Source organism: Nostoc sp. DedQUE05 (assembly GCF_034530955.1).
In the GTDB taxonomy this organism is placed as follows: Bacteria; Cyanobacteriota; Cyanobacteriia; order Cyanobacteriales; family Nostocaceae; genus Nostoc.
Genome location: NZ_JAVRCB010000019.1, coordinates 1 through 57,671 on the forward strand (window position 1 = coordinate 1; position 57,671 = coordinate 57,671).

The 57,671-nt window shown below is 41.4% G+C and carries 55 protein-coding genes and 5 pseudogenes (1 of these 60 running past the window's edge); 22 read left to right on the plus strand and 38 right to left on the minus strand.

Features of this window, described 5'->3' with window-relative positions:
- Window positions 1-599: 599 nt before the first annotated feature.
- The 4 genes from RMZ42_RS16015 (at window position 600) to RMZ42_RS16030 (ending at window position 4,289) form a co-directional block, all read left to right on the plus strand.
- Window positions 600-1,073 (plus strand): hypothetical protein, encoded by a 474-nt coding sequence (locus RMZ42_RS16015; RefSeq protein ID WP_322672306.1) that lies wholly within the window; start codon window positions 600-602, stop codon window positions 1,071-1,073.
- A 356-nt stretch (window positions 1,074-1,429) separates the two neighbouring features.
- Window positions 1,430-2,170, plus strand: a complete 741-nt coding sequence (locus RMZ42_RS16020; protein ID WP_322672307.1) for an SDR family oxidoreductase — start codon at window positions 1,430-1,432, stop codon at window positions 2,168-2,170.
- 75 nt (window positions 2,171-2,245) lie between these two features.
- The gene (locus RMZ42_RS16025) at window positions 2,246-3,340 is read left to right on the plus strand and encodes an alkene reductase (protein ID WP_322672308.1); all 1,095 of its coding nucleotides are present in this window, start codon (window positions 2,246-2,248) and stop codon (window positions 3,338-3,340) included.
- A gap of 235 nt (window positions 3,341-3,575) precedes the next feature.
- Window positions 3,576-4,289 (plus strand): rubrerythrin family protein, encoded by a 714-nt coding sequence (locus tag RMZ42_RS16030; protein WP_322672309.1) that lies wholly within the window; start codon window positions 3,576-3,578, stop codon window positions 4,287-4,289.
- A 229-nt stretch (window positions 4,290-4,518) separates the two neighbouring features.
- Here RMZ42_RS16030 and RMZ42_RS16035 read toward each other — a convergent pair whose 3' ends face one another.
- The 5 genes and pseudogenes from RMZ42_RS16035 to RMZ42_RS16055 all read right to left on the minus strand — a co-directional run.
- On the minus strand, window positions 4,519-5,094 hold the full coding sequence (locus RMZ42_RS16035) for a TMEM175 family protein (protein WP_322672310.1): 576 nt from the start codon (window positions 5,092-5,094) through the stop codon (window positions 4,519-4,521).
- Between the two features lie 110 nt (window positions 5,095-5,204).
- Window positions 5,205-5,843, minus strand: a complete 639-nt coding sequence (locus RMZ42_RS16040) for a Uma2 family endonuclease (RefSeq protein WP_322672311.1) — start codon at window positions 5,841-5,843, stop codon at window positions 5,205-5,207.
- 202 nt (window positions 5,844-6,045) lie between these two features.
- Complete coding sequence (hisS, locus tag RMZ42_RS16045; protein ID WP_322672312.1) at window positions 6,046-7,434, minus strand: histidine--tRNA ligase; 1,389 nt, start codon at window positions 7,432-7,434, stop codon at window positions 6,046-6,048.
- A gap of 89 nt (window positions 7,435-7,523) precedes the next feature.
- Window positions 7,524-7,970, minus strand: coding sequence for a DUF3598 family protein (locus tag RMZ42_RS16050; protein ID WP_322672313.1), 447 nt, complete (start codon window positions 7,968-7,970; stop codon window positions 7,524-7,526).
- 95 nt (window positions 7,971-8,065) lie between these two features.
- Window positions 8,066-8,300: pseudogene (locus RMZ42_RS16055) on the minus strand (aldehyde dehydrogenase); the annotation flags it as partial.
- Between the two features lie 82 nt (window positions 8,301-8,382).
- Here RMZ42_RS16055 and RMZ42_RS16060 point away from each other — a divergent pair.
- Window positions 8,383-8,571: a hypothetical protein gene (locus tag RMZ42_RS16060; RefSeq protein ID WP_322672314.1), complete on the plus strand. Its 189-nt coding sequence runs from the start codon at window positions 8,383-8,385 to the stop codon at window positions 8,569-8,571.
- A gap of 40 nt (window positions 8,572-8,611) precedes the next feature.
- Here the strand turns inward: RMZ42_RS16060 and RMZ42_RS16065 are convergent, their stop codons facing one another.
- The 9 genes and pseudogenes from RMZ42_RS16065 to pbpC all read right to left on the minus strand — a co-directional run bounded on the left by RMZ42_RS16065 (window position 8,612) and on the right by pbpC (window position 15,038).
- Window positions 8,612-8,815 carry a hypothetical protein gene (locus tag RMZ42_RS16065; RefSeq protein WP_322672315.1) on the minus strand — a complete coding sequence of 68 codons (204 nt, stop codon included), beginning with the start codon at window positions 8,813-8,815 and terminating at the stop codon, window positions 8,612-8,614.
- On the minus strand, window positions 8,805-9,011 hold the full coding sequence (locus tag RMZ42_RS16070; protein WP_322672316.1) for a hypothetical protein: 207 nt from the start codon (window positions 9,009-9,011) through the stop codon (window positions 8,805-8,807). Before RMZ42_RS16070 ends, RMZ42_RS16065 begins: the two co-directional genes overlap by 11 nt.
- A gap of 7 nt (window positions 9,012-9,018) precedes the next feature.
- Entirely contained in the window at window positions 9,019-9,396 is a 378-nt protein-coding gene (locus RMZ42_RS16075) for a GIY-YIG nuclease family protein (RefSeq protein WP_322672317.1), read from the minus strand.
- A 44-nt stretch (window positions 9,397-9,440) separates the two neighbouring features.
- Window positions 9,441-9,680, minus strand: coding sequence for a hypothetical protein (locus RMZ42_RS16080; protein ID WP_322672318.1), 240 nt, complete (start codon window positions 9,678-9,680; stop codon window positions 9,441-9,443).
- Window positions 9,681-9,751: 71 nt separating this feature from the next.
- Complete coding sequence (locus tag RMZ42_RS16085; protein ID WP_322672319.1) at window positions 9,752-10,078, minus strand: hypothetical protein; 327 nt, start codon at window positions 10,076-10,078, stop codon at window positions 9,752-9,754.
- Complete coding sequence (locus RMZ42_RS16090; protein WP_322672320.1) at window positions 10,075-11,493, minus strand: aldehyde dehydrogenase family protein; 1,419 nt, start codon at window positions 11,491-11,493, stop codon at window positions 10,075-10,077. Before RMZ42_RS16090 ends, RMZ42_RS16085 begins: the two co-directional genes overlap by 4 nt.
- A 67-nt stretch (window positions 11,494-11,560) precedes the next feature.
- Window positions 11,561-11,674, minus strand: a pseudogene (locus RMZ42_RS16095) (nitrilase); the annotation flags it as partial.
- Window positions 11,675-11,804: 130 nt separating this feature from the next.
- A complete protein-coding gene (locus RMZ42_RS16100) occupies window positions 11,805-12,575 on the minus strand; it encodes a red chlorophyll catabolite reductase (protein WP_322672396.1) in 771 nt (256 codons plus the stop codon).
- Window positions 12,576-12,725: 150 nt separating this feature from the next.
- On the minus strand, window positions 12,726-15,038 hold the full coding sequence (gene pbpC / locus RMZ42_RS16105; RefSeq protein WP_322672321.1) for a penicillin-binding protein 1C: 2,313 nt from the start codon (window positions 15,036-15,038) through the stop codon (window positions 12,726-12,728).
- A gap of 485 nt (window positions 15,039-15,523) precedes the next feature.
- Between pbpC and RMZ42_RS16110 the strand changes: the two genes are divergently transcribed.
- Window positions 15,524-21,202: an alpha-2-macroglobulin gene (locus RMZ42_RS16110; protein WP_322672397.1), complete on the plus strand. Its 5,679-nt coding sequence runs from the start codon at window positions 15,524-15,526 to the stop codon at window positions 21,200-21,202.
- 19 nt (window positions 21,203-21,221) lie between these two features.
- On the opposite strand, the gene RMZ42_RS16115 is transcribed toward RMZ42_RS16110, so the two are convergent.
- Together RMZ42_RS16115 and RMZ42_RS16120 are read right to left on the minus strand one after the other, a co-directional pair.
- Window positions 21,222-21,449 carry a type II toxin-antitoxin system HicA family toxin gene (locus RMZ42_RS16115; protein ID WP_109007162.1) on the minus strand — a complete coding sequence of 76 codons (228 nt, stop codon included), beginning with the start codon at window positions 21,447-21,449 and terminating at the stop codon, window positions 21,222-21,224.
- The gene (locus RMZ42_RS16120; RefSeq protein ID WP_322672322.1) at window positions 21,446-21,649 is read right to left on the minus strand and encodes a type II toxin-antitoxin system HicB family antitoxin; all 204 of its coding nucleotides are present in this window, start codon (window positions 21,647-21,649) and stop codon (window positions 21,446-21,448) included. The genes RMZ42_RS16115 and RMZ42_RS16120 overlap by 4 nt, the downstream gene beginning before the upstream one ends.
- A gap of 77 nt (window positions 21,650-21,726) precedes the next feature.
- Here RMZ42_RS16120 and RMZ42_RS16125 point away from each other — a divergent pair.
- Together RMZ42_RS16125 and RMZ42_RS16130 are read left to right on the plus strand one after the other, a co-directional pair.
- Window positions 21,727-21,906: pseudogene (locus RMZ42_RS16125) on the plus strand (hypothetical protein); the annotation flags it as partial.
- Window positions 21,907-22,056: 150 nt separating this feature from the next.
- Entirely contained in the window at window positions 22,057-22,449 is a 393-nt protein-coding gene (locus tag RMZ42_RS16130) for a hypothetical protein (RefSeq protein ID WP_322672324.1), read from the plus strand.
- Here RMZ42_RS16130 and RMZ42_RS16135 read toward each other — a convergent pair.
- Window positions 22,443-22,595: a hypothetical protein gene (locus RMZ42_RS16135; RefSeq protein ID WP_322672325.1), complete on the minus strand. Its 153-nt coding sequence runs from the start codon at window positions 22,593-22,595 to the stop codon at window positions 22,443-22,445. The two genes, RMZ42_RS16130 and RMZ42_RS16135, sit on opposite strands and share 7 nt — an antisense overlap.
- Window positions 22,596-22,602: 7 nt before the next feature.
- Here RMZ42_RS16135 and RMZ42_RS16140 point away from each other — a divergent pair.
- From RMZ42_RS16140 to RMZ42_RS16155, 4 genes and pseudogenes are all read left to right on the plus strand, one after another.
- Window positions 22,603-22,785, plus strand: a pseudogene (locus RMZ42_RS16140) (hypothetical protein); the annotation flags it as partial.
- 513 nt (window positions 22,786-23,298) lie between these two features.
- Window positions 23,299-24,012, plus strand: a complete 714-nt coding sequence (locus RMZ42_RS16145) for a hypothetical protein (RefSeq protein WP_322672327.1) — start codon at window positions 23,299-23,301, stop codon at window positions 24,010-24,012.
- Window positions 24,013-24,079: 67 nt separating this feature from the next.
- Window positions 24,080-25,744: a tryptophan halogenase family protein gene (locus tag RMZ42_RS16150; protein ID WP_322672328.1), complete on the plus strand. Its 1,665-nt coding sequence runs from the start codon at window positions 24,080-24,082 to the stop codon at window positions 25,742-25,744.
- A gap of 117 nt (window positions 25,745-25,861) precedes the next feature.
- Window positions 25,862-27,442: an NAD(P)/FAD-dependent oxidoreductase gene (locus RMZ42_RS16155; RefSeq protein ID WP_322672329.1), complete on the plus strand. Its 1,581-nt coding sequence runs from the start codon at window positions 25,862-25,864 to the stop codon at window positions 27,440-27,442.
- Here the strand turns inward: RMZ42_RS16155 and cbiE are convergent.
- From cbiE to RMZ42_RS16195, 8 genes are all read right to left on the minus strand, one after another.
- The gene (gene cbiE, locus RMZ42_RS16160; protein WP_322672330.1) at window positions 27,432-28,658 is read right to left on the minus strand and encodes a precorrin-6y C5,15-methyltransferase (decarboxylating) subunit CbiE; all 1,227 of its coding nucleotides are present in this window, start codon (window positions 28,656-28,658) and stop codon (window positions 27,432-27,434) included. The two genes, RMZ42_RS16155 and cbiE, sit on opposite strands and share 11 nt — an antisense overlap.
- 45 nt (window positions 28,659-28,703) lie before the next feature.
- The gene (locus RMZ42_RS16165) at window positions 28,704-29,108 is read right to left on the minus strand and encodes a VOC family protein (RefSeq protein WP_322672331.1); all 405 of its coding nucleotides are present in this window, start codon (window positions 29,106-29,108) and stop codon (window positions 28,704-28,706) included.
- An 18-nt stretch (window positions 29,109-29,126) separates the two neighbouring features.
- Window positions 29,127-29,723, minus strand: a complete 597-nt coding sequence (locus RMZ42_RS16170; protein ID WP_322668290.1) for a tRNA-(ms[2]io[6]A)-hydroxylase — start codon at window positions 29,721-29,723, stop codon at window positions 29,127-29,129.
- A gap of 263 nt (window positions 29,724-29,986) precedes the next feature.
- Complete coding sequence (locus RMZ42_RS16175; protein WP_322672332.1) at window positions 29,987-31,882, minus strand: CheR family methyltransferase; 1,896 nt, start codon at window positions 31,880-31,882, stop codon at window positions 29,987-29,989.
- 337 nt (window positions 31,883-32,219) lie between these two features.
- Window positions 32,220-32,846: a chemotaxis protein CheB gene (locus RMZ42_RS16180; RefSeq protein ID WP_322672333.1), complete on the minus strand. Its 627-nt coding sequence runs from the start codon at window positions 32,844-32,846 to the stop codon at window positions 32,220-32,222.
- A gap of 143 nt (window positions 32,847-32,989) precedes the next feature.
- Window positions 32,990-33,859 carry a polyphosphate kinase 2 family protein gene (locus RMZ42_RS16185; protein WP_322672334.1) on the minus strand — a complete coding sequence of 290 codons (870 nt, stop codon included), beginning with the start codon at window positions 33,857-33,859 and terminating at the stop codon, window positions 32,990-32,992.
- A 380-nt stretch (window positions 33,860-34,239) separates the two neighbouring features.
- Window positions 34,240-34,716: a hypothetical protein gene (locus RMZ42_RS16190; protein ID WP_322672335.1), complete on the minus strand. Its 477-nt coding sequence runs from the start codon at window positions 34,714-34,716 to the stop codon at window positions 34,240-34,242.
- Between the two features lie 209 nt (window positions 34,717-34,925).
- Window positions 34,926-36,188, minus strand: a complete 1,263-nt coding sequence (locus RMZ42_RS16195; protein ID WP_322672336.1) for a proton extrusion protein PcxA — start codon at window positions 36,186-36,188, stop codon at window positions 34,926-34,928.
- 402 nt (window positions 36,189-36,590) lie between these two features.
- Here RMZ42_RS16195 and RMZ42_RS16200 point away from each other — a divergent pair, with 402 nt between their 5' ends.
- Window positions 36,591-37,778 (plus strand): tetratricopeptide repeat protein, encoded by a 1,188-nt coding sequence (locus tag RMZ42_RS16200; RefSeq protein WP_322672337.1) that lies wholly within the window; start codon window positions 36,591-36,593, stop codon window positions 37,776-37,778.
- 498 nt (window positions 37,779-38,276) lie between these two features.
- Window positions 38,277-38,534 carry a transcriptional regulator gene (locus tag RMZ42_RS16205; RefSeq protein WP_322672338.1) on the plus strand — a complete coding sequence of 86 codons (258 nt, stop codon included), beginning with the start codon at window positions 38,277-38,279 and terminating at the stop codon, window positions 38,532-38,534.
- A gap of 318 nt (window positions 38,535-38,852) precedes the next feature.
- Here the strand turns inward: RMZ42_RS16205 and RMZ42_RS16210 are convergent, their stop codons facing one another.
- Window positions 38,853-40,019, minus strand: a complete 1,167-nt coding sequence (locus tag RMZ42_RS16210) for a pyridoxal phosphate-dependent aminotransferase (protein ID WP_322672339.1) — start codon at window positions 40,017-40,019, stop codon at window positions 38,853-38,855.
- Window positions 40,020-40,340: 321 nt separating this feature from the next.
- On the opposite strand from RMZ42_RS16210, the gene RMZ42_RS16215 reads away from it, so the two are divergent.
- Window positions 40,341-41,009: a ribonuclease T2 family protein gene (locus tag RMZ42_RS16215; protein WP_322672340.1), complete on the plus strand. Its 669-nt coding sequence runs from the start codon at window positions 40,341-40,343 to the stop codon at window positions 41,007-41,009.
- A 135-nt stretch (window positions 41,010-41,144) separates the two neighbouring features.
- Here RMZ42_RS16215 and RMZ42_RS16220 read toward each other — a convergent pair whose 3' ends face one another.
- Window positions 41,145-42,227 (minus strand): class I fructose-bisphosphate aldolase, encoded by a 1,083-nt coding sequence (locus RMZ42_RS16220; RefSeq protein WP_322672341.1) that lies wholly within the window; start codon window positions 42,225-42,227, stop codon window positions 41,145-41,147.
- Window positions 42,228-42,592: 365 nt separating this feature from the next.
- Here RMZ42_RS16220 and RMZ42_RS16225 point away from each other — a divergent pair, with 365 nt between their 5' ends.
- The gene (locus tag RMZ42_RS16225; RefSeq protein WP_104907687.1) at window positions 42,593-42,907 is read left to right on the plus strand and encodes a hypothetical protein; all 315 of its coding nucleotides are present in this window, start codon (window positions 42,593-42,595) and stop codon (window positions 42,905-42,907) included.
- A gap of 33 nt (window positions 42,908-42,940) precedes the next feature.
- On the opposite strand, the gene RMZ42_RS16230 is transcribed toward RMZ42_RS16225, so the two are convergent.
- Window positions 42,941-43,183, minus strand: coding sequence for a hypothetical protein (locus RMZ42_RS16230; protein ID WP_322672342.1), 243 nt, complete (start codon window positions 43,181-43,183; stop codon window positions 42,941-42,943).
- A gap of 70 nt (window positions 43,184-43,253) precedes the next feature.
- Entirely contained in the window at window positions 43,254-44,027 is a 774-nt protein-coding gene (locus RMZ42_RS16235) for a glucosamine-6-phosphate deaminase (RefSeq protein ID WP_322672343.1), read from the minus strand.
- Window positions 44,028-44,263: 236 nt separating this feature from the next.
- Between RMZ42_RS16235 and RMZ42_RS16240 the strand changes: the two genes are divergently transcribed.
- Window positions 44,264-44,950 carry an HAD-IA family hydrolase gene (locus tag RMZ42_RS16240; protein WP_322672344.1) on the plus strand — a complete coding sequence of 229 codons (687 nt, stop codon included), beginning with the start codon at window positions 44,264-44,266 and terminating at the stop codon, window positions 44,948-44,950.
- A gap of 57 nt (window positions 44,951-45,007) precedes the next feature.
- Here RMZ42_RS16240 and RMZ42_RS16245 read toward each other — a convergent pair whose 3' ends face one another.
- Window positions 45,008-45,937 carry an AraC family transcriptional regulator gene (locus tag RMZ42_RS16245; RefSeq protein ID WP_322672345.1) on the minus strand — a complete coding sequence of 310 codons (930 nt, stop codon included), beginning with the start codon at window positions 45,935-45,937 and terminating at the stop codon, window positions 45,008-45,010.
- Window positions 45,938-46,144: 207 nt separating this feature from the next.
- On the opposite strand from RMZ42_RS16245, the gene RMZ42_RS16250 reads away from it, so the two are divergent.
- A complete protein-coding gene (locus RMZ42_RS16250; RefSeq protein WP_322672346.1) occupies window positions 46,145-46,876 on the plus strand; it encodes an SDR family oxidoreductase in 732 nt (243 codons plus the stop codon).
- A 252-nt stretch (window positions 46,877-47,128) separates the two neighbouring features.
- Here the strand turns inward: RMZ42_RS16250 and RMZ42_RS16255 are convergent, their stop codons facing one another.
- The 4 genes from RMZ42_RS16255 to RMZ42_RS16270 form a co-directional block, all read right to left on the minus strand.
- The gene (locus tag RMZ42_RS16255) at window positions 47,129-47,539 is read right to left on the minus strand and encodes a PadR family transcriptional regulator (RefSeq protein ID WP_322672398.1); all 411 of its coding nucleotides are present in this window, start codon (window positions 47,537-47,539) and stop codon (window positions 47,129-47,131) included.
- A gap of 46 nt (window positions 47,540-47,585) precedes the next feature.
- Window positions 47,586-49,160 carry a group II intron reverse transcriptase/maturase gene (locus RMZ42_RS16260; protein WP_322672347.1) on the minus strand — a complete coding sequence of 525 codons (1,575 nt, stop codon included), beginning with the start codon at window positions 49,158-49,160 and terminating at the stop codon, window positions 47,586-47,588.
- A 114-nt stretch (window positions 49,161-49,274) separates the two neighbouring features.
- A complete protein-coding gene (locus RMZ42_RS16265) occupies window positions 49,275-49,574 on the minus strand; it encodes a hypothetical protein (protein ID WP_322672348.1) in 300 nt (99 codons plus the stop codon).
- Window positions 49,575-49,756: 182 nt separating this feature from the next.
- The gene (locus tag RMZ42_RS16270; protein WP_322672349.1) at window positions 49,757-50,038 is read right to left on the minus strand and encodes a hypothetical protein; all 282 of its coding nucleotides are present in this window, start codon (window positions 50,036-50,038) and stop codon (window positions 49,757-49,759) included.
- A gap of 357 nt (window positions 50,039-50,395) precedes the next feature.
- Between RMZ42_RS16270 and RMZ42_RS16275 the strand changes: the two are divergent.
- Window positions 50,396-50,662 (plus strand): annotated as a pseudogene (locus RMZ42_RS16275) (hypothetical protein); the annotation flags it as partial.
- 43 nt (window positions 50,663-50,705) lie between these two features.
- Window positions 50,706-51,080: a ferredoxin family protein gene (locus tag RMZ42_RS16280; protein ID WP_322672350.1), complete on the plus strand. Its 375-nt coding sequence runs from the start codon at window positions 50,706-50,708 to the stop codon at window positions 51,078-51,080.
- Between the two features lie 71 nt (window positions 51,081-51,151).
- On the opposite strand, the gene RMZ42_RS16285 is transcribed toward RMZ42_RS16280, so the two are convergent.
- From RMZ42_RS16285 to RMZ42_RS16295, 3 genes are all read right to left on the minus strand, one after another.
- Complete coding sequence (locus tag RMZ42_RS16285) at window positions 51,152-51,886, minus strand: CatB-related O-acetyltransferase (RefSeq protein WP_322672351.1); 735 nt, start codon at window positions 51,884-51,886, stop codon at window positions 51,152-51,154.
- 7 nt (window positions 51,887-51,893) lie between these two features.
- Window positions 51,894-52,898 (minus strand): aldo/keto reductase, encoded by a 1,005-nt coding sequence (locus RMZ42_RS16290; RefSeq protein ID WP_322672352.1) that lies wholly within the window; start codon window positions 52,896-52,898, stop codon window positions 51,894-51,896.
- Window positions 52,899-53,026: 128 nt separating this feature from the next.
- Window positions 53,027-53,203 (minus strand): hypothetical protein, encoded by a 177-nt coding sequence (locus RMZ42_RS16295; protein ID WP_322672353.1) that lies wholly within the window; start codon window positions 53,201-53,203, stop codon window positions 53,027-53,029.
- Between the two features lie 671 nt (window positions 53,204-53,874).
- Here RMZ42_RS16295 and nifE point away from each other — a divergent pair.
- Window positions 53,875-55,287, plus strand: a complete 1,413-nt coding sequence (gene nifE, locus RMZ42_RS16300) for a nitrogenase iron-molybdenum cofactor biosynthesis protein NifE (protein ID WP_322672354.1) — start codon at window positions 53,875-53,877, stop codon at window positions 55,285-55,287.
- 119 nt (window positions 55,288-55,406) lie between these two features.
- On the opposite strand, the gene RMZ42_RS16305 is transcribed toward nifE, so the two are convergent.
- Entirely contained in the window at window positions 55,407-56,678 is a 1,272-nt protein-coding gene (locus RMZ42_RS16305; RefSeq protein WP_322672355.1) for an MFS transporter, read from the minus strand.
- A gap of 334 nt (window positions 56,679-57,012) precedes the next feature.
- Here RMZ42_RS16305 and RMZ42_RS16310 point away from each other — a divergent pair, with 334 nt between their 5' ends.
- Window positions 57,013-57,671, plus strand: partial view of a TauD/TfdA dioxygenase family protein gene (locus tag RMZ42_RS16310; RefSeq protein WP_322672356.1) — the 5' portion only. 304 nt of this gene lie beyond the right edge of the window; the window shows 659 of its 963 coding nt (coding positions 1-659); it begins with the start codon at window positions 57,013-57,015; its stop codon lies beyond the right edge, outside the window.

Genomic DNA, 57,671 nt, shown 5'->3' on the forward strand with positions numbered 1-57,671 from the left:
TCGCCTACATTTGTGATGACCCGTAGCCAAAAATGGATAAAGTCGAGCTAAGAGGTTGTTTGAAAAGTGGTTGGCTGTGATTTTAGGCACTAACCGATCCCCCCTAGCCCCCCTTTTTAAGGGGGGAACCGGAATCAAAGTCCCCCAATTTATCGGGGGATTTAGGGGGATCTAGAACGTTTTGTTACCGAGAAGAAAACTTTTCAAACATACTCTAAGTGTCTATCTATGCAATACACTCTGAACTCACTCCACTCTTTTCTCCTAAAAAGAAATCATTAGTGAAATTGTTTTAAGATATAACTCGTTTTGTCAATAGTGATTACGCTGTAAATTATCTATGCTATTGAGTATCTCATTAAGCTTTATACTAAATTTTATGGCAAGGATGAACGATGCTTTTAAATATGCGTAGGCGTAGCTAGTCTTTTCTATGAAACGCTATGCGAAGGCATCACAGGCTGGAAATTTGCGTTTGTAACCTCAATTTTTACTAAATTTAATCACCATTACTTATTGACAAATGGTTAATGACCTTAACCTGTCACCAATGAGTAAAGGTAAGCAATTACTTGATTACCTAACAGAGGCAAACAATTATGTCAGTGAAAATCATCCAATCTAAGTTTGGTTTAGTTTTAACTTGTTTACTTGGACAAATAATGTTGTTGGCTGCGCCAGTACAAGCTGGAGTGGAGGGCAAAAGCTACGATGTCAATGTTCAGTCAAGTCAGGGAGATAATTTTACTGCTTGTTTTGAATTTAACGCCAATGGTAGCAGCCTTCGCTCTGTTGGACAAGACGCTACTTATGAGCTAAACGCTACTTATAGCCGTACAAATCAAGGTCGGGATCAGAGAAATTGGCAAGCAGTAACAAATCCCAATTCAGAAGAAAGTGTCGCACTTAGCGGTCAGGTAAGAGGAGACTTGATTCCAGATCGGAGGATAAGTGGTAATGCTATCAATTCCAAAGGCACTACTTATACATTTAATGGAACACTCTTATCTGGGGAAGTATGTCCAGAGTTTTTGATTCAAGGGGAAGGTCAAGAAAATCCCTTCTTCAAATAATTTAATCTACGCAGATATGATAAACCAGATGAGCTTTTGGTTAACGAAGACAGACAATTTATAAAAGATGTTTGTAGACTATGGTCAAGACAATACCTGTGTCATCAGCATTTAAATTCTGTCAAGTTCGGTAGGGCGTAGTTTACTGCCGTAGGCATTGTGTTTAGCTCAATGAAGACTCTATAAGTTCAATTTAGCTTCATTTCTCCCGCCTGAGAGTTACTTGAATTCACTGGCGGGATTTTGGCTGGAATCAAGTCGGGAGTTTTAGCAGCGATCGCTAAATTTAATCTTGGTAGAGTACCTTTAACAATAGATAATCATTTTAGTTAACCAAAATTAAACTCGATTAATCTATGGCATCAATAACCGGGAAAGTTGCAATTATTACTGGTGCATCGCGGGGAATTGGACGAGCGATCGCACTCAAGTTAGCTGGTAATGGCGCATCTATTGTCGTTAACTATGCAGGGAATGCAGGCAAAGCACAAGAAGTTGTTGCAGAAATTGAAAAGTTGGGAGTAGAAGCGATCGCTATCCAAGCTGATATTAGCAAAGTGCCCGACATCAAAAGGTTATTTGAACAAACACTTGAACGTTTTGGTAAAGTCGATATTTTGGTCAATAATGCTGGAATTGCTTTCTATAAACCAATTACTGAGGTGACAGAAGAAGATTTCGACGCGATTTTTGCCATTAATGTTAAAGGCACTTTTTTTGCTTGTCAACAAGCCGTGCAGCACATGACAGAAGGCGGACGGATTATCAATTTTTCCTCATCAACCACGGTGATGATGCTGCCAACTTATAGTGCTTATGTAGGAACCAAGGGTGCTGTTGAACAAATCACGCGGGTACTAGCTAAAGAATTAGGTGCAAAAGCGATCGCAGTTAATGTTATTTCTCCTGGCCCCACGGATACAGAACTATTCCGAGAAGGCAAAACACAAGAACAGATAGATCGTTTAGCGCAAATGGCTGCTTTTAATAAACTGGGAGATGTGCAAGAAATCGCCGATGTAGTAGCGTTTCTCGCTAGCGACGAAGCTAGGTGGATCACTGGGCAAAATATTCGTGTCAACGGTGGAATCGCGTGAGGAAAAGCTCTCCTAACGATCCCCGTTTTCAAACCTCAGTCAGGAATGTGCAACGCCGTAATCGAAATTTAAGTCATGAATTCCAATATCAATCTTTTCACACCAGTTCAACTTGGCCCTTATACTCTACCAAACCGAATCGTAATGGCACCGATGACGCGTTTACGGGCAATTGCAAGTATTCCCAACTCGCTAATGGCAACTTACTACACCCAACGCGCCAGTGCTGGGCTGATCGTTACTGAATGTACAATGGTTTCACCTCTGAGTTTAGGATACATTAACTGTCCAGGAATTTACTCAGAAGAACAAGTGGCAGGATGGCGGTTGATAACTAATGCAGTACACGAACAAGGGGGCAGAATTTTTTTGCAACTTTGGCATTCTGGGAGAGTTTCTCACTCAGCTTTACTTAATGGAGAATTGCCAGTTGCTCCCAGTGCAATCGCAGGGATTGGTTCACTTCACACACCCATAGGTAAAGTATCGTTAGAAACTCCCCGTGCTTTAGAAACTCCAGAAATTACCGAAATTGTCGAGCAATTTCGCAAAGGTGCCGAAAATGCCTTGGCAGCTGGTTTTGATGGGATTGAACTTCACGGTGCATTTGGCTATTTAATCGATCAATTTCTCCAAGATGGCTCGAACCAGCGCACAGATGAGTATGGCGGTTCAATAGAAAAGCGTAGCCGATTCCTCTTAGAAGTTGTGGAAGCAGTTGCTAGCGTTTGGGGTGCAAACCGGGTTGGGATCAAACTTTCGCCAAGTAACACTTTTTATGGAATGCATGACTCCAACCCTCAAGAAACTTTTGGTTATGCTATCAATGCTCTTAACCCCTTTGGACTTGCCTATCTTCACCTGATGGAACCGAACGAAGTCGATTTAGCAACCCGCGAAGTCATGAACCCAGTTACACCCTACTTTCGGCAAATATTCCAAGGTACTTTGATTACTAATGGTGGCTACGATCGCCAAACAGGAGATAGCATTCTTGCTAGTAGCAATGCAGATTTAGTTTCTTTTGGCAAGTTATATCTTGCTAATCCTGACTTACCAAAACGCTTAGAACTTAACGCCCATTTGAACGCTCCAGATCCAAAAACATTTTATGCCCCTGACGCTACAGGATACACCGATTACCCATTTTTAGAACTTCAGACAAATTAAAGCAATCATAGTCATCTCTAAATCAAAAATATAATTTGTCAGTTGTACCATTTTTCGGTTTTATAATTGTCCAAGTAGGAGAACACAGCCGTGCTAGCTTCCGATCAAAACAGATTGCTTATGGGATGACAAAGTTTGTATAAAGCATTTATAACTTATACAAATAACGGCTGATTATCCGGTTGTAAAGTTTGTGCTTTTGCACTAAATATCACTTATCAGGCATTAAAAAATTATGGATTTGTCCAACTTTACTACACTTCAAAACTTAGAAGCTGCCTTCGGTGGCGAATCGATGGCAAATCGTAAGTATCTGTTTTTCGCAGATGTAGCGCGTCAACTTGGGTTTACAGACTTGGCGAAACTTTTTAAAGAAACAGCAGATCAAGAAACTGAACACGCTTTTGCACATTTTAAGTTACTACATCCAGAACTTGTGGTAGAAGATGCAGCTGCTTTAACTGATGAACAAAAGCGGGAAATTGTATCTCGCTGTTTATCTTTGGCAATTGAAGGCGAGACTTACGAATATACTACAATGTATCCAGATTTTGCCGCAGATGCCCAACGCGATCGCGACAATCCAGCAGCTGAAGAATTTCTCAAACAAGCTCAAGAATCTACCGATCATGCCAATACATTTCGAGAAGCTGCTCACCGTTTTGGCTTGTTAAAATTCATCGAAAATTACCACGCCGATCGCTACGCTGAAGCCTTAGAAGTATTAAATGGAGGACAAGCAGCAACTAGAGTTGCTGGTGAACAACCTAAAACTCGGAAATGGATTTGTAAACAATGCAGCATGATTTACGACCCCGTTGCTGGCGATCCTGATTCGGGAATTGCACCTGGTACACCTTTTGAAGAAATTCCTGAAGACTGGGAATGTCCGATTTGCGGTGCTAGTAAAAAAACCTTTAAACCATTTGAGGAAAAAGTTGCAGCTTAAAACGACAATCAATTAGGCAATCTTTTTTAGCAACTAAACGCGAAGCGTCTTAAAAGATACTTCGCGTTCTTGATTTTTTATACGTACAAATTAAATGCGTAACAGCTGAGGTATAGCACAAGCCTTGGTGGTTAGGACATCAACAGACGATAAAACTTAGACACAAAAAGGCTTTTCACCCAGTCCCCAGTCCCCAGTCCCCAGTCCCTTGCTATAATTCGTAATTCCTTTAGGAAGTATAAATCTTCTCAATGCGACGGTCAGGAATCAGCCACATAATTGCGACTAAAACGTACAATGCACAAGCAAACCATGAGTTTACAAAGGCAAGTGGAATTCCCACAGCATAGACAACTACTGATATTTTTCCTTTGAAGTCTTCACCAACTGCGATCGCTAGAGTCGAATCTTTGCCGTGGTGAGAAATCAGGGTACGAGTCAGAATGAAGTAAGCGATCGCATTCAACAACAACACCGTACCATAAAGGGCAACAGGCATGGCGGCAAAGTGATTCTCGCCCATCCAACCAGTGACGAAGGGGATTAGCGACAACCAAAACAGCAGATGCAAATTCGCCCAAAGGATACGCCCATTAACCTGTCGGACTGCTTGTAGTAGGTGATGGTGATTGTTCCAGTAGATGCCGATATAAATAAAACTCAGCACATAGCTGAGAAATATCGGGATTAGCGGACGCAGGGCGGCTAAATCGAACCCATGCGGCACTTTGATTTCTAGTACCATAATGGTAATGATGATTGCAATCACCCCATCGCTGAATGCTTCTAATCTCCCTTTTCCCATGTACGCATTCCTTTTCTATTTATTTAAAAGTAAGTTGTGACACTCTGCACTTTATCGTATCAAGTAGCCACCGTTGATGAAGATTCTCTGCAAGCGCAAAATCAAAATCTTTAATTCTCACTTGCCAATTTCCGCCGTAATTCCCGAATAGCAGCGCTAGTATTGCGCTCGTAGGCAATTTTTAGAGACTCTGTGACTACTTCTGACACATTGATGTTAGGGAAATAACGGCTATTGGTTTCAACAGTGTAGCGATCGCCCTGCAATCTGTAAATTACCAGCTGGTTTTTCCTAAACAACCAAACTTCTGGTACTCGATAAGGTAGGTAGTCATTAACATCGGTGTAGCTGGTGATGTCTATTTCCACCACTAAATCGGGTGATGGATCGACACCCCAATTGATGCGATCTTTACCTGCGATCGCTTCCCAGTTTTCAATATAAAAACAGTAGTCTGGTTCTATACCACTTTTCTGTGGTAGTTCCATTGTGATTGGGGTAAAAGCCTCGTATTCTCGTCCCAGATAATCGAGCAAAACTTTGACTACATCTGCAATTACACTTACTTTTCGCCCATGTTCTGGTAGCGGTGCCATCAAGAGAATTTCTCCATCTCGATATTTAATACGAGGCGAGGAGCGATCGCCTAGTTGTTCATTGAGTGCTTGATAATCTTGCCAACTTCCAGGTAGGCGTACTACCGCACCTGGGGGCAAATGGATTGTATCGGGTGTGACAACAGCAAACATACAACTGAACCTCCACCTCAACTGTAATATTTTAAATATCAATTGCTGCGGCTGAAAAATACAGCAGCTATAACAATTAAACCTAAAAGTGCTATAGGAACCCAGAGATTAGGGACATCCGATAAACTCATAAATGACTTCCAAATAAATATGATATATGAGGCAGATTGCAATAGACAGTTGCTACTTGATAAATCAACTTTTAAGTAAGCCTTCTTTTAACTTCCTCAGCTAGATTTTCTAGTAGTACTTCTACTTGTTCGCCTGTTTTCAAATCTTTGAGCGATGACTTTTGTGCTGCTGCTTCTTCAGAACCAATAATTACGCAAAATTGAATTCCTTGCTTCTCTGCTAATTGAAATTGTTTACCCAAGGGACGCTTATCAAAGTTCGTTATGACATTAATTCCCGCCTGACGCAGACGTTGAGAAACTTTTAAATAAGTAGGCATTAAATCTTCCTGCATATTCACTACCATCACTTGGGCTGGTGTAGCAGCTAAGGTATTTAGAATACCAGCTTTTAACAAACGACTAATTAAGCGAGTTAAGCCGATAGAAATACCGACACCAGGCATTTTTTCGCCCAAGAAGACCCCGACTAATTCTTCATATCTACCGCCAGAACATATACTACCTAAAGCTTCATGTCCTAATAGAGTTGTTTCGTAAACTGTGCCAGTATAGTAATCAAGACCACGGGCAATGGATAAATCAATACAGAAACGATTTTCGGCAACTCCAAGATTACGCACTCCAGTAATTACCGTTTCTAATTCGCTAACTCCTAAACTCAATTGCTCAGTTTCTGGCAGATTTTGGGCAAGGTGCTTGAGCTTATCTAAGACTTCATCAACGGAACCGTCTATTTTGATAAATTCAATTATTTTTTGCGCCTGCTCTACTGAAATTCCTTCTTTCTCTAAATCTTGTTTGACTTTACTTTCACCAATTTTTTCTAGAGTGTCAACAATACCAATACAAGATTTTATCTGATTTTCGGCAATACCCAATGATTTAAAGAAACCAGTCAGAACTTTTCGGTTGTTGATGCGAATCAGAAAATCACCAATATTAATTGCTTCAAATATCTCAGTGATAATTGCAGGCATCTGAGCATCATAGAGCAAACTGAGTTCGCGACGCGCAACTACATCAATATCGCACTGGCGGAACTGACGAAAACGCCCATCTTTCGCCCGTTCTCCCCGAAAAACTACATCGGTTTGATAACGAGCAAAGGGAAAGGTTAATTCATTCAGATGACGGGCAATATACGCTGCTAAAGGAACTGTTTGATCGAACTTTAAAGCTCTGGCTTCCGAACCAGTTTCACCCGATTTATCTCTCTCGGCTTGTCGATTTGGTGGCAATATGGGATTGATTCCATAAATGATATTATCGCCTTGATTACCTTTAGCTTGTAGCACTTCTAAACGTTCTACAGCAGGTGTTTCGATGGGCGTAAATCCATAGCTTTCAAAAACTCTACGGATGATATCTAGCAAATATAATTCTAGACGCTTTTCGCTAGGAAGAAATTCTGGAAACCCGCTAGGGGTAGAAAAGTTTATTTTGTCACCTTTGGCCATGCGTATACCTTACTAAGTTGAAATTTGAGATGAGAGTTATATCATGTCTAGTTGATTACTGAAACCCCTGACAGATTTTACTCCTATGTCTATTTTATTCGTTCTTCTTGCACCAATGTACGTTGATAGAGTTGATCGTTCTTAAACCAATGCCAGGTACGGAAACGATAGTTATTGCAAGGACTGAGGTAAATCACTTCATACAAGTAAGCACTCGGAGCCTTCTTAAAAGTAAATCGGAACATAATAGTTGCATCGTCTACTTCCCAAGCATTACCCTTAAGGCGTTCAGTGTCAAACCATACTTTTTTATCTCGATATAAACCAGGAAAATGATGTTCTTCTTGTTTGCCATTAGGCCATTTATAGCGATTTATTTGGTAGTATGAATAAGGAGGGTTTTCAATAAATTTGCAGCTTAAATGAGAAGTATATTTATCTAAAATTTTTCCTTCTGTATCAACTAGTGTATAAGAACCAGACCACTCTCCTTCTTGACGGGCCATTAGGGGCATTTCTATTTTCATGATAGACATGTTAAACTCCTATTTCTATAAGCTTTATTAGAGACTATTATTTTTCTTGTTATGAATTATCTATTATCCCTTCAGTATTCTTGATTATTAAACCACTAGGGGTCACTCATTGAGTTAGTTTTTAATCAAAATAGCTTTTTTTGGCATGAACCGTTTCAGCGCCGCTGCACCCATACGTGACTGTCTCAAACCGGAGAATTTGAAAGCGTTTTTGTCTGCCTCATGCATGATGGCTGTGAGTCCAGCATCGTTGATACTAATAGCACCTGCATCTATCTGGTAGGCAACTTCTAAGGCTTCTGTTTCTGAGGCAAATACAGCAGCACTTAATCAGTGCGGGCACGATTGTTATTATCAGGACTAATATTCCTTCTCGAATAAGTGAGCTACAACTTAATTATGTTCGCATATTATGAGTAGAGAGTGGGGAAGGTTATCAAAGACAGCTTTATTAATCATCGCTGGCGTAAATTCTTTAGATAAACTGGCAAAACCAATACTACACGCTGCCATGACATCGCTGTGGCCGCCAAAAATTGAGAGAGTTTGCGTGGCTAGCGATCGCCTTACGATCTATCCAGTTGAGCAAATTCATATCTAGCAACCTTTTTGGCCTTTCTTATCCGTCGAACTCACGCTAATTAGTGCCGAAATCCTGACTGAAAATTCTGCAATGCAAAATTCTGTTTTTCTTCCAAGCGATGCCTGCGGCGGGCTACGCCTACGCGTTTGTCGTCGGCTTCTAATGTTCCGGTTAAACGGCTGCAAGTAACCTCTGTATCCACACAAATATCTTTCGCCAGTCCCGTCGCCTGCGATCGCCAGTTGACGGTTTTATTGTCCACGCCCTGGCTTGCAATCTGCAAAACCCAACGCCTCTGTGTCGAGAAAACTTGCGATCGCCATCTCAATAACTGCTTCGATTGGATATTCAATTTCAGTAGCACGAGCTATTAGAGCGGTACGAATTCGTTCAGGTAAGCATCCTAAAATAACTTCGGCATCATTGGGGGAAAGTTGCTCTTGGAGTTTGGCTTGCATCGCTTTACTACCCTTCGGTTGGAATTTGGACGTTGTAAGGAGGTTCGGTGGCTCTTAAAATAATGGCTTCTAGCTCCAATAGTAACGTAGGGTTTTCCCAATATGAAATCAATTGCACTGCGATTCGCACATCTTCATCGTTATACTTATCGAGCCACGCCCACAAAAAAGCTTTATGTCCACCACTGAAACGCCCCCGCAAGCTCTTGGTTTTACCGATATAGAGCAATCCATGAGTCTTGTGCCTGATTGCATAGATGCCAGGACGAGCCGGAATGGTCGCAAAATCACGGCTCAAGGGTTGGCATTGTTCAAAGGGAATAAAGGCGATCGCATCCAGAATTTTCCGAGCTTGAGCTTGAAGTTCAGAATCATTTGTCGGCATGAAGACGAGAGGGGTGATTGCACAGAAATCATACTCTCACGAATTCAGTCATTTTCAAGCCCTTCCCAAAGTTGAGCAACTGGGATAGTTTGCCCAGTCATTGCTTCGTGCCAAGCTTGCCGGAAATCTGCTAAGACTTCTGCTTGAGATTGATCGTTTAGAATTTCCTCTTCTGGAATTAGAACAATAACTTCTACGCGACTGTTTTTATCTGTCATGAGAGGATAATCTAAGGTTAGTTGTCCTTGCTCATTAATCGTTGCCATGACTTTAACTGCTTTCATTGCTATTCCAATATGCTAAGTAGTAGTGGTTAGGTTAATGTCCAAGTGTTTTATGAACGAATGGACTTGTTTTATGAACGAATAGATTTGTGTTGTGACGAATGGATTTGTGTTGTGAACAATAGACTTGTGTTCTGAACGAATGGACTTGTTTTGTGAACGAACAGACTTGTGTTCTGAACCAAAACCATCAAAATTCTTCCAGGTGCTTTGATTATCGCGGCCGAGACTGTGGCAGAGGCGATCGCCTCTAGTAAAATAGATATTTTGAACAAGATGCGAATGCAATGCCAACTCTTGGAGACGCTTTGCGTAGCTTGCTTCTTTAAAAAAGTACGGCGGCAAGCTACGCTATTGGTTACGGTAATCAGTTGCATAGTGACGATCGCATTGGTCACTCCCCATTCTCAAACCACCAAGGGTCATTAGTAGCATTAGTTTTAATCAAAATAGCTTTTTTTCGCATAAATCGTTTCATCGCTGCTGCACCTATGCGTGACTGTCCCAAACCGGAGAATTTGAAGGGGTTTTTCTCTCCCTCATGCATGATGGCGGTGAGTCCAGCATCGTTGATACTAATAGCACCTGCATCTATTTGGTAAGCAACTTCTAAAGCTTCTGTTTCTGAGGCAAATACAGCAGCACTTAATCCATAGATTGAGTCATTGGCTAAAGAGATTGCTTCATCTATTACAGAAAAAGGCATGACTGGCATAACCGGGCCAAAAGTCTCTTCGGTCATGACTTTCATGGAATGATTAACTTGGGTAAGCACTGTTGGACGACACCACCAACCCCCACCTAAATCCTCGATGACACCACCGCAGTGAATTACTGCTCCTTTTTCCACTGCATCTAGAAGATGATCGCTAATGATGGCTGCTTGTCTTTCGGCAATAATCGGGCCGATTTCTCCACTTTCGACTGTGGGATAGGCTAGCTTAAGGCGATGTGCTTTGGCTACTAGTTGATGGTAAAACTTTTCAAATATCGAGTCTGCAACGTAAATTCGCTCAATTGAGAGGCATGACTGCCCGGTGTTGACAACGGAACTCCACAAGATTGCTGAGGTTGCTAATTCTAAGTTGGCTGATTCTAAAACGATCGCTGGATCTTTTCCTCCTAATTCCAAAAAAGCTGGAATAAACTGTTTTGCCGCTGCTTGTGCAACTTTTCTCCCTGTGGCTACACTGCCTGTAAAACATACCAAATCTACATTTTCAATTAAAAGAGATCCGGTTGCACCTGCTCCTTCGACAAAAGTTAATACCTCGTGCAGTTTGGGAACAGTGTTGAGTGCTGTAATTAGTGGTGCTACAAAGCGGGGAGTGATTTCACTGGGTTTAACAATGACAGCACAACCTGCCAACAACGCCGGAATGGTATCAACAGTAGACAGTGACAGGGGAAAATTCCACGGGCTAATTACCCCAACTAAGGGATAAGGAACAGATGTTTGTTGCAAGGCAATAAAGGGAATGGCTGTATTTTTTGCCGATTCTTGCAGCAATTCTGGTGCTAACCGACACCAGCGATCGATGCTGGAGAGGAAGGAGTCTATTTCTAATACCGAGGCTGACAATCTTCCTGTATCATTTACCAAAGCTTCCGTGAGGCGATCGCGTCCAGATATTATCGCATCCTTCCACTGCTGTAAAGCTTCAATTCTCCCCTCTAAACCCAACTGCTGCCAGCGAACTTGTGCCCTGCGCGTCCGCTTACATTGCTGTACCACCAGCCTTGGAGGCGGCGGGATAATTACGTAATCAAATTTGCCAGTTCGGGGATTGCGGACTTCTATTGGTTTTGTCATTTGTCATTTGTCATTTGTCATTTGTTATTACTTGCCAATCCCCAATTCCCAATTTCCATTCCCAAATTTAAACCATCCGCAGTTTGGTTAAGCGCTCAATGGTGGTTTGCTGTGTTTGCAGGAAGTGTTTGCAGTTTACTTCTCTTTCCAGCATAGTATTAGCAGGGTAAAAGTGTGATTGGCGATCGCTTGTTTGGTTAATTGCATAACAAGTAACTTGCGATGCTAAAGCGCAGTACGATTCTAAATTAGTGGACATGGAAAATTGAGAGCCATAACAAATGACCAATGACCAATGACCAATGACTAATTTAGAGAATCCGATCGCCACCCCAGAGCGATCGCACAAGTTTATCTGTCAATTCCGAGCCAAACATCTGTGCGGCAAATTTATTACCTGGATCGCGTTCAGCACTGATACGGCGGAGTTCTAAATCACGAGCAGCTAAAGCTTCTCGTGCATCTTCTGGCACAGGTTCGGCTACATCTACCCAAGTTAACCAGCGATCGAGTGTTTCGCGTGCAAGTGTGCGAGTTAGTTCGAGAGTTTCAAAAGTAGGTGCGCCTGTGTAACACAAGCTAACAGGCGATTGAAATAGACGAATATAAGTACTTTTGCTGGTAAATACCTTGAGCCGTGAATCTGATTGTAACTTTAAGAATGTTTGATTAACTGGCTCATAGTAGCGATCGAGATATGCCAAATCGGTTAAAAGCTCAGTTCTGGCAATGTAATCTATATAAAAGAAAATATTTCCATCTGGAAGTGTGCCAAACTCAAAGGCCAAATGAGGAACCTGAATATGGGACTTCAACCAAGTAGTGAGACGCATAGTACCAAAGTTTGATTTTTCCGGGTTTCCCAACCACGAATGCACTAGCCAGTCAATTTCTTCTCCAGAAAAAGCAGTCAGCGAACCTTTCATGTTGCCATCAAGACTGCTATATTGCTGTAAATTTTCTACAGAAGCGTCTGGATGTAACTGAAAACGAGCCTCTAATTTTTGGCGGAGTTCCTTTGTAATCTCCCACAACTGCTCAAATACAGCTTTATTATCTAAATCAGTTGGTTGCTGAGTCATGGTTTGAGTTTGCAGTTTTTTTATAAACTTCATATTTAGTTTGACACTTTCCGGTATCTAATTCGTTAGCGATCGGGACTTACGCACAAGTCACGGAAGATCAAACCACAGAGAACGCAGAGAACACAGAGGAATAAGAGTTAGAGAGCTTCAATTATTACTAATAGAAAATCCTCGACGCGTAGGTTTAACATTAGCTAACTCTACCTGAAAGCTTACTTTGTCGTTCATTTCCCCGCTTCTCGCTTCCAAAGTCCACTTACCAGGACGTAAATTCCAAAATAAAGAATTAGCTGAGTTTGTATCTAACTTTTCGCCATTTAACCACCACTCGACTGGTGCAGATTTATTTCCCGCTAGCTTAAATTCGAGTTTTTGCTTCGTTTCTTCACCAGGATAAACTAAAAATAAATCGCCATGATGCGGAGATAAAATTCTCAAACTGGCAGAAGTAAAATTTGACTGCTGTTGTTTTGCCAACCATTCATTATATTCTGGTGGCAAATTGAATTGATAGTCGCGTTCGTAATTACTTTTATCTTCAGGATAGAAATATTCTTGCACCACTGAGGTACAATCTGGGGTGGGTCGTAATCCAGAGATTGCACAAACAGGTAATTGCACTAAACCTTCTGGAGATGGAAAACCTGCTGGTTCTTGATGTTCGTGCAGATGTAACATAATTCGATTCCATAAAGGTGCTGCACCTGTCACACCTGAAACTTGTCGCATCGGTTCGCCGTTGAAGTTGCCTACCCAAGTAGCGACGGTGTAATCTGTAGTGAAGCCAACAGTCCAAGTATCCCGAAAATTGGAAGAAGTGCCAGTTTTAACAGCAACAGGAAAGGGTAAATTTAACACCGAGTCTACACCAAATGCTGTTGCACGAGCATAGCTGTCACTGAGTATGTTGGTGATTAATTGCCAGATTGTGTGATTAAGGAGTGGGGAGTTTGTAGAGACGCGATTCATCGCGTCTGTAGGGATTGGGGAATTGGAAAATGTGCTTACTAAAGAAATCGCCTCTCCTTGTCGTGCTATGGTTAAGTATGCACGGGCTAATTCCCAGAGACTGACTTCGCCACTACCTAGAGTCAAACCTAAACCATAATGTTCTGGAGTTTGATTGAGGTGTTCAAATCCCAGTTGATGCAGTCGTTCTAAAAAAGTTTCCACACCAACTTTTTCTAACACCTTTATTGCAGGTACATTTAAAGAATTTGCTAAAGCGATTCGCACCCGTACAGGGCCAAGAAATCTTTCGGTGTAATCTGTGGGGCTGTAAAGTTTCGCGCCGGGAATTGCATAATGGGTGGGTACATCCGCCAAAATAGTATTTGGGCGAATTAAACCTTTTTCTAAAGCTAGTTCATAAACAAAAGGCTTGAGGGTAGAACCTGGTTGACGTAGTGCTTGCACTCCATCATTGCGTCCCAGTTTAGCTTCATTAAAGTAATCAGGTGAACCGACATAAGCCAAAACTTCACCAGTGTGGTTGTCAATCACCAACGCAGCAGCATCATGGACATTGTTAGCGGCTAGGGAAGAAATTACCTGTTGTACCTGTGCTTCCACAAACTGCTGTAAAGGGCGATTTATAGTTGTGCGGATGGGGAAATTTTGTTCTGTTTGCGTTTTATCAAACTGATTGGCTAACCAAAATAAAAAGTGTGGTGCAGCGATAATTCCCCCTTGGCGAGACTGAAACACAACCTTTTCGGTGTGTGTTCGGGTTGCGATCGCACCACTAATATACTTTTCCTGTACCATCCGATTAAGGACGTATTTTTGCCGCTGCTTCAGCCGTTCCCAATGTTCGTAAGGATTAAAGTATGTGGGATTATTGGGAATAGCAGCCAACAAACTAGCTTGAGCAAGATTCAATTCACTAGCTGGAATGGAAAAATAAGTCTGTGCGGCGGCTTCCACACCATATATATTCCCGCCCATTGGTAGCCGATTGATATATGCAGCCAGAATTTCATCTTTGTTCATCCCTGCTGCTAACCGCCAAGCTAGCCAAATTTCACTCAGTTTACCAGAGAAGCTGCGCGGCACTGGATCTAACATCCGCGCTAACTGCATGGTAATTGTAGAAGCGCCAGAAACAATTCTTTTGGCGTGCATGGCTTCTTTGCTGGCGCGGATAACAGCTTTCATATCCAACGCCCCATGATGGTAAAAGCTGGCATCTTCGGCGGCTAAAATCGCATGGATAAACTGGGGCGAAACCTGATTTAGTGGTACTACTGATGTATGCTCTTGGTCGCGGGTGAGCAATGTTCCTAATGGTAAACCATTGCGATCGCTAAATTGCATTGCCAACTGATTTTGAGCAATATCTGCGGCACGAATGGGCGCAAAATAAGGTAGTAAGCGTACCACCAGACAGATTAGCAGCACAGCCAGGATAACTTTACTACTGTGCTTAAGTTTGAGTAGCGATCGTAAAATTAGTTTCATCAGGGAATCCCCTGTCCAAGAAAACCTACCTTAATTTTGACGCAGCGATTACATCTATATCAGTCAATATGTCAAATCCTTAATAATTTATTTGAAATCACTTAGCAGATGTAAATTAATATTTGCAGAAGTTAAATACTTATTAATTAGTTAAGAATTGTAGTGATTTTTTGGAACAATTACACTAGATTGGTTATCTATGTAAATAAACATAGTTAAATCCAAAGTCTGAGTAAAAAATAGTCGTCTGCATCCCTTATTAATCTTGCCATTACCAAGTAAATCAGGTAATGCAAGCTTTTGCCTGCTATAATTTGTGAATTTTTTATTTTGAATTACTAAAAAATATGATTATCAAATTTTTACTCAGTTCTTATCGTAAAATTCTCTATCTCTTTCTTAACGTCATTAGCGGTTTGTTAAAAAAAATTAGTCATTTTTCACGCCAGAAGAGAAAAATACAATTTATTCTTCTCTTCACATTCATGCTAGTGATGACAGGATGTAATTTCTTTAGTATCAATTCAAGTAAAGAACAACTTCCAGCAGTATCCTCACTCACACCACCAAAATTACCAGACTGGATTGAACAAATAAGTCCCATTGGAGATGCAAAACCCCTCAACCAAATCCGCATCCGTTTTAAAGAAGCTTTAATCCCAGTTGAAAGTCTTGATAGTCCAGAACAGCAAAACATATTACAAAAATTTGCCCTTTGGCCGCCTTTACCCGGTCAATTTCGCTTTTTAACACCACGCATGGTGGGATTCCAAGCTGAAAAAGCATTACCAATAGCGACGAGGTTTCAAGTTACTCTGAAAGCAGGTTTAGCCGATTTAAAAAATCATCGCCTAGACAAAGATTTACCTTGGACTTTCAACACTGAATCCATTAAATTAACTAATTTACCTGGTGTCAATCCCATAGAGAAAGCTGATATCGAACCAATTGCTTTACAACAGAAGTTACAGTTTACTTCTAATGTAGAATTGGATTTAGCTTCTGTACAAGAACATTTACAGCTAATTCCCGAAGGTAAAAGTAAAGGTACAAATTTTAAAGTTGAATTAAACAAAGAAGAAAAACCATTAAAAAATGAAGAAGATCCTTTAGAAAAATTTGACCCTTCAGCACGTAATTGGATTTATAATCTCATCCCACAGCAAAATCTGGAAAAAGCAACCAGTTATCGCTTAGTATTTTCTCCCGGAATACGTCCTGCTTATGGCAATCTAGCGACAGAGAAAGAATTTGCTAGTAAATTAGCAACTTATTCGCCTTTAGCATTTCAGAAAATTAACTATTACGGACAGCCGGATTCAGGCGGAACATTTGGACGATTTGTTAAAGGCAGCCCGCAGCTAGAATTTAATAACATTTTATTAGCAGATTCAGCTAAAGAAAACATTACTATTAATCCAGCACCCAAAGAAATTTCGAGAATTTTGGAAGTTAATGATGAAGATAAAATTGTCGGGATTAATCCTTATGCGCTAGAACCTGCCAAGACTTATACAATTACTATCGGCGGAAATCTCAAAGATAAGTTTGGGCAAACTTTGGGTAAACCTGTCACCCTTAAATATGACACTGGAGATTTAGCTGGGGATATTTGGGTACCATCAGATTTGAATATTTTCCCTACAAGTAAAAATTTACAGCTAAATATTAGTACGGGAAATTTGCCAGAATCTAAATATAAAGCCGCTTATCGAGTAGTTAAACCGACAGATTTAGTTTATTTTAATAATAGTAGTGATTTATTACCACAACCTTCTGAATGGCAAAGCTTTAAGGTATCGGTTAAGAAAAATCAATCAGTTGATATTGCTGTTCCTCTGCGGGAAAAAATAAATTCTACTACCGGCATGTTAGCTTATGGAGTCCAAGCCCGCACGAATAAATATCAAGAGAATGGGAAGGAACTGTGGCGCGAACCTACGACTTATGGCATGGTTGAATTGACAAATTTGGGCGTATTTACTCAATGGTTTCCTGAGTCAGGGTTAATTCGTGTCAATCATCTTACAGATGGTTCGCCAGTTCAAGCGGCTGCTGTTGAAATTTATCAATCAAAATTACAAGCAAAATCTCGTCCAGAACCAGTACCTTGTGCAACAGGTAAAACTGATGACAATGGAATTTTTAGAATTGTTCGTGAAGGATTACAAAAATGTTATTCTGGCAATGAAAGCTCTAGTAAATCACCACAGTTATTAGTAATTGCCCGTGAGAATCAAGATTGGGCATTTGCTAGAACTGAAGAATATAGCGGTGTTTATGGCTACGGTATTGATGCAGGTTGGCAAGATAAGAAGCCAGAATCACGCGGGGTAATTTTCTCAGATAGACAGTTATATCAACCAGGAGAAAAAGCTTGGTTGACTGGTTTTGCAGACTATTTACAAAATGGTGCGATTCAGCAAGATAAAAATGCTGCTTACCAATTAACTTTGGTAAATCCCGACGGGCAAAAAACCAGCTTAGGTACGCAAACCACAAATGAATTTGGCAGTTTTTCTCTGGAACTGTCAATCAAAACTACTCAGCGCTTAGGCTACTATACAATCCAGGCGAAAGGTAAAAATGGACAAGAAATTTCTGGAGAGTTTCGGGTAGCTGAGTTTAAGCCACCCAACTTTAAAGTGGAACTTAACTTAGATAAAGAATTTGCATATATTGACGAGAAAGTTAATATTAATGCTACAAGTAATTATTTGTTTGGTGCGCCTGTAGAAGGTGGAGAAGCAAAATATTTTATTACTCGCCAGCAGGCTGATTTTGTGCCTAAAGGTTGGGAGGGATTTACTTTTGGTAGGCAATGGTTATGGCCGGAGGAAACCCCTACTATATCTACTGATGTATTGCAAACTAATGCCCAACTAGATGCTAATGGTAAAAGTAGTCAAACTGTAAATGTGGCAAATGATTTACCATATCCGATGACTTACCAAGTAGATGTGCAAGTTGCAGATGTTTCTAATCTATCTGTAGCGAATTCCAAAACATTTACAGCCTTACCGAGTAATCGCCTCATCGGACTAAAAAGTAATTTCATCGCTGATGCTGGTAAGGCTTTTCCTGTTGAAGTGATTGTTACTGACCCTACAGGAAAAGCAATCACAGGTCAACGGGTGCGTTTGGAATTACAACAGATTAAATATAGCAGCGTTACGCAGTTGGTGGAAGGTAGTCAAACTCCAAAAAATCAAGTTGAATATAAAACGGTAGGACAAGGTGAAATTACATCTGCTAGCAATCCGCAATCGGTAAGTTTAACAGCACCGGAATCTGGTTCATACAGGATTAGAGTTAATTTTAGTGATGCAAAAGGTGAATTAAGTGCCACAGATTTACAAATTTGGGCAACTGGAGAAAATCCAGTATTTTGGGGTTCTAAAGAAAAAGATGTCTTAGAAATTAAATTAGATAAAAAAGAGTTTAAACCTGGTGAAACTGCTACTGCAATAATTCAATCTCCTTATCCAGATGCAGAATTGTACTTTGCTGTAATTAAAGATAAACCCCTTTATCAGCAGATAATAAAAGTTCAGGGAGGCGCGCCACAAATTCAGTTTCAAGTTACGCCAGAAATGCTGCCAAATGCAGCCATTGAAGCTGTATTAGTTAGACAAGGTAAACCCATAAACCAAGTGGAAGCGGGAAGTTTAGATAACTTGGTGAAGATTGGTTTCACACCTTTTAAAGTTAATTTAGAAGATAAGTATTTAAAACTGCAAGTTAAGCCAGTGCAAGCATCATTAGAACCTGGTGCAGAAGAAACGGTACAGCTAGAACTGAAGGACAATCAAGGCAATCCCGCCAAAGGACAGTTTACAGTCATGGTGGTAAATGAAGCGGTGTTACAACTTTCTGGTTATCGTCCGCCAGATTTGGTAGATACAGTTTATGCAGAACAGGTAATACCTACCCGCTTTAACGATAATCGCGCGGATGTTATATTACAAGCACAAGATGTAACTAAACCGAAAGGTTGGGGTTATGGCGGTGGTTTCTCAACTGGTGCAGCAAATACTCGCACTCGCACCGATTTTCAAGCCTTAGCTTACTACAACGGTTCTGTGCTTACCGATGCAAATGGGAATGCACAGATAACCTTTAAACTCCCGGATGACTTAACTACATGGCGAGTGATGGCTGTGGCCACTGATGGAAATCTGCGTTTCGGGAATGGGGAGGCGACGTTTATCAGCACCAAACCATTGCTAACTAATGCCATCTTGCCACAGTTTGCCCGTCCAGGCGATCGCATTCTCGCTGGCTTATCTGTAACTAACAACACTGGGAATACAGGAAATCTCTCAATTAATGGCGAACTTAGCGGTAATGTGAAGTTTGCTGAGAAAAACCCCACAGCGACTTCTTTGCAAACCAAAGCTGAATCCGCAACTCACGCTTATCGTTTTCCCATGCTGGCGGATAGTGTGGGAACTGGTAAAGTTCGCTTTACGACTCAGCTAAATGGTACAGCCGCAGATGCTTTTGAAGTACCCTTGGAAATTAAGCCAATTGAAATTACAGAACAAGTGGTTGAATCTGGTGTTACTGAAAAACAGGTAAAGATTCCCCTGAATGTCGATAAAAATACCTTCCCTGATGCGGGAGGTTTAGATATTCAGTTGGCGAGTACTTTGATTCCAGAAATTAAAGCGCCAGCAAAGCAGGTTTTAGAAGATGATGATTTACCATTTACAGAACCGGCGGCGAGTCAATTAATAATTGCTGCTAATTTGCAAATTATTGCACAGAAATATGGTCAGACATTTACAGAATTTAATCCTAGCCAACAGGCAAGTCAAGCAATTGAAAAATTACAAAAACTCCAAATAGCTGATGGTGGTTTTGCTGCTTTCCCCGGACAAGAAAAATCTGACCCTTGGGTTTCTTCCTATACGGGTGAATCTTTGGCTAAAGCTAGTCAGGTGTTCCCTAATTTAGTCGATTCTGCAATGGTGTCTCGCCTGAAAGCCTATTTACAAAAAGTTCTAGCAAACCCCGGAGAATATGACTTTTGCAAACAACTACTCTGTAAAAGGCAACTGCAACTTAATGCTTTAATCTCATTAGCAGAATTGGGAGATAAACGCAATACTTTCCTCGCAGATATTTATGAACAGCGCAATAATTTTGATGTAGCAACTCAAATTAAACTAGCGCGATACTCATCTCAATTCCCAGAATGGCAAGATGAATCTCAACAATTAGCGAACAAACTGCAACAGAATGTTTATGAAACTGGCCGCACAGCAGTTGTGAGTTTACCAACTAGTTGGGGATGGATGAGTTCATCTACTACGACGCAAGCGCAAGCTTTACGCTTATTTATTGCCAAACAAAGTAAACCCGAAGTTATAGATAAATTATTCCAAAGTCTTCTGGCATTGCGACGGAATGGTACGTGGCAAACCAACTATAATAATGCCCAAGCTTTAACAGCTTTGGTAGATTATAGTCAACTGCAACCCACACCACCTAATTTTGTTGCCACAGTGGAATTAGCTGGTAATAAGTTAGGAGAAAATCAGTTTAATGGCTATCAAAATCCCAGCTTACAGCTAAATGTGCCGATGAATAAATTACCTCGCGGGCGTAATGATTTAACCCTGCAAAAATCAGGTAATGGCACTTTACACTATCTGGTTGCTTATAATTATCGCTTGCAAGGTAATCAACCAGGCAGGTTTAACGGACTACGCATAACACGAGAAATTAGTCAAGTAAATAAAGAGAAAGTTTTGCAAAAAACAGGTCTTTATGCTTTCGATAAACCCTTGACTTTAGCATCTGGACAAGTGTTTGATATTGGTTTAGAAATCATCGCCGATCGTCCTGTGGATCATTTGGTGATAAAAGATCCCCTACCATCAGGTTTTGAGGCTGTGGATGCGAGTTTTCAAACTGCTACAGCTGCATTACAAGCAAAAGCCGATAGCTGGGAACTTGGTTTTAAGAATGTGTACCGCGATCGCATTATCGCCTACGCCGACCACCTGGAACCAGGAGTTTATAGCTTGCATTACTTAGTCCGTTCTGTGACACCTGGGACATTTTCTTGGCCTGGTGCTGAAGTTCACTTGCAATATGCGCCAGAAGAATTTGGGCGTACTGCTGAGTCTACATTAATACTGGAGGATGGGAAGTAATTATTTATGCCATCTTTGGCTACAACAAATCTAAAAATCTTTCCAAGTCTATACGGGCCTGCTTTAAAATCTTAGCTAGGGTGGAACGCTTAACTGGGCGGTGAGCTGGAACAGTTAATTTTAAGACTTCATCCGGTATGCTTTTTTCCAATCTAATGTGACTACCTCGCTGGCGTACAACTATCCATCCATCCCGTTCTAAAGCAGCGATAATCTGAGTGTAAGGTAAATTGGGAACTTTGCTCACAGTACCAATTCCCTGACTATTACGCCTTCTTGAGTAATCCATTCATCTTCCAATGGCTCAAGGTAAAGTTCTATTGCTTCTTGGATATTCTCTAATGCTTCTTCTAATGTTTCTCCTTCACTGATACAACCAGGAAGTGAGGGAACATGGACGGTGTATCCGCCTTCGTCACTGGGTTCTAATACAACTCTGAGTTTCATAACTTGACAATAAAGTTACTTTTTTATTTTCAATGATTTATGGCGATCGCACTACCATTACTGAGAGAAGAGTAGGCGATCGCATTATCGCCTACGCCGACCACCTGGAACCAGGAGTTTATAGCTTGCATTACTTAGTCCGTTCTGTGACACCTGGGACATTTTCTTGGCCTGGTGCTGAAGTTCACTTGCAATATGCGCCAGAAGAATTTGGGCGTACTGCTGAGTCTACATTAATATTGGAAGATGGGAAGTAATAATTGTACTTAATTGCATTTCTGCAACTGCAATTAAGTACAATCAAACAAATCACAATAAGATTCAGTCTGTTTAGCTTGGATAAACCCCAAGAGTTAGTATTAACTAAATGTTGAATTTAGCAGACCCCTATCTTTTATTGTGGAAAAATGAGTCAGATTCAGGAGTTGCATAAACAAGCGATGGATTTAGCCGAAGCAGCTTTTACTGCTAAACTCAGAGGAGACTTAAAGCAAGCTAGTCAAGTTTCTCGACAAGCTTTTGAAAAAGAATCCCAAGCTGCTGCACTAATTGCCAATCAACTTGATGCCGAACCGACTCGTTCAGTATTGCATCGTAGTGCTGCAACTCTTGCAATAGACTGTGGTGAATTTCAAGCAGCAGAACGTTTAATTGCGATCGCATTATCAGGAAATCCACCCCAAGAAATTGCCCAAGAACTAAAAGATTTATTCATTCAAATAAATTTGCGCCCATATTTAGAACGTCATGGGCTTACTTTTGATGAAGAAAAGTTGAGGAATCTGACGGTAGATCAATAGTCAAACTTAGCCAAAGAATTATTGCATAGTATTGATGAAGATGGTACTGAATACTTTACTATCAAAACTATATAAGCTTTTGTAAAAAGAGCGATCGCACTACCACTACTGAGACAAGAGTAGGCGATCGCTTTTTTCTTGTGCATTTTTGCAAGATATCGCATTATCGCCTACGCTGACCACTTCAAACCTGGAGTTTATAGCTTGCATTACTTAGTTTGTTCTATGACACCTGGGACATTTTCTTGGCCTGGTGCAGAAGTTCACCTGCAATATGCGCCAGAAGAATTTGGGCGTACTGCTGAGTCTACATTAATACTTGAGAATGTAAAGTAATTATTTATACTACTTTGAGCTACAACAAGTCTAAAAATATTTCCAAGTATATACTCAAATTTTAGCTAAGGTAGAAGGTCTAACCAGCCGATTTGGTTTTTATGAGCGCAGGAAACGCTCATATAAGACCCTTTCTTAACAAGCGTACTTAAGTAAAGGCTACGTTTATTACATAGATATGTTGAAGTTAAAGTAAAAACAATAACAGTAAATTACCTGGTTACAATTTAGCGTTAGCCTCAATACGATATAACACAATACACCTAAAATCCTGATGTAGAGGTGAGATTTATCGCGTGTGTTCAAAGGCCAATTATCTACACACTCTTAACTAAACCTGCAATATCCAAATTAGACATTATTTGCTATTCAAATAGTGGGTTTTGAGCTAATGATTATCAAAAAAGTTTTGAGAATTTAACAATCAAAGTTTGAGCAGATTACCTTCCTACAACAAAATGGGTAAGTTACTTCTGCTTGAATATTAAACATTGAAAATCAGCACAATTAAAAATGCAACAAGTACTAGCATTGATTGAACAAAAAAAACAAGAATTTGCTCAAGTGCCATTGTTTAATTTTATGCAAGATAAAAGTATAAATCCCAGACAAAGGTTAGCTTGGGCACCATGTGCTGCTCATTTTATTATGAATTTTGGAGAACTGAATAAGTATTTTTTGCGAGTAGAACCAACAAACGATCCAATTCAGACATTAATTAACAAACATACTTATGAAGATGACCATCATTGGCTGTGGTTTCTGGAAGATTTGAAGAATCTAGAATTTGACAAAACCTTGCAATTTAGTGATGCATTGAAATTTCTTTGGAGTGAAGAAACTCAGAATGCTCGCTGGTTGAGCTATCAACTCTATCGATATACTTTGCAAGCTACTCCTATTCAAAAACTAATCCTCATTGAAGTTACCGAAGCAACAGGTAATACAATGTTTTCTATAGCAGCAGAGATTGGCAAAGAAATTAAAGCAATTACTCAAAAATCATGCCGATATTTTGCAGATTTCCATTTGGATGTTGAAACTGGTCACATGACAGGTTCATCTGGAATAGAGCAATTGTTACAAGATATTCAACTATCAGAAGCAGCCCAACAAGAAGCTTTTGAACTGGTTGAAAACTTATTTACAGTTTTTACCCAATTTACAAACGGTCTTTTGGTATATGCCAAAAACCATAAAATTGAGCAACCATTGAAAACTGTATAAATTAATCAGCAAATTTATTTAAATTGAAAATTAATACCTAATTCAAGCCGGAAGGAGAAATTTTACTATGTCACAGCACGTACAAAATGTTTTAATTGTCGGTGGTGGTTCAGCAGGTTGGATGACGGCAGCTTATTTGAGTAAAGCCTTGAAAAAAAATGTTCAAATTACCTTGGTAGAGTCTTCTAATATTACAAAAATTGGAGTTGGCGAAGCAACTTTTAGTAGCATCAAGTCATTTTTTGATTTTCTGGGATTACAAGAGTATGAATGGATGCCAAAATGCAATGCTACTTATAAAATGGGGATTAAATTTGTTGATTGGAATTCCGATCGCAGACACTTTTACCACCCTTTTGAAAGATTTGATTTTATTGATGGATTCAGTATCTCTGAATGGTGGTTAAAACTTAAGAGTGCCAATGAGGCATTTGATTATTCCTGCTTCATGGCACCGACGCTGTGCGATCGCCAAAGGTCTCCGAGATATCTTAATGGCAAAATCTTTGATGACAGAGTAGAACATTTATTCTCAGAGAAACATTTTTCTGAAAAAAATCTCATCACACTTGCTGATGCCGAAGGGCAATATCCTTACGCCTACCATTTTGATGCAAATCTAATTGCTAGATTCTTGAAAGATTATTCAATACAGAGGGGCGTGAAACAAATTGTTGATGATGTGGTAGATGTAAATTTAACCGAAGATGGAAGCATAGATAGTCTCAACACTAACGAGCATGGCATTATCAGTGGAGACCTTTTCATTGACTGTACTGGTTTCCGTGGTCTTTTGATTAACAAAGCTCTTGGTGAGCCATTCATTTCTTATTCAGAGTCGCTACTGTGCGATCGCGCGATCGCCATACAGATACCAAGCGATATTCAGAAAAATGGCATCAACCCTTACACAACTGCAACTGCTCTCTCATCAGGTTGGGTCTGGAATATACCTTTGTATGGCAGAGATGGTACAGGATATGTTTATTCCAGCGCCTTCATCTCTGCACAGGAAGCAGAACAAGAATTTCGCCAGCATTTAGGAAGTGTTGCTGATAATTGCAAAGCCTCTCATATCCAAATGAGGATTGGACGTAACAGAAACTCATGGGTGAAAAACTGTGTAGCAATAGGGCTTTCCAGTGGATTTGTTGAACCATTAGAATCTACTGGCATATTTTTTATTCAGCATGGAATTGAAGAGTTAGTCAATCACTTTCCAGGGAAATCGTTCAATGAAGAGTTGATCCGCAACTATAATAGAGCGATCGCTAACTGTCTAGATGGTGTTCGGGACTTTTTGGTACTCCATTACCGTGCCAGCGATCGAGCAGATACAAAGTTTTGGCAAGCAACTAAGCAAGAAATTAAAGTTCCTACGGAACTGCAAGAAAAGTTAAAGTTGTGGAAAAGCAGATTACCAAATAAAAAGAATATCAATCCATATTTTCATGGCTTCGAGACATACTCTTATTCGGTAATGTTACTTGGACTCAATCATAAGCCTGAAGGTAGTTTACCTCTCTTGGAGCATCTTGACGACGAAAAGGCGCTAGCTAAATTTCAGGCAATTAAGGAAAAAGCCAATTACCTGAGTACAAATCTACCCTCTCAATATGAATACTTAACTTATGTAATTAAGTCTCAAGAACAGTCAGAATACCTCAGCGACAATCATTTACCTACTTCATCAGTGAACGAGAGCGCATATCAAATTCCTGTGCCAATTTAATATATGACTTACGCAAACAATAGTCAAAGCTTTGATTTTCTTCTTAGGACAATTCATGAATTGCCCCTACTCCGTGTACTTTTCCGTAAGTCCGATAATAATTGAGGAGAACCCAAAATGACAGCGAAACAAATATGCGTGATTGGGGCAGGCGTGAGCGGATTAGTCTCAGCCAAGACATTTCTTGAAGAAGGTTACGAGGTTACATTGTTCGAGAAACGGCAGGAACTTGGCGGTGTGTGGGAAAGGTCGAGGGCTTACCCAGGACTCTCGCTCCAAAATCCCAGAGACACCTATGCTTTCTCAGACTATCCTATGCCTGCGTCCTATCCAGAATGGCCTTCAGGAGAGCAAATATGCGCTTACCTTGAATCCTATGCCCAACACTTTGGTGTCACAGAAAAAATTCAGTTCGGTGCAAAAGTAACTAAAGTGGAGCGCAAATCAGGAAATACTCCTGGATGGATGGTTAGTGTTAGCTTTCAAGAAGATGGTAAGGAGATCGGAAAACAAAATTACAACTTCGACTTTGTGATTGTATGCAATGGCACTTATGATATTCCCTACATTCCTAACTTGCCGGGAATGGAAGAGTTCATTGCCGCCGGAGGTCAGATAATACATACTAATAACTTTAATGACGGCTCTGTAATTGAGGGCAAGCGAGTGGTTGTTGTCGGTTTTGGCAAGTCAGCCACCGATCTAGCGAATTTCGCAGCTAGCAAGGCTAAGGAATGTACCCTTGTGTTCCGTCAAGCGTTGTGGAAATTTCCCAACTTCTTTCTCGGTTTGTTCAACATCAAGTATATTTTCTTAACTCGGTTTGCAGAAACTTGGATGCCCTATCATAAACTTCAAGGATGGGAAAAATGGCTGCATAGTTTTGGCAAGCCACTAGTGTGGGCATTCTGGCGGCTAAATGAGACTATCATGCGTTTACAGTTTCCGCTTGATGCTTGTGGGATGGTGCCCAAACAACCGATGAACAAATTGATTGGTTGTAGTGTCGGCTTGGTGCCTAAAGGCTTTTTTGAGCATATACGCGCAGGCAAAATTCGTGCTGTGAAGACAAAAATCGACAAGTTTCTTGCTACTGGCGTCGAATTGAATAACGGCGAGCAAATACAGGCAGATATTGTTGTCTTTGGCACGGGCTTTCTTCAGGATATCCCCTTTTTAGAAGAGAAGTACCGCAGACACGTATTTGATGAGGAAGGCACTATCCATCTTTACCGCCATCTCATTCACCCTCATGTTCCCCAGATGGGTTTTGTTGGTTATAACTATACTTTCTGTGCCCAGTTATCAGCAGAAATTAGTGCTAGGTGGTTATCAGAGCATGTCAAAGGAAATATATCTTTACCATCCCCGCAACAGATGTTAGAGGATGTAACGGCAGAGTTGGAATGGAGGAAGAAAGATAGACCTTATTCTTTCGTCAGTGGAGCATGTGTAACTCCTTTTACATTCCATTACATTGATGAATTGCTTCAGGATATGGGTCTTAGCACCCGCCGCAAACCAGGAAACCTGCTTGCAGAGTTGATGATGCCAGCAGACCCATCTGCCTATAAGAATCTCCGACAGGAATTACAGGCAAAACAACAGCCATCTCTTAATGATTCTGCGATCGCCAAATTACAAAAGCGATGTCTGCGACAAGACGAAACGTCTACGCACTCATACATTAACCATTAAATTTTTCAGACTTCACTACTACCCATTGCGTCACAGCCGCCATCGATCGCCAACCTAAAAATTTACCAATAGGTTCCGCCCGTTGGATGGCAATACGAGTTAAATTGCCACCGACTCGTTCATGCCATTGAAATAAAGTCTGCTCGCCCTCAACTGTGACAACATTGGCCACTAAGCGTCCACCCGGCCGCAGTGCTTCCCAGCAAACATCAAAAAGTCCCGTTGCTGTCACCCCACCACCAATAAAAATGGCATTTGGTGCTGGCAAATCTTTCAAGGCATGGGGCGCTTTGCCTTCAATGATTTGCAGATTTGGAGTTCCGAGAGTGGCGGCGTTGTCAGCAATATACAGTAGTCTAGAGGAGTTTTGTTCGATCGCGATCGCTCGACATTGCGCATTACTCCGCATCCATTCAATTGAAATTGAGCCGCAACCCGCACCCACATCCCACAATAACTCTCCTGGTGTGGGTGCTAAAGCTGCTAGGGTGATTGCCCTAACTTCACGCTTGGTTAACTGTCCATCGTGGTGGTAGGCGTTATCTGGCAATCCTGGTAATCTTGGTAATGAAATAACCCCAGTATCAGCAATACAATTAACTGCGATCGCATTCAAAGCCGCAACTTCGGTTTCACTCCAGGATGCAGCCGTACCTTCTACAATTCTTTCATGAGCGCCGCCCATACGCTCCAATACAGCGATTTTACTGCCACCATAGCCACGATTTGTCAAAATTTGAGCAACCAGCGCTGGGGTGTCTTTACCCTCACTCAAAATCAACAGTCGCGCTCCCGGATAAATGTAAGACTGGAGTAGGGAGGATGGACGACCATTCAAACTCAAGGTTTCTACCTCAGTCAAAGACCATCCCACCCTGGCACAGGCGAGGCTGAAGGCTGAAGGTGCGGGGATAATCGTCATTTCAGAAACGGGAATTCGCCGCGCTAAGGTGACACCAATGCCGTAACACATCGGATCGCCGCTTGCGAGTACGCAGATTGACTGACCCCGGCGCTGAATGATTTCCTCTACTGAAGCACTAATGGGAGATGTCCAGACTAGTTTCTCACGTCGATCGTCTGTAGGAAGCATTGCTAAATGGCGATCGCCTCCCACAATTACTTGAGCTTGCTCGATTAAAGAACGAGCGATCGCGCTTAACCCCTGTAATCCATCTTCCCCAATGCCAACAATAGAAAGCCATTTTTGTATCATGCTAATTCATGATTAATTACTTTATAACGTTATTGGCAGGAACTTTTAACTGATAATTCCGAGATTGTTGTAGATTTCGATCAGATTGCCATCGGGATCGCGCAAATGAGCTGTGCGGATTCCCCAGCTTGGGCGATCTTGTGGTTGAGTCACAACGAGCGCATTTTGAGCCTTTACTTGCTCATAGACCTCATCCACGTTATCCACTGCCAAAATCAAGACTATTTTATCTCGATTGACAACGTATGAAGGTTGTTCAATTCTTGGGACTACTTCAGCCATTAATTCTTGTTTGAGTAAACCCAGCTTGAGATATCCGGTATTAAACTCAGCATATCCGCTATTTTCATCGCCCCAATCGACATCAAATTTCAGCAGATCCCGGTAGAACAGAAAAGAATCTTTGTAGTTGGAGACAAGCAGTCTCAGGTGTGTTAGCTGAAGCTTCATATCTGTTGGGTTAGTCTACTAACTGTGAATTCTAGGTTCTGGGTGCAAAGTCGCCAGCAACTCGCTTTCGACAATTGCTAATTCATCAAGCCGCTGCATAACAATTTCTTTGTCGAAATAAGTAGCAGCTAAAACCCAATATATACCGTAGTGACGCGCTTCGGATGCCATTAGCCCACGATAAAATTTTGCTAACTCTGGTTCTGGACAGTGAGCAGCTAATAGTCCCAGGCGTTCGTGAGAGCGAGCTTCAATTAAACCAGTGACTAGTAAGGAATCCAAAAATCGCTCAGGTTCTTTGGGGCGTACTTGAGCTTTTAAACCAGCACCGTAAGGAGGCGGTGGTAGGGGAGCTAGGGGAATATTTCGGCGTTCTAACCATTGGTTGACTAGCTCAAAATGTTCTAGTTCTTCACGGGCGATCGCAGTTAACTCCCGAACCATTTTAGTATTGGAAGGGTAGCGAAACATCATGTTTAAGGCTACGCCTGCTGCTTTGCGTTCGCAGTGGGAGTGGTCGAGTAAGATGATATCTAAATTAGCGATCGCTTGTTCTAACCAAGCAGAACTAGTAGGCTGTTTCAGGGCGTTGATAGTGGATAACTGAGTAAGCACAGAGTTAATCAATTTTGGATTTTGGATTTTGGTGAGGTAGCCCCCGTCTTGGCGGTTCCCGTCGATGGGGGACTACCGAACCCGAAGGGATTTTGGATTTTTCAATAGTTTAAACTATTAGTCCACCAAAGAAACTTTGCGGGATTTATCGTCAGAAAATCAAGTTCTTTTCTCCCTACCTTCCCTGCTCCCCTGCTCCCCTGCTCCCCTGCCCCCTGCCCCCCGGTCACTGAGCGTAACCGAAGTGCTGCCCCCTGCCTCCCTCATTCCTGCTGCTGCCGTTTCTCTATGTCTTGAGTAGAAATCATACTGCTGACTTTCTCTACATCTACCATCATCAAAACTGCTCCTTGCATTTCAGCACCAAACAGCGGAGTAATTGCCAGGTAACATTTTATTTGCCTACCTCGACGATTGGTAGCATCGAGGATCGTTTCTTGAAACTGCTTTCTCCCGGATAGGGATTCACGAATAGGCGATCGCAACTGCTCGACGGGTAGCCCAATATCTAAGCTGAAAATAGACTTGCCGATCACTTCATCAGTTCGCAAGCCCCATAAATCTTCTACCATATAATTCCAAATAGAGATATTAAAGCTGCTGTCAATTACCACTATTCCCGTTTGCAGACTTCTGAGAATAGAAATTAGACTAATATTTGTGTGATTAAGTTCTGTGGTGCGCTGGTTCAGTTCGCTATTAATTGTCTGTAATTCTTCATTAGTAGATTGGAGTTCTTCATTCATTGTCTCCAATTCTTCATTGGTAGATTGGAGTTCTTCGTTAGTAGTTTCTAACTCTTCATTGGTAGATTGTAATTCTTCGTTGGTAGTTTCTAATTCTTCATTGGTAGATTGTAATTCTTCATTGGTAGTTTCTAATTCTTGTTGGGAACGTTTCAACGCATCTTGAAGTTTAATATAACGGCTGACATCGTGAAAGGAAATACTGACTCCTAATAAGCTGTTATCTGTTTCTTGTAAAGGCGTAATTTGTACATCTAGATATTGAATTTCTGTATTAGATATATAGCGCTCTACATTTGTTAGGATCACAGGACGGCGTTCGGTATAAGCCCGTTCAATTAGCGATCGCAATTCAACAGGCCGATAAGAAAGTTCTAGATCCTGGAAGGGACGAGCTAAATCTTTGGGGAAAAGGGCGAACAAAATTCGCGCTTGCTCGTTCACCATTACCAGAGTGCCATTGGTATCAATGACTATTTGGGCGATTGGAGTTGTGTCAAAACCCATATCTCGCAATCGGACATTTCGAGCCAAACGGTTGCTAGATTCGTCATCTGCGGGATTTGCCATAACTAAAAGGCGATCGCGTAAACTCACCGTCGATACTTTAGTAAATATTCGGTTTTTCAAGTCCAGCGGCGTAAACAAGTTAGAATGCATCAATAGCATCTCTGCTTTTCCTAAAAACAAATAGGCATTCTCATTTAGTGCAAAATGAAACCGGGCTAGAATTCGCCCTTGAGTCTCAGAATTAAAATACATTAATGTATTGCGGCTGACTAATAAATCTAAGCGCGAAATGGGTGCATCTTGAAGCAAATCGTGGCGACCAAAAATCACTGAGCGGCGCAAGTCTTGGCGGAAAACATGGCGGTTCCCGACAAATTCAAAGTATTTATGCCGCAGTTCATCTGGTATAGATTGGACATCTTTTTCTGAATACACGGCTTGCCTAGCCTGGTTGAGAGCATCTTCATCTACATCTGTGGCGTAGATTTTTACTCGTTGACGAAATTCCTCTGCTCCCAATATTTGGGCCATCAACATTGCTAGGGTATAAGCTTCTTCTCCAGAAGCACAGCCAGCGCTCCAGATACGGATTTGCTCGGATGCTTTTTTATTGTTAATCAGATTAGGCAGTATTTGCTCTGCTATTTCTTCCCAAGCTGATGAATCTCGAAAAAAAGCGGTGACGTTAATTAAAATCGTATTGAAAAGATGATTAAATTCTTCAGGATAAACTTCTAGATAGTCTTGATACTCTTCAAAATTTTCTATGTTTAATGACTGCATCCGCTTGAATACTCGACGTATCAAAGTCGAGCGCTTATAGCCTGTAAAATCAAATCCCCGGCTTTGTCTGAGATAAACCAGTAAATTTTCAAATTTAGGATCTTTTTCTGCGGAAGTCATAGTTTAAGGGGGCAGGGGGCAGGAACAAAGGAGTGGAGTTTTGATTATGCTTCCACAAGTATCAAAGACTCATTAATGGAGTTCAAAGCTTCATTAACGGAGTTCAAAGCCTCATTAATGGAGTTCAAAGCCTCATTAATGGAGTTCAAAGCCTCATTAATGGAGTTCAAAGACTCATTAATGGAGTTCTAAGCTTCATTAATGGAGTTCTAAGCTTCATTAACGGAGTTCAAAGACTCATTAATGGAGTTCAAAGCCTCATTAAACTATGTTGACACTAAGTTAGTTGCACTTTAATACATATTTCCTCTACTCCTCTGTCCCTATGCCTCTGAGTTTAGTTAAATTTTCCCATGATTAAACTTACCAGGGTGGTAGAAATTTCATCAAGAGGTAGAATAAAATCTACATTACCAGTATTAATTGCGGCGGAGGGCATCCCCGCAAATTCGGCGGTTTTTACGTCTTGGACAATGACAGTACCGCCCATTTTTTTAATTGCTTCTATTCCGATTGTGCCATCGCTACCCGTTCCACTTAGCACAAGAGCGATCGCTCTGTCTTTGTAAGTGGCTGCAACTGATTCAAATAATAAGTCAGCCGAAGGACGTAAAAAATGTACTAATTCCGACTGTGATAAAGAAAGTGTACCGTCACCATTAACCAACAAATGACGATCGGGTGGAGCAATGTAAGCCGTTCCTGGGGTAAGGGAATCTCCTTCTTGTGCCTGTTTGACAGTAATATCTGTGCGCCGACTGAGAATTTCTGCCATAAACGACGGATGTTCGGGAGCCAAGTGTTGCACAATGGCGATCGCGGCGGGAAATTCTGCTTTTAGAGTCGATAGCACCTGAATTATAGCAGTCAATCCGCCTGCGGAGGCTGCGATCGCCACTATATCAAAGGCAGCATTAGTAAAGTGAGGTGGATGATTTTTGGCATTTTCTGCCATTTCAATCATGATTTTGCGCCTATGACTATTTGCGTAACTTTTTAGTTACAAATAGCATTAATTAAGTTACAATTTTTTATTATTTACATATATTATACAGGATATTTGAACTACTTCAGCATTTTTTTACCTTTAGCGATCGAATTCACAGGTTAATCTTCCTGCTCTAGAATACGTTTCGCTTCCAAAAGTTGCTGCTTATGTTCCTCACTAACTGTTGGGTATTGCAGATTTAGTTCTTCTAATTTTGTGCAGATAATATTAGCAACGGTCAGGCGTGTAAACCATTTGCGATCGGCAGGGATAATATACCACGGTGCCGATTTAGTACTAGTATTATTAAAAACTTCTTCATAAGCATTCATATAATCATCCCAAAAAGCTCGTTCTCGGACATCATTATCTGAAAACTTCCAATTTTTATTAGGAGAGTCAATCCGTGCTAAAAAGCGTTTTTTCTGCTCTGACTTAGAGACATTTAGAAAAAACTTCAAAATAATTACACCATTATCAACCAAATATTTTTCAAAGTTATTGATTTCTTCAAAACGCTGTTTCCATATCTTATTGCCATTAGGAATGTAAGGAAGTTGTTGTTTTTGAAGCATTTCTGGATGGACGCGAACCACTAGCGCTTCTTCATAGTATGAGCGGTTAAATATGCCAATTCTTCCTCTTTCTGGCAGAGCTTTCATTGAGCGCCACAAGTAGTCATGGTCTAATTCTTCCGCACTGGGGCCCTTAAAACTAAACACCTGAAATCCCTGTGGATTAACACCAGAAGTTACGTGTTTAATAGTGCTATCTTTGCCAGCAGCATCCATTGCCTGAAAAATAATCAACAGAGCATAGGTGTTTTGAGCATAGAGAATATTTTGGTAATTAGCTAGTCGTTCAATATCTACCTGTAATTTGGTTGCAGCATCAGCTTTTTGATGAAAATCAGTTTTATAAGCTGGGTCATAGTTTTTTTTCAGAGAAATCTTTGAACCAGGTGGAACAATGAAAGCATCATGATTCATTTATAAAATCTCCTAACAGCTATTTAATAGCCAAGCACATTTTGAAGCGTTAATTCCTGAAAGTTAAATCAAGCAACGTAAATAATTAAAAGTTTGTAGTGAGGACTTTAGTCCTCTTGCAAAAATCCTTGAATCACCCCTCCCCAGCCCTCCCCTTATAAAGGCTACGGTGTACACACAAGTTGAATTACCCCCCTTAATTCCCCCGATGCATTGGCTACGGTGTACACATAAGTTGAATTACCCCCCTTAATCCCCCCTTGTAAAGGGGGGAAACTGGAAAATCTAGTTCCCTCCCCAATACATACGGGGAGGGTTAGGGTGGGGTAAAAACCAGATTTCTTACATTACTTAATTTACTTCGATTTATTCTCATCTACTTACTTCCGTCGCTTTGGCATAGGACGCATTGCTTCACGTCCCAAGATAAACATCCCCGTGATACCTAAACAGACAAACCAAATATATTGATACCAATATTGCCGAATTTGTACAACTGTACTAGTTTTTGGATGCAATGTATTTAAGTATAGCAGCAACATCAATATCATCAGTGCCCCAAAACCAATAAGGCTCAAGCCAATAAAAATTCGTGCAGAACGCAGTTCAAAATCATTAATAGTATTTAGGTCAATTTCTGCCAGTTCCTTAAAGGAGTCATCCGCCAAAGATGAGGCTGCTTGGAATCTATTACTCAGTTTTGATGGCAAAATCGGCGACAGTTTCGCTACAGTTGGGCGACGAAGTAAAGCCTCAGTATCTCGCAGCAGTTCCAGTGGCTTACGGGTAGTAGTTGGTTGAGCAAACTCTATGTTGTCTGTAGGAGTTGAGGCATTAGCTTTGCTTTCAAAATCCATAGTATACTTCGGAAAAACCAGGATATACATAGCCTAGCGAATCAAAAGACAAATGCGTGAAAATAATTCGTAATTCGTAATTCGTAATTCGTAATAACGTTCGTGGACTCGTTAGCGCAACGCTAATGTAATTCGTAATTAATTGATTTATAGGGAAAAACATATTTTTTACTCAAAGTAAGTGAATTTAGGTGTTGGATAATTACCAATTACTCGTCCATTTCTTTTAATGTAGCTAATGCCGATGGAGATAAACGACTGAGATAGCGGAATATCCAATATTTAAAGATAGTATTTAAAATCACAGGAAATGTAGCAATAAAGAAAAAGATTACATTTCTAGTGGGTGGTAGACCTAAATGTTCTGCCAATCCTGCAAGCAGGACTTCCCACCCATCTGGTGAGTGAAATCCGACAAATATATCTGTAAACAGAATAATTAAAAAAGCTTTGGCACTATCGCTCAGACCAGAGACAATGGTATCCATAAAAGACTTAAGGATCGCAATTTCTCTTTTGCTCATGGCGATAACTATGCCAAAAGAAAAAAGTGATATTAAATCTGCAAAAACATTACTAATACTACTATTACTTTTTCTGCTAAATTCTTCCGAGATTTCAAGTGCTTTACTCTTAATTTTTTCTTGTGTTAACTCTGAAGAAAGTGCTGGTGCTTGATTAATAAAATATTCAAATCTCAATTCTTCTTGAAAATTATGAAATTCATGGAGAGCTTCTTTTTCCATATCAGAATTGATGAATATTGTAGTTGCATTATCTCCTCTAACCCTTTCTAGTATTGGACTTACAATATATTCTTTAGAAAAATATTGAGTTAAAAGCGGTACAAGAATGAGAACTATCAAAAATCGCAGGGCAATTATTGTTCTACCTTTAGAAAGACGATAATTCCTGATAAATTCTTCTTCTGTCTGCGGTGCAAAATCTGCTTGAATTTTATTAATCCTTCTGCCGATAGAATTCTTAGGCAATCTAGGTTTTGGAATTGGAGGGTTAATTTGAGGATCGTTTATATTAGATGAATTTAGCTGTTTTTTTATTTCGTTATCATTAATGTTTAAAGGCTGATATGTTGACACTAAAGAAGTATTGTTAATTACTTCATCTTTGATAGCATATTTCTCTACTACTTCATCAATAACCTTCAATTTTTCTAATAAAACCGAATTAGAAATATTGACAATTCCCCGACTAAGCTGAAATTCTGCAAGCCTGAACTTAATAATAGTTAGATTCTTATTAAGATATACTTGCCAATAAGACATGACATTTTCAGTATAGTTTACTGATTGTAAAGATATTTTTTTGCTATCAAAATGTTCGTTCTCAACGTTTTTAATTCTCTGAGCTGCTTGGTAAGCTTCTAAAAGTGCCCTTTCTGGCGTATCTGAAAACCAACGCTTAAGCGATCGCAAATATTTTTGGAATGTTCTGGTAAGTGAGTTTTTCATTACATATATGACTTTGAGATAATGTGTATTATAGTTATATAATCATAAAAAATGGGTAATACAGCTAAATAGTTAGTCCATCCAGATTCAGGTAATACTCCCTGATGCGATGTCTAGGAAGGGCTACGTCTACGCTAGCAATTTTATATTACCTGTATCAGATGCGGCATAGATTGGCACTGGTTATTTATATTGGCAGTTTATCCATTACACTGTCATTATTGACACTAGAGGTCAGTATTTATGCTCTATATAAAAGCCTTGATTGTAACATTTCACAATCAAAGCAAATTTTTCACTATGCAGAGTCTATCACTGTTAAAGGGAATAGGAAGTAAAGATGTTGCTTTCTCATCTCCCTTATCCTTCTATTCACTACTCCCCACTCCCAAGTTTTAAATTATGAGTTTGAGTCTATGCATGATTGTGAAAAACGAAGCAGCAACACTGCCTAAATGCCTGAGCAGTGTGAGAAAAGTAGTGGATGAAATGATAGTCTTGGATACAGGCTCAATCGATCGCACTCCCAATATTGCCCAACAACTCGGTGCAAAAGTTCATCATTTTAAATGGTGTAATGACTTCAGTGCTGCCCGGAATGCAGCTCTCAAATATGTCACTGGTGATTGGATTTTGGTATTAGATGCTGATGAAACTCTAACTCCAACAATTGTACCGCAGTTACGAGAGGCGATCGCAAGAGATGAATATTTGCTCCTCAACCTCGTCCGCCAAGAAGTTGGTGCAGAACAATCTCCCTATTCTCTGGTTTCCAGGCTATTTCGCAATCATCCAGATATTCGTTTTGACCGTCCTTACCATGCCTTGGTAGATGATAGTGTGTCAGAAATTTTAACCAAAGAACCCCATTGGCAAATAGGTTATTTACCTGGGGTTGCCCTTGTACACACAGGATATCAAAAAAGTGCGATCGCTGAAAATAACAAATATGCCAAAGCCGCTACAGCGATGGAAGGGTTTCTCGCAACTCATCCCAACGATCCTTATGTTTGCAGTAAATTAGGAGCGTTGTATGTGCAAACTGGGAAAATTTCTCAAGGTATGGATTTGCTAAGACATGGAATCACCGTTGCTGAAGACAACTACGATATCTTATATGAACTCCACTATCATTTAGGCATTGCCTACAGTCGCTTGCAAAAATCCCCACAGGCGATTTATCACTATCAAGCTGCCATCAAATTGCCAATTTATCCCATGCTCAAACTAGGAGCATACAACAACTTGGGTAACTTACTCAAAGCAGCAGGAGATTTCAACGGTGCGAAAACTGCTTATATCACAGCTTTGAAAATCGATCCCACTTTTGTTTTTGGACATTATAATTTGGCGATGACATTTAAGGCTTTGGGTTTATTTGCAGATGCGATCGTATATTATCAACATGCAATTACCTTAAATCCCAACTATGCCGAAGCATATCAAAATTTGGGGGTAGTGTTGCTCAAAGTTGGCAATCATCAAGATAGTTTAGCAGCTTTTAGAAAAGCGATCGCCCTTCACGAAAGGTATAATCCCGAAGAAGCGAAGAGACTACGCCAGGGATTGCAGGAGATGCAGTTGATGTAGGGCATTGGGCATGGGGCATTGGGCATTGGGCATGGGGCATTGGGCATTGGGCATGGGGCATGGGGCATTGGGCATGGGGGCATTGGGCATTGGGCATTGGGTATGGAGGAGAATAACAAATGACAAATGACAAATAACAAATGACAAAGGTTGTTTGTGTGAATATGCGGAACGTCAAAAACTTTAAGCTGGAAACACAAAACATCAGACTGAAGTATAGTTCGATACAGTTAAGTTAACTGTATTGACTTATAGTCTCAAGACTTGCCTCCCCTAGTTCTCCCCGATTGTTAGCTAATCTAAAAATACCAACCCAAAAGTAAAAATCAAAACTTTTGGCAGTATCAAACTTTTCATTATTTTATCAATGAAGAAATAAAGTTATTTCGTATATTTTATTCGTATTCGGGATGTTGGCAGCATAATTGCCTTCACGGGCATAATTTTTTAAATAATACAACAACGTAGATGCAATAAGTATCTGAGGAAGTAATACCTATGCTTGAAACCTATCTTATCCACACCGAAGCTGATTATCGTGCTGCACTTGATGAAATTGAAAGATTGTTTGATGCAGAACTAAATACACCAGAGTTTGACCGCTTGGAAGTTTTAACTACGCTTGTGAAAGCATACGAACAAAGGTATTATCCAATCGAAGCACGAGATCCTATTGAAGCAATCTTATATTATCTTGAATCCCGTGAGTTGTTTTTAAATGACATAGAGCCAATGAAACAAGCGATGTTTTACTAAAAATCCCTGGAACTTGAGCTTCGGAACACGAAACTTGAGCATCAGAACACGAAACTTGAACTTCGGAACACGAAACTTGAGCTTCGGAACACGAAACTTGAACTTCGGAACACGAAACTTGAGCTTCGGAACACGAAACTTGAGCTTCGGAACACGAAACTTGAACTTCAGAACACGAAACTTGAGCTTCGGAACATGAAACTTGAGGTTTAAAAATGAACTCCACCAGTTCTGAGTCGAAAAGGTGGAGTTAAAAAGTCGAAGAGTAGAGAAATGCTCCTCACAAATGACAAGTGACAACTGACAAATGACAACCAACTAAATACGCGACTTGACAAATTTCTCTAATCTATCCATTCCCTTTTCAATCGTCGCCATATCTGTGGCGTAGGAAAGGCGAATGTTGTCATCAGCGCCAAAAGCAATTCCGGGAATGACTGCAACTTGATGTTCTTCCAACAAAGCGTCACAAAATTCTAAAGATTTTAGACCGGTTTTGCTGATATCAGGAAACAGATAAAAAGCGCCATCTGGTTTTGCAGTACTCAATCCGGGAACGGCGTTGAGTCTGTCTAGCATTACCTGTCGCCGCTTGGCGAAGGCTTGACGCATTTCTTCGACACAATCTTGAAGACTTTGTAGCGCCGCGATCGCACCATATTGGGCAAAGGTACACACGTTAGATGTACTATGCCCTTGGATGGTACTGGCTGCTTTAATGATTTCCACAGGCCCCGCTAAATAGCCCAGACGCCACCCAGTCATGGAATAAGCTTTCGCAAACCCATTACTAATCAAAGTACGATCAAAAATTTCCTTCCCCAGAGAACCGATGCTGATGTGTTCTGCACCGTCGTAGAGAATCTTTTCGTAAATCTCATCAGAGACAACAAAGATATCTGCATCAACTATTACCTGCGCCAGTGCTTTGATTTCATCTGGCGTGTACACCATCCCAGTGGGATTAGATGGAGAGTTGAGGATAAATAACTTCGTCTTCGGCGCGATCGCTTTACGGAGTTGTTCGGGAGTAATTTTATAACCCGTCGTCGCATCTGTAGGCACAATCACCGGGACTCCACCGACCAAAGTCACCATTTCGGGATAACTTAGCCAGTAGGGTGCAGGGATAATTACCTCATCACCTGGATCGATCAATGCCACCATTAAGTTGTACAGAGAATGCTTACCGCCATTGGTGACAATCACATTCTCAGACTTGTAATCAAGACCGTTGTCGGTTTTAAGCTTGTGGGCGATCGCTTCCCTTAACTTTGGTTCTCCGGCTGCTGCACCATATTTGGTTTTGCCTTCATCCAAAGCTTTAACTGCTGCGGCTTTAATATGCGCCGGGGTATCAAAATCTGGTTCTCCAGCGCTAAAACTACAAACATCTATTCCTTCCGCCTTCAGTGCCTTAGCCTTGGCTGCGATCGCTAAGGTTAATGAAGGTGTTACCTGACTTACTCTTGCTGCCAGCTTCATTCTTACTATTTTTTGGCAAATCTTTCACTTATCTAAGGATATCCCAGAATCCCTACCAAGATTTGCTTTTTCTAAATTCGTTGAGGATTGGCGAGATGAGGGAGCAGGGAGCAGGGGGAGACAAGGGGACAAGGGGACAAGGGGACAAGGAGATAAACAAAACTCTTAACTCTTAACTCAGCACTCCTAACGCCCAATGACAAATGACAAATGACAAATGACAAATGACCAATGACAAATGACTCCGCAAAGCAGTTTGATTATTGACTCTTAAGGATGTATCGTATATAACTTGATTTTTAGTGAAAACTAATTGTTTATATGCAGATTAAGAAACTTTTAATTGCATCTTCTCTGCTAATTACTGGTCTTTTTATACCTAATGCTGCCATTGCTCAAAATCGCGGTACTCCGGGGAAATTTGATTTTTATGTACTAACACTCTCGTGGTCGCCGGATTATTGTGCGGCAAATGGTAGCCGTGACAAGCAGCAGTGTGGTTCTGGAAGGAAACTTGGTTTTGTACTACATGGTTTGTGGCCGCAGTACCAAACTGGTTATCCTGCTAATTGTTCCACGCAAAAATTACCGTCGGAAGTAAAGCGGCAATTTCCCAATTTGTATCCTAGTAATAAACTTTACGATCATGAATGGGAAAAACATGGTACTTGTTCGGGTAAAACTCCTGTGGAGTACTTGGGATTGAGTAAAAAATTAAAAGATGCGATCGCTATTCCCGCAGCTTATAATCGTCCTAATAAACCCGTGCGTACCACAATTACAAATTTTAAAAATTCATTTGTGAGTGCGAATAATCAAATTACTGCTGATGGTATAGCACCTTTTTGTTCTGGTTCGGGAAGATTTTTGCAAGAAGTCTTCTTTTGTTATTCCAAAAACGGCGAACCTGGTATTTGTAGCGCCGAAATTTTGAAGCGATCGCAAAAAAGTTGTGGCCAGCCAGATTTCTTATTGAGAAATGTTAGATAAAAATGGGGAATAGGGAATGGGGCATTGGGCATTGGGCGTTAGGAGTGCTGAGTTAAGAGTTAAGAGTTTTGTTTATCTCCTTGTCCCCTTGTCCCCTTGTCCCCTTGTCCCCCTGCTCCCCTGCTCCCCCACTCCCTAAGCGATCGTCACATCTGGCGACAAATAAACATCTTGAATGTTGTGAAACAGTTTTACACCTTCCTCAAAAGGACGTTGGAAGGTTTTTCGCCCAGAAATTAATCCTGAACCACCAGCGCGTTTGTTGATTACGGCGGTGCGTATTGCTTCGGCGAAGTCATTTTTACCAGTCGCGCCACCAGAATTAATCAACCCGACACGCCCAGAGTAGCAATTTAGTACTTGGTAACGAGCTAAATCAATTGGGTGATCGGTTGTCAACTCTGTGTAAACCCGCTCATCGGTTTTGCCGTAACTCTTACCAGTGGCTTTGGCAATTGCACCGTAACCATTGTTATTTTCGGGTAACTTTTGTTTGATAATGTCAGCTTCAATGGTTACACCCAAATGATTCGCTTGTCCGGTGAGGTCAGCCGCAAGGTGGTAATCTTTATCTTGTTTAAAAGCGTTATTCCGCAGATAGCACCAGAGAATAGTCGCCAAACCCAGTTCATGGGCGCGTTTAAAAGCTTTGCTGATTTCCTGAATTTGTCTGGTAGAATTCTCGGAACCAAAGTAAATTGTCGCACCTACGGCAGCCGCCCCTAAATTCCAAGCTTGTTCTACATCCGCAAACAATACCTGGTCAAATTGATTGGGGAAAGTCAGCAATTCGTTGTGGTTGATTTTGGCAATAAAGGGGATTTTGTGGGCATATTTCCGTGATACAATGCCTAATGTTCCCAAAGTGGTAGCAACCGCATTGCAACCTGCGGCGATCGCTAGCTTGAGAATATTTTCTGGGTCGAAGTAAATCGGATTGGGCGCAAAAGACGCACCAGCTGAGTGTTCAATCCCTTGGTCTACTGGTAAAATCGATAGATAACCTGTGTTTGCCAGACGACCAGTAGAGTAAAGTAAATGGATATTACGCAATACTTGAGGATTGCGATCGCTATTGAGCCAGATGCGATCTACAAAGTCTGGGCCCGGTAAATGTATTAAATCACGAGAAACTTTTGCTTTGTAAGTAAGCAGGTCTTCAGCCTCTTTACCTAGCAATGATTCAATAAAATTAGGCTCTTTGAGCGTTGTAGTCATAGTATTATCCTCAAAAACTGAGCAAATGACCTTGTTTTTAAGATAGCATTTCCAATATTGCTAACTTGCTTGTACGGTCATTAGTTATGTGTATTCTTTTTGAATATATAGCAATCTTCTTTTATAAATGAAAACCAAAAGGCTGAGATTTCCCACTTGTTTCAATAAGCCGAGAATCTTGTGATGAATGAATAAGTAAGGCTATACTACCGGAAGTATTAAATCAACTTTCGGAATTGATATTTTCAACTTCAGTTACCAACATCAAACAGTACAATTATACTATCTTGCGATCGTAACTGAAAATTGAAAACCCATCTTTCCCGGATTTGGGTAATAATTTTGAACAAAATAAATACAATTGTATGAGTAAGTTTCAAATCGATATCGACTTTAGCAATATAGATTTAGCTTCTCTTGAGACAGAAGAAGATTTTCAAAGAGAAGCAAAAATGTTACTCCCAAAGGCACTGGTCAAACTAGGTGAAAGTGTGGGTGAAAAAACTTGGGAAGAATTACAGCAAAAGCTGCAAGGAACTGGAGGTAAACTCAAATCTTCTCCCAGCGAGAAACGTAGGTTTATTCAAGAAACTGGAAGAACTTATCAACGAAATGCTAGTAACAGAGAAAAACAAGAACTAGAAGAATATATAGTAGAGCAATTACGCCAGCACAAGTAATATTTGTCAGAAGTTAACATTATCAGACATGATTCAAATAAGCCAGCGACGAATAAACTCCACTTGAAAGCGATAGCCGTCGTCAACTTCCTCAATTAACTCCCGTTGCAACAGCAAGTTGAAAGTAATATCAGCATCGGGGAACTGTTGCAATAGAGTTTGGCAGCTGACTATAGCCCGTTCCCCTTGAGCGGCGATAAAACGTAGAATAGCTTGTCCAGTAGCATCTACTTGGTTGTTTTGAATGTCAGCAAAGAAAAATCCGCCACTTTGCAAAGCTTCTGAATGCGCTCGTGCATTAGTGCAATAATTAGCTTGGAAGATTGATGTGTTAATAAGTTTAAATTTATTCTAGTCTACTAGCAGAATTAACATCTAAAAACAACGTCGCTTGTGGTTGTTGACGAAGAATAGAAGCTGGACAGTCTGTACCGATATAGCTTTGCAGTATATCTTTTACCACATTCGCTTTACGTTTTTCTGGAGCAAGACAGATAATTTTTTTAGCCGAACAAATTGTTGGGATGGTGACAGTAAAAGCATACTGTGGAACATTTTCTAAATTCGGAAAGTGACCTGTACTTACTTGTTGCTGACGGTTCATAGTATCCAATTTTACCAGTTTCACGCTGTAAGGATCTTGAAAATTTGCTACAGCCGGATCGTTAAAAGCTAAATGTCCATTTTCGCCAACACCAAGACAGCATAAGTCAATCGGTTGTGCTTGCAATAATTTGGTGTAGCGATCGCACTCTGCTACTGGTTGTAATGTATCACCTTCTATATAGTGAAATTGCTTAGGATTAATCCGATTCTCTACACGTTCTCGCATATAACGCCGAAAACTAGCAGAATGATCGGCAGTAATTCCCAAATATTCATCTAGATGGAACAGAATAATCCGCGACCAATCTACACCACCCAATGCAATCAAAGCATCAAGAAATTTGAGTTGGGAGTTACCTGTAGCTAACAATACAGCAGCTGTATCCTGAAGATTAAGAACTTGCTGTAAATATTTTTGCACGATTTCGGCAACATCCTCAGCCATTTCGACTTCAGAGTTGTAAATCTGTACTAGTAAATCGTCAACACGAAAAAAGTTTGTGGCGGCTACCATTTGCTTACGAAGAAGGTTATCAATTATACAGCAGTTTGCCCAGAGGTTTTACCTGTCTGCTCTTATATGCCCTATCCAGTATAGATTTTAGGATTTAGCAGATTAATTACTAACTCTTGAAATTTTATTCTCCAGTCCCCAATCCCCGTATTAGCGCAGGAACAATCACTAAAGACAAAAAACAATGTAAACTATTTAAATTAAGTTAACAATTATTTACATTTTACCGAAAAATCATGCTGGCTGCAATTCTTTTTGACCTAGACGGCACTATTGTCAACACTGACCCCATACACTACCGAGCTTGGCGGGAAATGCTGTTAAATTACAACATAGAAATAGACGAAACATTTTATAAATCCCGAATTAGTGGAAGGCTAAATCCAGAAATTGTTAAAGACATTCTGCCACAATTATCAGCAGCAGAAGGGCAACAATTTGCAGACGAAAAAGAAGCGTTCTTCCGCAAACTCGCCCCACATCTCAAACCGCTAAATGGATTTTCTGAACTACTAGCATGGACAGAAACACATCAATTAAAACGAGCATTAGTAACTAATGCTCCTAGATTAAATGCAGAATTTATGCTAGAGGTTTTGGGGATAAAAGAAGCTTTCCATACAGTTGTTTTAGCGGATGATTGTATTGCAGGTAAACCCGATCCTGTGCCCTACCAAGTTGCCCTGAATAAATTGGGGATTACAGCAGAAGAAGCGATCGCTTTAGAAGACTCTCCCTCTGGTATTCGTTCCGCAGTGGGCGCAGATATTCGCACCATTGGCATCGCCTCCACCCACGATCCGCAAATTTTGCAATCAGTCGGTGCATTTATGGCAATTCCAGACTTTACTGATTTGCAGTTGTGGACATTGCTAAACTCACTCATCGAGCCAGATTTAAATGCGATCGCTTCTAATTTTTGAGGACATGGGGCAGAGGAGGCAGAAGGCAGAAATTCTTTAATTTTTAATTTTTAATTTTTAATTTTTAATTGATTTCTCCCCATCCCCAAAAACTCCACTTTTTAACCGAGCCATATCACGCAACGGTGGTGCGCCGAACAAGCGACTGTATTCACGGCTGAACTGTGAGGGGCTTTCATAACCCACATAATGACTAGCTGTTGCCGCATCCATACCTTGCCCCAGCATCAGACGACGGGCTTGTTGAAGCCGAAGTTGTTTTTGATATTGCAAAGGACTCATGGTGGTGACAGACTTAAAGTGATGATGAAGCGACGAGGGACTCATGCGCGCTTCACGAGCGATCGTATCGATCCGAAATGGTTTTTCGTAGTTCCATTTCAGCCAGTTGATCGCTCTGCTAATTGCTTGGAATTGTTTATCGACTAAAGCAATCTGTCGCAATCTAGCACTGTGTTCGCCAGATAACAAACGATAGAGAATTTCTCGGACAATCAAAGGTGCAAGGATGGCAATATCTTGAGGCGTTTCCAACAATCGTACAAGTCGGATTGCAGCATCAAGCAGTTGCGGACTAACAGGATTAATAGACAAGCCCGGTTCCAGTGGTTCGTTCGCTGGAGCGTCTAGTTTTGCCTCCATCATCAGTGTACTGAGTTCTCCCATATCTAAATCGAGCCGAAGACACAGATACGGAACGCTTGGCGTTGCTTCAATCACTTGACCGACAACAGGCAGATCGATGGACACCACCAAATATTGGTCTTGACCATAAACATACAGATTGTCTGCCAACATTACCTGTTTCTTGCCCTGAGCGACAATGCACAAAGCAGGCTCATGCAGGGCATGGAGAGGCGCAGTTGGTTGTAAGGAACGGATCAGGAATAACCGCTCGATCGCTGTGGGATGGACACCATCTCCATTACTGTTTTGTGCAATCAGAGCAGCTAGCTCGGACTGCTGCTGTCTAACAGTCTGTTCCATAATTTCGTTTGAAATCCTTTATGAAACTAACATTCAGGGCAGCCACAATCTATTTAGCCGCTTAGATTAGCTTATCTTTTTACAATCGACAATGAAGAAAATGCAGTATTAGGCAAGAATTTCGTAGGTTCAGATTACCGCACCAAGCTTTGACTCTCTTAAATTAAGAATGTGCTAGAGAATACAACAACTTGGAGATACGATTTTATGACTACCAACCAACAGAAAGTAGTACTAATTACAGGCGCAAGTAGCGGTATCGGTGAGGCGACAGCACGTCTACTCGCTCGTAAGGGCATCCACGTCATCCTGGGCGCACGACGCACGGAACGGCTAGAAACCCTCGTGGCTACAATCCGCTCTGAGGGAGGCTCGGCGGAGTATCAGACCCTTGATGTTACTCATCGCGCCGACTTCCAAGCCTTTGTAGAATTTGCTCAAAGCAAATTTGGCCGCATTGATGTCATCGTCAACAATGCAGGTGTTATGCCGCTCTCGAAGCTAGAAGCGCTGAAAGTTGATGAATGGGACTTGATGATTGACGTGAACATCCGTGGCGTACTCAATGGCATTGCTGCTGGGCTACCGTTGATGAAACGCCAAGGATTTGGCCAGTTCGTCAACCTGTCCTCCATCGGCGGACACGCTGTCTGGCCAACCTGCGCCGTTTACTCAGCCACTAAGTTCGCGGTGTTGGCAATTTCGGAGGGGCTGCGTCAGGAAAATACTGACATTCGCGTTACAGTTATTTCGCCAGGCGTAACGGAGTCAGAACTTGCCGATAGCATTACTGACGCCGAAGCTGTCAAAGGTATGCAGGAATTCCGCAAGATTGCGCTTCCGGCTGAAGCGATCGCCAGAGCGATCGCCTTTGCAATCGAACAACCGGATGACGTTGATGTGAATGAGATTATCGTGCGTCCTACAGCCAGCGTATAGTTACGCAAAGATGCAGAGAATTTTCAACCTAAGCTAGCAGTAAAACAACTGAGAACCGCTATGTGACTACCCAAAATAAAATTCAACCTCTCCCACATCTGCGATCGCAGGCACTCGTTATGATGAATCAAATGCAGATGTTGGACAGCGAACGCTAATGCGATCGACAGCGTGAGCAAAGTACTAGAGGGTTTGTAGTAAGCAATTTGCTGCTTAGAAAATAAGGACTAAGGTCTTACTACGAGCCTCTACTTATTTTTCAGCCAGAATCGCGTAAATTTCTCGTTTAACTTGCTCTAAAAGCTCCCGTACCCGATTTATCCGCTCCATATTACCACTACGAGCAACCTGCACCACCGCAGCAGCTAACTCTGTGGCGGCATTCCGCAACTCAATAAACTCTTGGGGCTTACCTGTAACAAAACTTTTGAAGGTATCCCAAGGAGTGTCTGAAGGTTCTTGTTGGGAACGTTCTGCCAATAATTGTTTACCCTCATCCGTAATCGTATAAATCCGCTTGCCCCCTTCCTGTGCGCTCTTGAGATAACCTCCTTCTTCCAACAATTGGAGTGTTGGATACACTGAGCCAGGACTGAGGCGACGGAAACCACCGTAACGAGTTTGGTTGAGTCGATGGGGGATATTATTCCCCGCACCTCTCAGTTAAATCTGGGCGTGCGACTTTCACCGCACCCAGCTTCCGATGTTCTCAGCTTTTGCTTTTGCTCATGTGTTTATAATCGTGGCAACTCTCATGAGTTGCTTCGAGATTATTTTTCTTCCAGTTAGCGTGATTTCCGTCGATGTGATGCAGGTGTACCCGTTCCTCATCGATAAATTTCAGACCACAGGAAGCACATCTATGGTTTTGCTTCTTAAGGGCTTTAGAGGTCTCGCCGTCGTAGAGCTTGCTTTTACGTTCGCTCCAGTAGGCTGTGTCTCCGTCATAGGGGGATTTTGTTCCTTTGACTGAGACGTGTTTGTTTTCGGAGTGGGAAACTGCTGGGAATGCTTTGTCTAGTAGTTTCTTGCTAGAGTAGCGGTTTTGCTTGGCTTCCTTGTTGAATACCTTGTAAGCTCTTGTTTCGATGTGGTATAGCGAGTTTCTCGACCCGTCCATCTTGCAGAACTTATGGTAATTTCTCCAACCTCTAACTACCGGAGCTAATTTCTCAGCCTTTGTGGTAGCACCATAATTCGAGTTGTTGACGATGTGTTTTACTTTCTTACGAAATGCTTTGTAGTTATCCACTGAGGGAATACATCTAAACTTTCCGTTTTTCTGGACTTTGAAGTGCCAGCCGAGGAAATCAAACCCATCTGTCGCGGCGGTAACTTTGGTTTTCTTTTGGCTTACATTCATTCCGCGTTTGCGGAGGAACTCGCTGATTCTTTCAAGTATTTCTGTCGCGTCATCTTTGGGTTGAAGTATAATGACCATATCATCCGCGTATCGGACTGATGGTTCGACGATCCTACTGGATGGGGTTTTATTAGTGATTATATACCCTTGATCCTTGTTGTATCTGTGTATACTTTCAATGCCGTTGAGCGCGATATTAGCTAGTAACGGACTGACCACTCCCCCTTGGGGTGTTCCAAGTTCAGGGAATTCTGGATTTACACCTGCCTTGAGGCATCGGTATATTCCGAGTTTTAAGCCTTTTGGAGCAATGAGTTCTTCCATTATTGCTGAGTGATTAATCCTGTCGAAGCACTTCTCGATATCGAGTTCTATAACTCGTTTTTCTATTCCATTGCAAGCAGAACGGAGGTTATTAAAGATGTATTTTTGTGCATCGTGGGCAGAGCGCCCAGTTCTAAACCCGTAACTCCTGGCGTGGAAAGTGGCTTCATGTGCTGGTTCGAGTGCATATTTTGCTAGGCATTGCCAAGCTCTATCCGCGATGGTTGGTATCTTTAGCATTCTGGTAGTCCCGTCCTTCTTGGGGATGGGGATTTCCCGTAGTCCTTGATGCTTCCAATTTCCACTATTCATTTTCAGTAGTTCTTCAAGGTTGAAGCGTTCTTCAAATGAGAGGGATTTCTTACCATCAATACCCGCCGTCTTTTTGCCAGTATTTAGCTGAGATACAAGTCTAATTGCAAGAAATCGAGCCGAGGTGGATTTAAGAATAAGCTTTTGGAGTGACCTAGCCTTCCGCTTGTCTCCAACTTGAACCGCTTTAAATACGCGCTTTTGAAGGCGGAAAAGATTTCGGCGGAATTTCTTCCACGGTAAAGCTCTCCAAGATTCACTAGTATGTTTACTGTGTCTAATCATTTTCTCTTCTAGAGTTTGTATTTTCTGAACACCTCAGACCAATTACGGTCTGTCCTACCCGAATTGTGGGGGTTAATCCGCTCGTCTGGTCTACTTTGGGGAACGAATCCGCCCCTAGACCCACAACTCGTTTTTATTCGTTCCCTCGGAGAGATTGATGAGCCACTGCGTTGCGGGGGTTCCCCCCGTTGTAGCATGTGGCGTTGTTCCGTTAGGTGTGGTCAATTCAACCACTGGATTCCCAGGACTCTTACCGCTATAAAATGGAGATGCGGCGGGAATTAATTCTCCAGTGAAGTCAAGGTTTTTTATGTTACGCCCTGCTCTCAAATAGGTTGCTTTTCTAGACCCGGTTTCACCGTAGGAACTCCCTGTTAGCGCCAGTGTCAGCCCGTAACGGCTGTCTGATTGCACCCTGTTCCCAGCTTCACTCTACAAGAACCGAGCTTGTTCGGTGTGGGCAGATAAGGAGTCAATTCTGAGTCTGAATGGCAAGACTTGCACTTGCATCTGACCGAGAGTTCAGCCCTTTAGTGACAGTAATCTGCTGTCGGGCTGGATTAGTTATTTGCGGACTGATTACCGTGATTCACTAATCAACGAATCGCACCCATCTCTTTAATCAGGTCGTAACCATGACTAGGATGCTCGGATAAGAGTTCCAGCAGAATGAACTTGATGTCACCCCGACGAGTCCGGTATTCATCTCCCCAACCACGACCAAACATTTCATTATCAAAGCGTTTGTCATGATGTCTACCATGATGCTTGTCATGATGGTTGCCATGTCCAAACCAAGACCTGACAAGCAATGAATCCTCTTCGTTAACTCCTGCCCATGCAGGTGCGCCAAAACGTGACCGAAAATGTCTAAACATAAGTAAATCTCAAATCAACTTTCTCTAATATACGATATATCAGAATATATCGCGATATATCGGAATAGGATTTTGATGAAGATTTGTAACGAAAGCAGCTTCCACTAGCCAAGAGTCTGCACTTGGGGTCATGACGAAATACGTATAAAATGGGGCCTGACTGCCAATTCATTCTGGAACATCGGGCAAGGGCGGAATGGCAGGCTTGTTAAGGGCAAACCCATGATCTAGCTGCATGAGAGGGTGTGGGGAATTAATAAGATGTTGAACTCCTTGAGGCAAGTAAAATTTAATTGTCTTAAAACTACACCCTACACCCTACACCCTGCCAGCAAGGAGGTTTCAGCTTTTCTTAGTGCCATTCGGGCAAGGGCGCTATCCCCCGATCGCCCAGTATTGCGCAAAACTGCCCAAAATCCCGACGTTTATTTCCAAGCAAGGGAAACAGTAAATCCCTACTACGCTGCTTGTCCCAATATCATGCAATCTTATATGGATAAGTTTGCCGCACAGACAACCAGACACTATCACTTGCTTGATTATCATGGCACAATTGATGCAGAACGAGTCATCATTTTGATAGGTTCAGGTTGTGAGGTAGTGCATGAAGTGGTATCGATGATGTTATGGTTGTCGCCGCAGAAAATCAGTTGCAAGAGGTAGCGTAATGATTGAAATTGTTGATAGCGATCGCTGTATCGGCTGTGATATCTGCGTGAAAGTTTGTCCGCGCGATGTCTTTGATTCTGGAGACGATGGAATAGCCGTAATTGCTCGTAAATCAGATTGTCAGACTTGTTTTTTGTGCGAGTTGTATTGCCCTGTTGATGCGCTTTATGTGTCGCCTTATGCCGAGCTGGACGATAAGGTTGATACAGAACAGTTAATTACCCAAAACTTGCTTGGTAGTTACACCCGTAACATGGGTTGGCATCATGGCAAAATGGGAGGGACTGACAAAGATCCAACTCAACAACTTAGAATTTTGAATAGGGTAAGGCAGGATAATGCAAGATTGATTGACACTCCCCTGGCTGAATAAATTTCGCCGATAGGCTCGCAGATATCTTAACGGAGGCGGAGCGATTTTGAATGGATGCCATCGACAAGTAATTAAACAGAAACATCCGCTCCATCGTGTTGTTCTGCTGGTGGCATCCCGATAAATTTCAATACATCTCCTTGTGGCTCTTTCCACTGGATCTCTGGTAGCCACTCATCCGGGTTGGTATATAGCAAATCTAAATTAGCCGCAATCTTCGCTGACTCCCAATCCCACCAAGATAGTTCTAGCAACCGTTCTACCGTTTCAGGTTTAAACCGATACCGAATTATCTTAGCTGGATTACCCACCACAATTGCATAGGCAGGAACATCGGAAGCAATAACAGCCTGTGCGCCTACAACTGCACCGTTGCCAATTTTCACCCCTGATAAAATCGTTGCCCCATACCCAATCCAAACATCATGACCAATAATCGTTGCCCCCTTAGAAGCCGCATCGGTGTAACGTTCTTCTGGCACAGCTTCTGCGGATAACCACTTGAAAGGAAATGTCGTTACTCTTGTCATAATATGGTTTCCTCCAGCAAAAATGATGATATCCTTAGCCAGAGAACAAAACTTTCCGATCTCAATCCGGTCGTCAGGGGTAAATATTGCTAAACTGATGTGCCGATCGAAGTAGGTGTAATCTCCAACCTTGATACGCGGGTCTTGAATGTGAGCATTTAGCCAAATCGGAGGAGGCGCGTATTCAAGCATAGTCATAAAAGGTAAAATCAAGGTTTTTAACCCGCGTAGGCGGGTTTTACCTGTGTAGCCGTGACTTTCAGTCGCCTGGTGCAAGATTACTCTATGGGCGATTTCCAGATGGATGCTGATGCCCTAGTATAGGATGGGGTGTGTAAGGTTCTTCTAAGAATTTGCGCTCTTGATCAGAAAGCTCTAAATCCACTGCCTCCACAGCCTCTTTAAGATGTTCTATCTTACTAGCGCCAATTATCGGAGATGTCACACCTGGTTGATGCAATAGCCAAGCTAGGGCAATTTGTGTGGGTTTCACACCCCGTTTTCCGGCTAATTCAACTACGCGATCGACTACTTTAAAATCTGAATCTTGATAGTAGAGATTGTGAGCAAATTCGTCAGTTTTTGCCCGCAATGTTTGGCCATGGTCTGACTTACTGCGATTCCCTGCTAAAAAGCCCCGCGCCAAGGGACTCCAAGGAATAATACCAATCCCTTGATCTAGGGCTAAGGGTATCACTTCTCGTTCTTCTTCCCGATAAACTAAGTTGTAGTGATTTTGAATTGATACAAAACGAGTCCAGCCGTGAATGTCTGCTGTATAAAGGGCTTTAGCAAACTGCCATGCGTAAACACTAGAAATTCCTAAGTAACGGACTTTACCTGCTTTGACAATATCATGCAGTGCTTCTAGGGTTTCTTCAATTGGTGTTTCATAATCCCAACGGTGAATTTGGTACAAGTCTACATAATCAGTCTGTAGCCGCCGCAAAGAAGCATCAATGCTGTCAAAAATATGTTTGCGAGATAGTCCTCGATCGTTAGGCCCATCGCCGACTTTGCCATGTACTTTAGTAGCAATCACAACTTGATCTCGTTTAGCAAAGTCTTTTAGCGCTCGTCCGACAATTTCTTCACTAGCACCCAAGGAATAGACATCAGCGGTATCAAAGAAATTAATCCCCAATTCCAAAGCCAGTTTGATAAATGGACGACTTTCTTCTTCTTCTAATACCCATTCGCGCAATTTACGCGAGCCATAAGTCATTGTGCCTAGTGTAATACGCGATACTTTGAGTCCAGTTTTGCCAAGATTTACATATTTCGTCATACGGTATGCTCTACTTTTTGTTGGGATGCTTAATAAGGTTGTGATATTTCTATAGCCTTTTGACAGTGATTTGCCTAGAGTATTGCAGAGCTATGAGCATTGCTTTGCAAAAGCCAGGATACAAAATACTATATATCAATCGACTTACCGGAGTTGTTAGCTATCATATTAAGAATTGCATATAAATGATAAATATGGAACAAGAAATCAGGAAATGTTTGGGAGAGGGGGCTGTTGGGAGAATCTCTCGGATCTGCAAAGCGATCGCCACCGTCAAACCAACCAGGGCTGCGGCTAAAGCTCATAGTTCAAATAGTGTATACTTTTCAAATTCCAAGAAAAATTTTTAATATAGTTCTGTTTATCGATAGATTTAGAGCATTTTAAAATAGTTAAGGCTACAATTTCCTATATAAATCGTTATTTTAGTTAAATAAAATACCTTAAGTAGTATTAGTAAAAAATAAATTTCTTGGTTGGATGATAAAAAACAACAGAAGGTACATAGAAAACATGTGTGTAAATTATCCTGTTTAATTATCTAATAATTTATATTCTAAAAATCTCAAAACAATACTTGATTTCAGATATTATTAGCTATACTAATATTTAGATAAGCTAACACTAGCCAAAGAATTATAGTGTTTATCGTCTGAGTGAGTTACATCTCGTTGCGGTGAGGGGCTACAGGCGAAGATGTAACTTATGCGAGGGCTACCATAACAAGCCTTTCTAAAAATACAGGATGCATCAGAGGAGTTGCTTGTTTTATCTGAAATGCTAGTGCATCAATTGCTGTTTTTTGTAATTTCTCAGAAATCAGTCTCAATCAACTTTGTCTACCAGCATCTATAAAGACGAGTGGGGACTAGGCAGCAAAATTGGTAAGTAAGAAAAATAGGAGGTAGAGAGAGAATAATACTCTTAACTCCTCATTCTTGGCTGTTTTGTATTTATTTTTAGCACGAGGAAAAGCATGAAAAACACTCAAGTAACAATTAACGAACCCCTTAGCGAAACAGGTTGCAAATCTAACCATAAACAGCTTAATGGTCAGAAAAAACTCACTTGCACAAAACCACCACAACCAGGTGCAACCCAAGGAAATTGCCCTTTTGATGGAGCGATGGTTTCTGTCGGAGCTATTACTGATGCTGTTCATTTAGTACATGGTGCTGTTTCTTGTACTCACAATCCTTGGGCAACTCATGGTAGCCTCTCTTCAGGCTCACAATTATACCAAACTGCTTTTACTACTGATTTTAGTGAGGGTAATATCGTTTTTGGTGGAGAAAAGAAACTGTACAAAGCGATTGTGGATGTTGCTCAACGCTATCATCCTGCCGCCATTTTTGTTTATGCTACTTGTCTGTCTGCTTTGATTGGTGATGATATTGATAGTGTTTGCCAACTTGCTACACAACAAGTTAATATCCCAGTTATCTATGTAAATGCGCCTGGATTTCTTGGTAGTAAAAATTTAGGTAATCGCATTGGTAACGAAACTTTACTGAATGCTGTCATTGGTACAGCCGAACCGGAATTTACCACACCATTCGATATTAATATTGTTGGTGACTATAATGTTGCAGGTGAAACGTGGAATATCTTAGCATTATTCCAAAAAATGGGAATTCGCGTTCTTTCTAAAATTACAGGTGATGCTCGTTATCAAGAAGTTTGCTATGCTCATCGCGCCAAATTAAATGTAGTGCTTTGCTCAAATGTAGCTATACAAATGGCGCAAACTATGGCGGAACGTTATGGAATTCCTTATATTGAAGAATCGTTCTATGGTGCGACCAACTTAAACGATTGCTTGCGAAATATTGCGGCCCAATTAAGTATTCCCTTGGGAGATAGTGTTATTGCCTCTGAACTGCAAGAACGTACAGAAAAGTTAATTTCTCAAGAAAATGCTGCTCTAGATATTGCTTTAGCTCCTTACCTTACTGATTTAAAAGGTAAGCGGATTATTCTTTCTACTGGTGGTGTGAAAAGTTGGTCGCTTATTTTAGCAGCCCAAGATTTGGGAATGGAAGTTATTGCAGCTACGGATGGCAAAACAACAGAAGAGGAGAAAGCTAAAATTAAACAATATCTTGGTGCAGATGCAATGCTTTTGTCTGACACAACTCCCCAGGCATTATTAAAGGTATTACACCAAACAAAAGCTGATGTGTTGATTACTGGGGCTGGCAATAAATATACAGCACTCAAAACGGGAATTCCTTTTTTAGACATTAACCATGAACGTCACCATGCTTATGCAGGTTATGCAGGTTTGGTGGTACTAGCACGCGAACTACATGAAGCCTTGTATAGTCCTATATGGAAGCAAATTAGCAAACCTGCTCCTTGGGATGAAAAAATCAGCTATCAGCTATAGGCGCAACTTTCTTCTGCCAAGCTGATGTAATTGATCGTCTTCCACTACACTTTTATGGTGTGGCGGAAGATGCTTGTTTTCCAAATATTTGCTTTGTTGTACAAAGAGAAGCGACTTGTTCACCGAGCAATCCAACGGCTTACTGCTGGCAATTGTGCAGAGAACCAGAGCGCACCTAAAATAATCAGACTACCACAGACAATCAAGGCATTAGTCGCACCAAAATTATCTGCCAAAGTCCCCGCTAACAAATTTCCAAAGGGCATTGTACCCACCATTGCTAGGGCGTAAAAACTCATTACCCGTCCGCGCTTATCCTCGGTAACTAGGGTTTGAATAATCATATTACTACTGGTAATGTTGAGGATAGAAAAGCAGCCTACAAATACCAGAATGATTATAGATAGCCAAACTTGACGCGAGAGTGAAAAGAATATCAAACTCATCCCAATGAAAACTTGAGCGACTACAATCAAACGCTCTAAGCCTACAATCCCTCGTCTGACACTTAGATACAAACAAGCAAACAACGAGCCAATCGGTGCTGAAGTGCTGAGGTGAGCCATCGTTGTTGCGTTTCCATTGAGAATCTTTGCTGCAAAAACAGGCATCAGCGCGACATGAGACATCCCGACGAAACCATGTAACGCTAGCATTAATAAAATTACTCTAATCGGCTGGAATTTCGAGACATATTCAAAGCCTTCCCGCAATTTTTCCAAAGTATCGCTAATGCCCGTAAGGGGTTGCATCTGTCTGGCTGGTAGCCGCATCGCTAGCAAGGTAAATATCGCAGGAATATAGCTGAGGGTATCGTAAAGAAAACAATATTTTACCCCTAGTGTCGCAATCAAAATCCCGCCCATAGCAGGCCCCACGACAAGAGAGGAACTTAACATTACTGAATTCAAAGCGATCGCATTACTCCAATCGGCGCGATCGTCTACGGTTTCGGTGACGATTGTATGGCGCACGGGCATATCTAATCCCTTGAGCAAACCATTGAAAGCACTCAGTACCAAGAGGATAGGAAAGGTAATCCAATTGGTAAAGGTGAGAATCGTTAAAGCCAGGGAAACGCTAATTCCCAATATCTGCACCACCATTAACAAGTCACGACGACTCCAGCGATCGGACAATATGCCCGAAAAGGGAATCAGTAATAACGTAGGTAAAAATTGTACAAACCCTGCAACTCCCAACAACCAAGGCGATTGAGTCAAATCGTATACTAGCCAAGGAATAGTTAACTGCTGGGTCATAAATGTTCCAGACATTGATAGTAACTGTCCCCCGAAAAACAGGCGAAAATTACGCCAGCGCAAAGCGGGTAAATAGTGGTAAGTGATATTACTGATGCTTTCCCCTAGTTGTCTATGCCAAATTTTCATGAGTAAAATTTTATTATGGTTTACTAATAATTAGATTAACTAAGAACTGTCAAATAATCGCGTAGTTTGCTGCCCAGGCATCGCTAATCTGTCTGAGCTAAGGCTTTTGCACATTGACATCGGATCGCTATAGAAGGGGATTGGTCTGCAAAAACGTAGGAAATTACTATTTAGCAACTGCATACTACTTTAATTCTATCGGAATAGTGTATGATAATTTCAGTTATGCTCCCAGCATGGGAATGTTGCTAGCAGATATTGGGTATCGGCAAAATTCCCAAGGAAATAGGCGAGTGTGAACACCTCCCGACAGATAAAACTCTGGAGAATCCTAATGGGCTACAAACATATAGAAGTTAAACAGGTAGCTGGTTTCATCGGTGCAGAAATCAGCGGCGTAGACCTTTCCCGCTCTCTTTCTGAGGATCAAGTCCAAGAAATTCGCAAAGCGCTATTGAAGTGGAAAGTTGTGTTTTTTCGTGGCCAGAACATCGATCATGCTGCCCAGGTCGAGTTCACATCTCGTTTTGGCGAAGTGACTTTCGCCCATCCCTTGGGAGAGCCGGAACCAGTTCCGGGATTTCCCCAGATCAAACCCGTAGACCGTAAGCTTTATGAGCAGCAGTATGGTTTTCGCACTGGCGGCCCTTGGCACACAGATGTAACGGCGGCGATCAACCCACCAGCAGCGTCAATTTTACGCGCAGTTAATGTTCCTAGTTTCGGTGGTGACACCCACTGGAGTAATCTCGTTGCCGCTTATGAGGGACTCTCAGCACCTTTGCGATCGCTAGCTGATACATTAAAAGCAGAACATCGCTTTAATGGGGGCGGTTATCAACCCCGCAACAACAAATTTGACGAGCGCATTGCTGTCAATCCCCTAGTTTCTATTCACCCAGTCGTCAGAGTTCATCCTGAGACTGGTGAGCGTGCCTTGTTCGTAAACCCTGGCTTCGTCTCTCGCATTGTTGATGTGTCACCAGAAGAGAG

Coding starts and splice junctions, on each gene's coding strand:
- RMZ42_RS16015 (WP_322672306.1), top strand. CDS start 600: ATGTCAGTGAAAATCATCCAATCTAAGTTTGGTTTAGTTTTAACTTGT.
- RMZ42_RS16020 (WP_322672307.1), top strand. CDS start 1,430: ATGGCATCAATAACCGGGAAAGTTGCAATTATTACTGGTGCATCGCGG.
- RMZ42_RS16025 (WP_322672308.1), top strand. CDS start 2,246: ATGAATTCCAATATCAATCTTTTCACACCAGTTCAACTTGGCCCTTAT.
- RMZ42_RS16030 (WP_322672309.1), top strand. CDS start 3,576: ATGGATTTGTCCAACTTTACTACACTTCAAAACTTAGAAGCTGCCTTC.
- RMZ42_RS16035 (WP_322672310.1), bottom strand. CDS start 5,094: ATGGGAAAAGGGAGATTAGAAGCATTCAGCGATGGGGTGATTGCAATC.
- RMZ42_RS16040 (WP_322672311.1), bottom strand. CDS start 5,843: ATGTTTGCTGTTGTCACACCCGATACAATCCATTTGCCCCCAGGTGCG.
- hisS (WP_322672312.1), bottom strand. CDS start 7,434: ATGGCCAAAGGTGACAAAATAAACTTTTCTACCCCTAGCGGGTTTCCA.
- RMZ42_RS16050 (WP_322672313.1), bottom strand. CDS start 7,970: ATGTCTATCATGAAAATAGAAATGCCCCTAATGGCCCGTCAAGAAGGA.
- RMZ42_RS16060 (WP_322672314.1), top strand. CDS start 8,383: ATGAGTAGAGAGTGGGGAAGGTTATCAAAGACAGCTTTATTAATCATC.
- RMZ42_RS16070 (WP_322672316.1), bottom strand. CDS start 9,011: ATGCAAGCCAAACTCCAAGAGCAACTTTCCCCCAATGATGCCGAAGTT.
- RMZ42_RS16075 (WP_322672317.1), bottom strand. CDS start 9,396: ATGCCGACAAATGATTCTGAACTTCAAGCTCAAGCTCGGAAAATTCTG.
- RMZ42_RS16080 (WP_322672318.1), bottom strand. CDS start 9,680: ATGAAAGCAGTTAAAGTCATGGCAACGATTAATGAGCAAGGACAACTA.
- RMZ42_RS16090 (WP_322672320.1), bottom strand. CDS start 11,493: ATGACAAAACCAATAGAAGTCCGCAATCCCCGAACTGGCAAATTTGAT.
- RMZ42_RS16100 (WP_322672396.1), bottom strand. CDS start 12,575: ATGACTCAGCAACCAACTGATTTAGATAATAAAGCTGTATTTGAGCAG.
- pbpC (WP_322672321.1), bottom strand. CDS start 15,038: ATGAAACTAATTTTACGATCGCTACTCAAACTTAAGCACAGTAGTAAA.
- RMZ42_RS16110 (WP_322672397.1), top strand. CDS start 15,524: ATGCTAGTGATGACAGGATGTAATTTCTTTAGTATCAATTCAAGTAAA.
- RMZ42_RS16120 (WP_322672322.1), bottom strand. CDS start 21,649: ATGAAACTCAGAGTTGTATTAGAACCCAGTGACGAAGGCGGATACACC.
- RMZ42_RS16130 (WP_322672324.1), top strand. CDS start 22,057: ATGAGTCAGATTCAGGAGTTGCATAAACAAGCGATGGATTTAGCCGAA.
- RMZ42_RS16135 (WP_322672325.1), bottom strand. CDS start 22,595: ATGCACAAGAAAAAAGCGATCGCCTACTCTTGTCTCAGTAGTGGTAGT.
- RMZ42_RS16145 (WP_322672327.1), top strand. CDS start 23,299: ATGCAACAAGTACTAGCATTGATTGAACAAAAAAAACAAGAATTTGCT.
- RMZ42_RS16150 (WP_322672328.1), top strand. CDS start 24,080: ATGTCACAGCACGTACAAAATGTTTTAATTGTCGGTGGTGGTTCAGCA.
- RMZ42_RS16155 (WP_322672329.1), top strand. CDS start 25,862: ATGACAGCGAAACAAATATGCGTGATTGGGGCAGGCGTGAGCGGATTA.
- cbiE (WP_322672330.1), bottom strand. CDS start 28,658: ATGATACAAAAATGGCTTTCTATTGTTGGCATTGGGGAAGATGGATTA.
- RMZ42_RS16165 (WP_322672331.1), bottom strand. CDS start 29,108: ATGAAGCTTCAGCTAACACACCTGAGACTGCTTGTCTCCAACTACAAA.
- RMZ42_RS16175 (WP_322672332.1), bottom strand. CDS start 31,882: ATGACTTCCGCAGAAAAAGATCCTAAATTTGAAAATTTACTGGTTTAT.
- RMZ42_RS16180 (WP_322672333.1), bottom strand. CDS start 32,846: ATGATTGAAATGGCAGAAAATGCCAAAAATCATCCACCTCACTTTACT.
- RMZ42_RS16185 (WP_322672334.1), bottom strand. CDS start 33,859: ATGAATCATGATGCTTTCATTGTTCCACCTGGTTCAAAGATTTCTCTG.
- RMZ42_RS16190 (WP_322672335.1), bottom strand. CDS start 34,716: ATGGATTTTGAAAGCAAAGCTAATGCCTCAACTCCTACAGACAACATA.
- RMZ42_RS16195 (WP_322672336.1), bottom strand. CDS start 36,188: ATGAAAAACTCACTTACCAGAACATTCCAAAAATATTTGCGATCGCTT.
- RMZ42_RS16200 (WP_322672337.1), top strand. CDS start 36,591: ATGAGTTTGAGTCTATGCATGATTGTGAAAAACGAAGCAGCAACACTG.
- RMZ42_RS16205 (WP_322672338.1), top strand. CDS start 38,277: ATGCTTGAAACCTATCTTATCCACACCGAAGCTGATTATCGTGCTGCA.
- RMZ42_RS16210 (WP_322672339.1), bottom strand. CDS start 40,019: ATGAAGCTGGCAGCAAGAGTAAGTCAGGTAACACCTTCATTAACCTTA.
- RMZ42_RS16215 (WP_322672340.1), top strand. CDS start 40,341: ATGCAGATTAAGAAACTTTTAATTGCATCTTCTCTGCTAATTACTGGT.
- RMZ42_RS16220 (WP_322672341.1), bottom strand. CDS start 42,227: ATGACTACAACGCTCAAAGAGCCTAATTTTATTGAATCATTGCTAGGT.
- RMZ42_RS16225 (WP_104907687.1), top strand. CDS start 42,593: ATGAGTAAGTTTCAAATCGATATCGACTTTAGCAATATAGATTTAGCT.
- RMZ42_RS16235 (WP_322672343.1), bottom strand. CDS start 44,027: ATGGTAGCCGCCACAAACTTTTTTCGTGTTGACGATTTACTAGTACAG.
- RMZ42_RS16240 (WP_322672344.1), top strand. CDS start 44,264: ATGCTGGCTGCAATTCTTTTTGACCTAGACGGCACTATTGTCAACACT.
- RMZ42_RS16245 (WP_322672345.1), bottom strand. CDS start 45,937: ATGGAACAGACTGTTAGACAGCAGCAGTCCGAGCTAGCTGCTCTGATT.
- RMZ42_RS16250 (WP_322672346.1), top strand. CDS start 46,145: ATGACTACCAACCAACAGAAAGTAGTACTAATTACAGGCGCAAGTAGC.
- RMZ42_RS16260 (WP_322672347.1), bottom strand. CDS start 49,160: ATGATTAGACACAGTAAACATACTAGTGAATCTTGGAGAGCTTTACCG.
- RMZ42_RS16270 (WP_322672349.1), bottom strand. CDS start 50,038: ATGTTTAGACATTTTCGGTCACGTTTTGGCGCACCTGCATGGGCAGGA.
- RMZ42_RS16280 (WP_322672350.1), top strand. CDS start 50,706: ATGATTGAAATTGTTGATAGCGATCGCTGTATCGGCTGTGATATCTGC.
- RMZ42_RS16290 (WP_322672352.1), bottom strand. CDS start 52,898: ATGACGAAATATGTAAATCTTGGCAAAACTGGACTCAAAGTATCGCGT.
- RMZ42_RS16295 (WP_322672353.1), bottom strand. CDS start 53,203: ATGAGCTTTAGCCGCAGCCCTGGTTGGTTTGACGGTGGCGATCGCTTT.
- nifE (WP_322672354.1), top strand. CDS start 53,875: ATGAAAAACACTCAAGTAACAATTAACGAACCCCTTAGCGAAACAGGT.
- RMZ42_RS16305 (WP_322672355.1), bottom strand. CDS start 56,678: ATGAAAATTTGGCATAGACAACTAGGGGAAAGCATCAGTAATATCACT.